The sequence below is a fragment of the Brevundimonas phoenicis genome, assembly GCF_047237745.1.
Taxonomy (GTDB): domain Bacteria; phylum Pseudomonadota; class Alphaproteobacteria; order Caulobacterales; family Caulobacteraceae; genus Brevundimonas.
Genome location: NZ_JBDFLN010000001.1, coordinates 1240756 through 1295765 on the forward strand (window position 1 = coordinate 1240756; position 55010 = coordinate 1295765).

A 55010-nucleotide genomic window follows, 5' to 3' on the forward strand; every position below is an offset into this window, starting at 1 on the left:
ATCAGCCGGAGTTCGTGATTCTGGACGAGCCGTTCTCGGGTCTCGATCCGATGAACCAGCAGGGGCTGGAGGCCATGATCCGCGCCCTGGCCGACAATGGGGCGACGGTGCTGTTCTCGACCCACGTCATGCAGCACGCCGAGCGTCTGTGCGACAAGGTGGTGCTGTTGGCCCGCGGCCGTAAGGCGTTCGAGGGCACGGTGGACGAGGCGCGGGCGACCTCGCCGCGCTTCCTGGAACTGGAAGGGGCGCTGGACCGCAACGCGGTCGCCGCTCTGCCAGGCGTCGGCGGCATCGAGGTTTTGGCTGAGGACGGCGCCGTCAGCACCCTGCGCGTCGGCCTGACGCCGGGAGCGGAGGCGCAGAGCGCCCTGCGCGCCGCCTTCCTGGGCGGGCTGGACGTGCGGCGCTTCCAGATGAAGGAGCCGACCCTGCACGACGCCTTCATCGCCCTGACCGGGGATCATCCGGACGAAGATCAGTCCGTCTCCAAGACCGATAAAACGGGAGCCGCCTGATGAACCGGATTCTTCTGATCGCGCGCCGCGAGTTTCTGGCCTACGCCAAGACGGTCGGCTTCTGGCTGTCGCTGCTGGCGTTTCCGCTGTTCGCTGTGCTGGGCGGCGCCATTCCGGTGCTGATGAAGCATGCGGAGCCGGTGCGCGAGGCCGTCATCGTCGATGAAACCCCGGCCGGGTCCGGCCTGGCCGCCGCCGTGCGCCAGGCGCTGGAGACCGAACGCGGACGCGCCGATATCGCCGCCCTACGTATGGCCGCCGTGCCCGAGTCGGGGACGGCGGGAGGCGACCGGGTGCGCGAGGCCGCCGAGAAGGGCGGTTTCCACGCCGGGCTTGAGGCGCTGAAGAAGGAGGCGCCGCGCGCCGCCGCGGGCTTCAAGACGCCCAAGCGCTCCTTTGAGCTGGTCGAGGCGCCCGCTGAACTGATGGCCGCCGCGCCGGGCGAGGCGCGCGACGCCCTGGCACGTCGCTATGTCGACAAGGACGCGCCCGAGAGCGAGCGTCTGAACGCCGTTGTCTTCCTGACCGAAAAGGACGGCCAGCCCGGCGCGCGCGTCTGGACCGGCCGGGCCACCGACGATGTCGTGGAAGACGCCGTGCGCGACGCCCTGAAGTCCGCCAACCGCAGCCGCGTCTTCGTGTCCAGCGGCATCGACCCCACGGTAGTGGCGCAGACCGAGCGCTTCCGGCCTGAGGTCTCGGTCTTCTCGCCGCGCGCCGCGTCGGGGGGCGAGGTGTCGTTCCGCGACAAGCTGCCGGTCATCGTCGGCATGGCGGTGGGCTTCATCCTGTGGTCGCTGATCATCACCGGCGCCTCCATCCTGCTGAACAGCGTGATGGAGGAGAAGTCGAACAAGATTCTGGAGGTGCTGCTGTCCTCGGCCTCGGCGACCGAAATCCTGACGGGCAAGGTGTTGGGCGTGGCCCTGCTGACCCTGGCCGTACTGGGCGCCTGGGGCGGCATAGGCGCTATCGGCCTGATGGCGAGCGTGCCGGACGTGGCGCGGGACATCGGCTCGGTGCTGCTGACCGACGGCCTGTTCGTCTACTTCCTGCTGTTCCTGGTCGGGGGCTATCTGATGTATGCGGTGCTGTTCGCCGCCATCGGCGCCTTCTGCGACACGCCGCGCGACGCCCAGACCCTGATGGGGCCGATCATGATGGTGTTGGTCGTGCCGATCCTGGTCATGCAGATGGCCATCCGCACCCCCGACGCCATGGTGGTGAAGGTGATCAGCCTGATCCCGCCTTTCACCCCCTTCGTCATGGCCGCGCGCGCGCCCAGCGGACCGCCCCTGATCGAGATCATCGGCGGCCTGATCGGCATGTTCCTGTTCGCGGCCCTGATGATCTGGGCGGCGGGCCGCGCCTTCCGCGCCGGCGCCCTGTCGGATGTGAAGCTGAGCTGGAAGAGCTTCATGGGCGCCGTCACGGGCCGGTGAAGCTAAGGGGAGGGAGGCGCGTGCGCGCCTCTCTCGCCCCCTCTCTCCCTTCTCTCCGTCATCCTCGGACTTGATCCGAGGATCCAGACCCGCGACGTGGACCGGGTCGCATGGATCGCTCGGAATAGCGCGGACGGCGTGACTAGATCCTCGGATCAAGTCCGAGGATGACGGCGAAAGGAACCGGAGCGGGGCATAGTCATCAGGCAAAGAAAAAGGCCGCCCCGGCGATCCGGGGCGGCCTTTGATCTTTCAGGCGTCAGCGGGTCTTAGCGACCGCGACCCTTCGGAGCCGGCAGCAGGCCTTCGCGCTGGGCGCGCTTGCGGGCCAGCTTGCGGGCGCGACGGACGGCTTCAGCCTTTTGGCGAGCGCGCTTTTCCGACGGCTTTTCAAAGTGCACGTGACGCTTCATTTCGCGGAAGCTGCCTTCGCGCTGCATCTTCTTCTTCAGGGCTTTCAGCGCCTGATCGACATTGTTGTCGCGGACAAAAATCTGAACCAGGGGTCTCTCTCCTTTGGCCGCCCGCCGCGTCCTTTCCAAGGGAGACGGGCAGACAAAACAAAACCACGCTCGAGAGGAGGCCTCCCAAGTGAAGGCGCGCTGATACATGATCGGGGGGGGCGTGTCCAGATCGTCGCGCCTAATCGTGATGGCTCGAAACGCCCGCCGGATGGGCGTATCGTGCCGCCCATGACCGAGACAGCCGAGACTGCTCCGAAAGGCGATTGGGCCGACCGCACTGAACAGGCCGTTCTGGACGCGGCCATAGAACGCGCGCCCGCGCTGGGCTGGAACGCGCGCCTGACGCGCGCCGCGTGCGAGGCATGCGGCCTGTCGCTGGGCGACCAGGAACTGCTGCTACCGAACGGCCCGCGCGATCTGGCGGTCCTGCTGTCGCGTCGCCACGACGCGCGGGCTCTGAAAGCTCTGGAGGCCACGCCTGCGGCCACGATGAAGATTCGCGAACGAATCGCCGCCGCCGTCTCGGCGCGGATGGAGGCGGGGGCGCAGGATATCGAGGCGGCCAAACGCTGTGCAGGCTTTCTCAGCCTGCCGACCAACGTCGACCTGGGCTTCAAGCTGGCGTGGGAGACGGCGGATCACCTGTGGCGCTGGGCCGGGGATACGGCGACGGACCAGAATCACTACTCCAAGCGGGCGATTCTGGGCGGCATCCTGATTCCAGCTCTGACGATGCGCTGGTTCGACGGACGCGAGGCGGCGGAAGGCTTCGTCGCCCGCCGCATCGACAACGTCATGGCCTTCGAGAAGTGGAAGGCGGGCAAGGATTTCGACGCGCCGGTGCGGACGATCACCGACGTGCTGGGTCGCTTGCGCTACGGCGCCAAGGCATAGGAAACCCTCTCCCATTGGGAGAGGGAGGGCGCTGAGAGGGTTCAGAGGATGCGGTTGATGTGGGCCATCTTGCGCCCCGGCCGGACGTCGTGCTTGCCGTAGAGATGCAGGCGGGCGTTCGGCTCGGCGGCCAGTGCGCGCCAGTGCTCGACCTCGTCGCCCAGCAGATTGGTCATCTCGACGCGGGCGTGGGCTTGCGTCGGGCCCAGAGGCCAGCCGACGACGGCGCGGATGTGCTGTTCGAACTGGTCGCAGACGCAGCCGTCCTGGGTCCAGTGGCCGGTGTTGTGAACGCGCGGGGCGACCTCGTTCACCAGCAGTTCGCCCTCTCCCATGTCGAACAGTTCGATGCCCATGACGCCGATGTAGTCGAGGCCGTCCAGCACGGCGGCGGCGATCTGTTCGGCGCGCGCTTGCGTGGCGGGGTCGACCGCGGCGGGAGCGGTGGTTGTCTTCAGCACGCCGTTCTTGTGGACATTCTCGCCGAGAGGATAGACGGCGACCGCGCCGTCGTGGCCGCGGGCGGCGATGATCGACAGCTCGCGTTGGAAGACGGCGGCGGCTTCCAGTACGGCGGGACGGCGGCCGATGGCGTCGAAGGCGGCTTCGGCCTCGGCGGCGTCGCGAATCCAGACCTGGCCCTTGCCGTCATAACCTTCGCGGCGGGTCTTCAGCAGGGCGGGCAGGCCTAAGCGATCGATGGCGTTGGTGAGGTCATCCTGCGTGGTCACGGCGGCGAAGGCCACGGTCGGGGCGCCGACGGCGTTCAGATAGGTCTTCTCGTCCACCCGGTCCTGAGCGACGGCCAGCGCCGTCGGCCCCGGCGCGACCAGGGCGCCCGCTTCGGCCAGGGTCTCGACCGAGGCGGCGGGGACGTTCTCGAACTCGAAGGTGACGACATCGCACAGGCGGCCCAGCGCCTGCAGGGCGTCAGGGTCGTCATAGGGGGCGGTGATCTGGGCGCGCGAGACGCGGGCGGCGGGGCAGTCCGGCTGAGGGTCGAGAATCACCACGTCGAAGCCCAGACGCGAGGCGGCCTGAGCCAGCATCCGGCCCAACTGGCCTCCGCCGAGAATGCCGAGGGTCGAGCCGGGAGGCAGGGGTAAATCGGGCATCAGTCCTCGACGCTTTCGGCGACGGATTCGGTCTGGGCGGCGCGGAAGGCTGACAGGCGCTCGGCGATGGCGGAATCGGACAGGGCCAGGATCTGCGCCGCCAGAATGCCCGCGTTGGCGGCGCCCGCCTCGCCGATCGCCAGCGTAGCGACGGGCACGCCGCCGGGCATCTGGACGATAGACAGCAGGGAATCGAGCCCCTTCAGCGCCTTGGACTGGACCGGCACGCCCAGCACCGGCAGATCGGTCATGGACGCGGCCATGCCGGGCAGGTGGGCCGCGCCGCCGGCACCCGCGATGACGACCTTGAAGCCCTTGTCCTTGGCCGTGGTGGCGAAGTCATAGAGACGCTGGGGCGTGCGGTGGGCGCTGACGACCTTGGCCTCCCAGGCGACGCCCAGCTGATCCAGGCGTTCGGCGGCCAGCTTCATCGTGGGCCAGTCGGAGCGGCTGCCCATGATGATGGCGACAGGAGGCGTCGTGGCCGGCGGCGTGGAGGCGGTCATGCGCAAAGGCTCCCCAAGCGGAAAGCGGCCCGTTACAGCACCCGCGTTGCGCCCGCAACCGAGGACGCTAGACTCCGGCGCGTCGCGGGGCCTTGAGTCGGCCGGAAATGCGACGCCGGAGCCCGCCTTGAACCACCTGGCCGAACAGACGACCTCTGCGGGCGACGATGCGGAACTGCGCGCCGAGATCGCGCGCCTGCACGCCGAGGTGGCGGCCCTGACCGAACGGGCCGAGCGAGCCGAGGCTCTGGCGGACCACGACGTGCTGACCCCCGCGCTGAATCGGCGCGGCTTCATGACGGTGCTGACGCGCAACCTGGCCTATTGCCGCCGCCACGGAGTCGAGGCGGCGCTGCTGTATCTCGATCTGGATGGGTTCAAGGGAATCAACGACGGCCTGGGCCATGCGGCGGGAGACGCGGCTTTGATCGCCGTGGCCGAGCTGTTGCTGGCGAACGTGCGCGAATCCGACGCCGTCGGCCGCATGGGCGGGGACGAGTTCACCGTGTTGCTGATGAACGCCGGCGCCGAGGAAGGGCGCGAGAAGGCGCGGCGGCTGAGCGAGGCGCTGCAGAGCGAAGGCTTTATCTGGGATGAGAGGCGGGTGGCGCTGGGCGGCTCGTTCGGCGTGCGCGCATTCGCCGGTCAGACGGACGCGGAGGTCTGGCTGTCCGAAGCCGATGCGGCCATGTGGCTGCGGAAGAAGGCGCGGCCGGAGGCGACGCGCTGAAGAATTGAAAAGAGCGCCGAGGTCATCCTCGGCGCCCTTTGTTTTAGCCGTTCAGCAGGCTGTTGCGGCGGCTGTACAGCAGATAGACCGCCACCCCGATCACGTTCCAGATGACGAAGTTGATCTGGGTCGAGGCCGGCAGGCTGAAGAACAGATAGACGCAGCCGGCGATGGCCACGGGCCCGACCAGCCACCACACCGGGGCGCGGAAGACGCGCGGACGGCCGGGCTCACGGCGGCGCAGCATGATCAGGCACAGGCCGACCGAGGCGAAGGCCACCAGCGTTCCGGCGTTGGCCAGGGCGGCCAGGTCGCCCAGCGGGATGAAACCGGCGATGATCGCCATCAGGACGGCCGTGCCCGCCGTCACGCGCACCGGCCCGCCCGAACGCTCGGACACATGGGCCAGGCTGCGCGGCAGCAGGCCGTCGCGGGCCATGACGAAGAAGATGCGGCTCTGGCCGAACATGAAGGCCAGGATGACGGTGGGCAGGGCGACGACCGCCGCACCCGCGATCAGGGTGGCCCACAGGTCGGACCCGACGGTGCGAATGATGTGGGACAGGGGCTCGGGCGACTTCATGAAGTCGGTGAAGGGCATGGCGCCCAGGGCGGCGATGGCCACGGCCATGTAGATGACGACGCAGGCCACCATCGAACCGATGATGCCGATGGTCAGGTCGCGGGCGGGGTTGCGGGTCTCTTCCGCCGCCGTGGCCACGGCGTCGAAGCCGTAGAAGGCGAAGAAGATGATGGCCGCCGCCGCCATGACGCCCATCTCGGCGCCGATGCCATGCGAGAAGCCGTAGGGCATGAAGGGCTTGAGGTTGGCCGGGTTGAAGTGGGGCAGGGCGATCGCCACGAAGGCGATCAGGGCGGCGATCTTGACCACCACCAGCACGGCGTTGATCGAGGCGCTTTCCTTGGTGCCGGCGACCAGCAGGCCCGCCACGGCGGCGACGATGATGACGGCGGGCAGGTTGACGATCCCGCCCTGCGACGGGGCCGAGGTCAGCATGGCGGGCAGGCCCATGCCGATCCCCTCCATCATGCCCGAGAAATAGCCCGCCCAGCCCACGGCCACGGCCGAACAGACGACGGTGTATTCCAGGATCAGGCTCCAGCCGACCATCCAGGCCGCGCCCTCGCCCAGGGTGGTGTAGGAATAGGTGTAGGCCGAGCCCGACTCCGGGATCATGGTCGCCAACTCGGCGTAGGCTAGGGCGGCGCAGACGCAGACGATCCCGGCGATGACGAAGGCCAGCATGACCGCCGGCCCGGCCCGCTCAGCCCCCACGCCGATCAGGGTGTAGATGCCGGTGCCGACAATGGCGCCGACGCCCAGGGCGACCAGATGCGGCCAGGACAGGGTGGGTTTCAGCCCATGAGCCTTGGGCGGCCCTCCCAGCACAGGCAGGGCCTTGCGGCGTGTCACGAAACTCATGCGTCTCCCCCGGTAGTCTTCGATGGCGAAGTAAAAATATTCGGTATAACGGCGTTTTTCCGTAGCATTTTTGGCCCACAACCTACCTTGGTAAGCTGAGCCGCAACAGAAAAAACGACCCGATTGGGCCGTATTCAATCCCTATCACTGGATCATAAATTCAGATTTGTCGCAGAAACAACGCTTCTGTTGTAGGGCTGGGCCGAATTTCTACATTTCGAAGATGGTGATCGGTTTTGGTGATTGGTGTGAATTTTATTCCGTCGTTTGGATAATATCCGAAACTTCTGTCTTCGATGCAGTGCTAGCGAATTGGGGAACGGCTGAGGGGCCGGGCAAACGCTTGCAGGGGCCGATGGCCCTCGATCTTGGGAGGGATTGCGGCTTGCGGACGATGTTTGGGGAAAAGTCTGTCTTCAAGGGCGCCGGCGCGGCGTGTGCGGTTGCGCTGCTGCTTGCGGCGGGGACGCCGAACGCGGTGTCGGCTCAGGCTCAAGCGCAGGCGGCGTCGGCGCGGGCTACGCTGAACCCGGCGCCGCCGAGACGCGCCGACGAGGGCTATGGTCCCTATCCGCTGATGGTGGTGCGCGGCGCCATGCTGATCGACGGCACGGGCGCCCCGCCCATGGGGCCGGTCGACATCGTCATCGAGAACGACAAGATCACCGACATTCTCCAGGCGGGCTGGCCGGGCCTGCCCGAGCGTGAAGGCCGCCCGCCGCTGAACGCCGCGCATGAGATCGACGCGCGCGGCATGTACGTCATGCCCGGCTTCGTCGACGCCCATGCCCATGGCGGCAGCCCGCAGAAGGCGCCGGATCTGGAGTACGTGTACAAACTGTGGCTGGCGCACGGCGTGACGACCGTGCGCGGCGTCAGCCTGGCGCCGCACGACATCGCCGTGTCGGAAAAGGCCCGTTCGGCGCGCGGCGAGATCGTCGCGCCGCGTATCTACAACTACCAGACCCTCGGATCGGGCTGGTCGCGCGGCCGTATCCGCAACCCCGAGATGGCGCGCGAGTGGGTGCGCTGGGGCGCGGCCAACGGCGTGGACGGGATCAAATTCTTCCTGCGCGGCGACGAGACGCCCGAGGTGGTCCTGGCCGCCATCGATGAAGCCAAGAAGAACCACATGGGCACGGTCGCCCACATCGCCCAGCCGGGCGTGGCCCAGTTGAACGCCGAACAACTGGCGGCGGCGGGTCTGGGGACCATCACCCACTTCTACGGCCACTTCGAGTCGCTGTTGGGCGGGCGGACGATCCAGGACTATCCGACCGACTACAACTTCTACGACGAGCAGAAGCGCTTCGGCGAGGCGGCCGAGATCTGGGACGAGGTCGAACCGGGTTCGGCGGAATGGTACGCCTATCTGGAGGCGCAGAAGAAGGCGGGGGTCGTCTTCGATCCGACGATGACCATCTATGCAGCGTCGCGCGATCTGATGCGGGCGCGCAATGCGCCCTGGCACCAGACCTATACGCTTCCGGCGCTGGCGGACTATTTCCAGTCCACGCGCGACAACCACGGCAGCTATTTCTTCGACTGGACGACGTCGAACGAGGTGGCGTGGCGCCGCTTCTACGAACGGTTCATGCGGCTGGTGAACGACTACAAGAAGGTCGGCGGCCGGGTGACGGTGGGCTCGGACTCGGGCTTCATCTGGAAGCTGTACGGCTTCGGCTACATCGAAGAGCTGGAGCTGTTGCAGGAGGCGGGCTTCCACCCGCTGGAGATCGTGCGCGCCGCGACGATGGACGGGGCGACGACCCTGGCCGAGCCGACCGGAAAGGCGCCGACCTTCGGCGTCGTGCGGCCGGGCATGAGCGCGGATCTGGTCATCACGACCGAAAATCCGCTGGCGAATTTCAAGACCTTGTACGGCACCGGACATGAGCGCCTGAGCCCCGAGAACCGCATCGAGACGGTCGGCGGCGTGCGTTGGACGGTGGCGCGTGGGGTCGCCTACGACGCGCCGGCCTTGTTGGCCGACGTGCGGGCGATGGTCGATCGGCAAAAAGCCGAACGAGGGGAGGCGCAAGGAGGGCGCTGATCCGCAACAGACGACGCAGGCGAGGTCGAATGGGGACGGCGCGCCTGTGATTCAGATCAGAAAAACGAGGGGTGATCCAATGAGACTGTCTGCGTACCTGAAGACCGGCACGATGATCGCCGGTCTGGCCGTCACGGCCGCCGCCGCCCAGCCCGCCCGGGCGCAATCCGAAGCCCCGGCCCCGGAACCGGAAGCCAGCGCCGTCGCCGACATCGTGGTGACCGGCTCGCGCATCCGGCGTCCGAACGTCGAGGCGTCGACCCCGGTCAACGTCGTCGATGCTCAGGAAATCGAGAACATCGGCGTCACCAACCTGATCGACGCCATGGCCCGCCAGCCGCAGGTCGGCCTCGGCAGTTCGGCGTCCAGCACGACCAATACGGTCGCGGGCCAGGGCCTGGCGACGCTGAACCTGCGCAACCTGGGCTCCAGCCGAACGCTGGTGCTGGTCAACGGCCGTCGTCACGTGGCCGGGTCCAGCGGCACCAGCGCCGTGGACGTCAACACCATCTCCAAGACCACCATCGCCCGCGTCGATACGGTGACGGGCGGGTCTTCGGCGGTGTACGGCGCCGACGCCGTGGCCGGGGTGGTCAACTTCATCACCAAGCAGGACTTCGACGGTATCGCCGCACAGGCCCAGTACGGTTCGGCCGACGGCCCGAACACCTATTACGGCTCGATCGCAGTGGGGCGGAACTTCAACGACGGCCGCACCAACATCATGGCCGCCGCCACCTACGACCAGACCGAGGGCCTGTACCGCCACGAACGCGATTACGCGATGAGCGGCCTGGCCTACATCCCGAACCCGAACAAGAAGAGCCCGGACGACGGCTTGCCGTCCTTCATCATGGCGCGGGACGTCTATACCAACATCACCAACGACAGCTTCACGCCGGTGATCGTCACGCCGATCGGCGGAAATGCGGCTTACAGCCTGACCTTCACGCCGGATGGCAAGCTGGTTCCCTTCGATCGCGGCCAGGTCGTGGTCGACGGCGCGGGCCGTCCGCAGAAGGTCTCGATCGGCGGCGACGGCTTCAAGTTCCGTGAAGACGCCCTGCGCACCCCGGTAGAGCGTTACGGCGGCGAGCTGCAGCTGCGCCACCAGTTCCAGCCGTCGGGCGATTTCATCAGCGAGCTGAACCTGTTCGCCGAGGGCAAATACTTCCACACCGAGGCGACCAGCCAGCGCGAGAACGGCACCTTCGCCGGCGACGTGGACGGCAGCAAGTTGGTGACGGGCAACGCCTATCGCATCCAGGCCGACAACGCCTTCCTGCCTAGCGATCTGAGGGCCATGCTGACCGCCGCCGGGGTCGCGCGCTTCGACATTACCCGCAACGACCGCGACTTCGGCATCCGCACCTATGAGAGCGTGTACGACACCACCCGCTTCGTGACCGGGATCGACGGAGCCTTCAGCAATGGCTGGCGGTTCGAAGCCTACGTCAACTACGGCCAGACCGAGTCGCAGTTCACCAACTTCGATCGACTGCAGAAGGAGTTCTACGAGTCGATCGATGCGATCAATCTGAACGGCCAGATCGTCTGTCGCAGCGAAGATGCGCGGGCCCGAGGCTGTCAGCCGCTGAACCTGTTCGGGGCCGGAATCGCCTCGCAGGAGGCGATCGACTACTCCTATATCCACACCGTCCGGGACGACGTGACGCGCCAGTGGAACGCGGTGGCCAGCGTCAACGGGGAGCTGTTCTCCTATCCGTCGCTGTTCAGCGGGACCAGCCTGCCGGTCGCCTTTGCGGCGGGCGTCGAGTGGCGCAAGGAATACGCTCGTTCAGTGCCGGACGAACGTTCGCAGAAGGGGCTGATCTTCCAGAACGCCCAGCAGATCACTGAAGGGCGCTATGAGTCCAAGGAGATCTTCGGCGAGATCAACCTGCCGCTGCTGGCCGATGTCCCGTTCGTGCAGTACCTAGATCTGACGGCGGCCTATCGCTACCAGGACTACACCACCACGGGCGGCGACAGCAGCTATGGCCTGGGTCTGGAATGGACGGTCAACCGCGACATCCGCTTCCGCGGCAACTACGCCAAGGCGGTGCGCTCGCCCAACATCAACGAACTGTTCGGCGGCGGCAGCGAAGGCTACAGCCAAATCGAGGATCCCTGCGACGCGACGCGCCTGAACCTGGGCAACGCCTCGGCCAATCGCAAGGCGAACTGCGCGGCGCTGGGGCTGAGCCCGAACTTCGTACAGTCGACCGCGACACGGCCTGTGGTCAGTCAAGGCAACCCCGATCTGAACCCGGAAGAGGGCGAGACCCTGACGATGGGCGTGGTGCTGACGCCGTCGTTCCTGCCGGGCTTGGCCCTGACGATCGACCGCTATGAGATCGAGATCAGCGACGTGATCGCCTCGCTGGGGTGGCGCAACATCATCAACAACTGCGTCGACAGCCCGAGCCTGAGCAACCCGTTCTGCGCTAGCGTATCGCGGGGTTCGGACGGCAACATCACCCGCGTTCTGAACCAGGTGTTGAATGTGGCCGAGTACACCAACTCGGGCTGGGACGTGACCGCGTCCTATCGCACCGACCTGGCTAAGCTGGGGCTGCCGGACTATGGCTCGCTGTCATTCAATGCGGCGGCCGGCTTCCTGGACGAGCTGACCTACGACCCGGTTCCGGGCGACGCCAGCGTGCGGGACGAGCAGGCGGGCGAACTGCCCAATCCCAAGCGTCGCATGAACTTCCGCGTCACCTGGGACTATGATCGGGTCTCGCTGTCCTACGCCAACCAGTATCTGGGCAGCATGGTCCGCAGCAACCAGGATCCGGCGGGCGCCTATGAGCCCTACAAGGCGCCGTCGTGGATCACTCACGACCTGCGCGCTGAATATCGCTTCGACAAGTATTCGGTCTTCGCGGGGGTAAACAACTTCACCAATGAAGAACCGCCGCAGACGCCGTTCACCTGGACCGGCACCTCGCTGAACACCGGATTCAACGGAAGCATATACAACAACCTGGGCCGCTATGCCTACATTGGCGTGAACGCCCGGTTCTGATCCGAATAGGGAAGCCGTCCGGTCACGGGCGGCTTCTCGCTCTGGGCGGCCTGCGGGCGTCCGCATGATTTATTGGGGGAGAATGCAGTTGAAGACCCTGACCGCGTACAGCGCCATCGCCGCCGCCGTGGGCGTGATGGCTTTCGCCGCCCTGCCGACGACGGCCGTCGCCTCGGCGCCCGCGTCGGCTTCGGCGACGAGCGCCGCCGCCGTGGACGCCCAGTTCCGCGCCATCGCTGAAGAGGAATACGCCTGGCGTCAGAAGGAGATGCCGTCGCGCGCCTCCAAGCCGTCCAACCTGCCGGACGTCAGCGCCGCGACCCAGCAGCGTCGCCTGGCCTATTGGACCGATATCCAGAACCGCCTGAACGCCATCTCCCTGGATCAACTGTCGCCGTCCGAGCGCACCAACTACGCGGTCTATAGGCATCAGATCGACAACTACGTCGATGACGGGCGGCATCGCCTGTACGAAATGCCCTTCAATTCTGACAGTTCCTTCTGGTCGTCGATCTCGGGCATGGCCAACCAGACCTTTACTTCGGTGGAGGACTATGAGCGCTATCTGTCGCAACTGCGCGACACGCCGCGCTACTTCGATCAGCAGATCGTCAACATGCGGGCTGGTCTGGCGCGCGGCTTCACCCAGCCCAAGGCCTCCCTTGTCGGGCGGGACGTGTCGATCCTGGCCGTGACGGAACCGACCGATCCGCAGGCCAATCCCTTCTACAAGCCCTTCATCGACATGCCGCAGTCGGTCTCTGAGGCGGAGCGGCAGCGTCTTCGCGCCGCCGCCGTCCAGGTGATCCAGCAGCAGGTCGTGCCGGCGCACCGCACCTTGCTGAGCTTCATCCGCGATGAATATGTGCCGGGCGCGCGAGATACCCTGGGCGCCAACCGCCTGCCGAACGGCGACGACTTCTATCAGACGCAAATCCGCCAATACACGAGCGTCAATCTGACGCCGGATCAGATCCACCAGATCGGCCGCGCCGAAGTCGCGCGCATCCGCGCCGAGATGGAAGCGGTGATGCGCAGCACGGGCTACACGGGTGATTTTGCGCAGTTCATCACCTTCCTGAAGACCGATCCTCAATTCCAGTATGAAAAGCCCGAGCATTTGCTGTGGCACGGCGCCTGGGTGATCAAGAAGGTCGACGGCAAGATGGGGCAGTACTTCAACCTGAAGCCCCGCGACACCTTCAGTCTGGTGCCGGTGCCGGACGCCATCGCACCCTTCTATACTGCTGGACGGGGCGGTAACGGGACGTGTCTGCTGAACACCTATGACCTGCCGTCGCGACCGCGCTACAATATCCCAGCGTTGACGGTGCACGAGTGCAATCCCGGCCACGCCTGGCATGGCGTCCTGCGTCGCGAGCACGCCAAGCTGCCGGAGTGGCGCTCGCAGGCGGGCATCTCGGCCTTTGGCGAGGGGTGGGCCCTGTACACTGAAAAGCTGGCTGTCGAGATGGGCATCTACGAAGACGCCTATGAGGACTTCGGCCGCCTGAATTACGAGATGTGGCGAGCGGCGCGGCTGGTGATCGACACCGGCCTGCATTCCAAGGGCTGGACCCGCGATCAGGCGATTGCTTTCCTGAGCGAGAATACGGCCCTGTCTGATCATGAAGTCGGGACGGAGATCGACCGCTACATCACCTGGCCGGGGCAGGCTTTGGCTTACAAGCTGGGCGAGATCGAGATCGTGCGTCTGCGTCGTCAGGCGGAGGCGGAACTGGGGGCGGATTTCGACATCAAGGCCTTCCATGATCACCTGTTGGCCCTGGGCGTCGCCACCATTCCGGCCATGACCGCCGAGATGGAAGCCTTCATCGCCGAGAGCAAGCAGGCCGCCGCCGCCGCTCGCCGAGCAGAGTAAAGCCCGAAGACGCGCAAGAGGCGTTGTTTTCGACCGGCGGTTTCCCTCCCAGGTCGCCGGTCCCGCCGCCTGCTGATCCATTGCGGATCAGCAGGCGGTTTGACACAGTTCGGAGTAGGTAAATGCGTAAGGGGGAGCCGCGCATGAGCGCAGCGGATTACAAGTTGGACGATGCGGATCGCCGCATCCTGAGGGTGCTGCAACAGGACGGGCGGATCACGAACCAGGATCTGGCGTCGGCATGCAATATGTCGGCGTCATCCTGCTTCGAGCGGGTGCGGCGCCTGCGCGAACGAGGGGTGATCATCGGCTATACGGCGTTGATTGACCCGAAGTTCGCCGAGCGGGAACTGTTGATCTTCATCGAGGTGCTGCTTGACCGCACGACCTCGGACATTTTCGATCAGTTCGCCGATCGCATCCGCCGCTCGCCCGAGGTGCTGGAGTGCCATATGGTGGCTGGCGGTTTCGACTATCTGGTCAAGGTGCGGATGAAGGACATGGCCGCCTATCGCGTCTTCCTGGCCGACACCCTGATCACCATGCCGGGCGTGCGCGAAACCCGCACCTATGCGGTGATGGAAGAGGTGAAGGACACTTCGGTCCTGCCGTTGTAAGCAAAGATTGGCGGAGGCGGCGCTGAACCGCCTCCGCAACAGATTCACCAGTAACCGCCGGGGCAACTGCCGACCGCCTCTAGCGTGTAATAGGGCGAGGTGGTCCCGTGAACCGGCGCCGCAACGACGCGCCCGTTGGAGCAGCGGTCGATATACCAGCCCACCTGAACTGTCAGCGTGGCGTCGCTGTAGAAGGTGCGATGGTACATGATGCCGGGGGACTGCGCCCCGGCTCCGGCGGACAGCAATGACGTCGCCGCTGCGACGGTCGCCAGAAGCACGGCATTACGAATCTTACGCAAACGCATCGGTTCTCTCCTGCCAGTGGGTGACGATGTCATCTCCACCGTTAACGACACAAGAGTCAATGACCGTCGTTATGTGATTATGCGATGATGTCGGGCAGGATGCGATCCTGCAGCTTCACGATGTCGTCGCGCAGAGCCAGCTTCTTGCGTTTCAGGCGGGCGATCATGAGCTGGTCGGGCGCGGGCAGAAGCGCCAGGGCCTCGATGGAGGCGTCCAGGTCCGCGTGCTCCTGCAACAGCAGGGAGAGCTGCGCGCGCAGCGCCTTGTCTTCTTCGGACAGGTAAGGTTCGTCGTCGTTCATCGTCAGGCCCCGCAGCGGTGACGTTATAGCCGAGCTGGCGTCAGGCCGGAAGCAGGTCGGCCAGGGTTCGCAGCGCTGGGCGAGGCACCACGCGGTCCCACAGGCGGGCGGCGGCGGCCATGGCGTCGATGGGCGGGTACGGCGTCCCGGCAGGTTCCGGAGACAGGGCCTGCAGGCTCTCCAGAAGATGGCGCTCGGCGGCCAGTTCGGCGGCCTTCACCTGTTCGCGCACGGCCAGGCGGGCGTCGGTCTCAAGGTCCGGCACAGGCGTCTTCAGCGTGCGGCGCACGGCGCGCAGGGGGGCGATGGTGGTGGTCTGCCAGGCGCGGGCGGTGTCGCAGGCGGCGTCGATCGTCTCTTCGTCCGGGCGGCGGCCCGTGGCGGCGGTCCAGGCCGCCCAGAGCAGCAGGGGCACGTTCTGCTCGTGATAGTCCTGCAGCGACAGGCAGGCGTCAGCCACGCCCGGCGCGGCGTAGGCGGCGCAGGCCCAGGTCCACAGATCGTCGCTCATGCCTCGGCTCCGCCCTTCAGGCCTTCCCAGCGTCGCACGGCGGACCAGTCCAGGCCGAAGACGTCCAGCGCCCGCCCGACCGATTGGTCGATCATCTGCTCCAGGCTGTCGGGCCTGGCGTAGAAGGCGGGCAGGGGCGGGGCGATGACGGCGCCCATTTCGGCAAGCGCCGTCATGGTGCGCAGGTGGCCCAGGTGCAGCGGCGTTTCGCGCACCATCAGCACCAGGGGGCGGCGCTCCTTCAGCGTTACATCGGCGGCGCGGGTCAGCAGGGTCGAGGTCACGCCGGTGGCGATCTCGCTCATGGTTCTCACCGAGCAGGGGGCGACGATCATGCCGAGCGTGCGGAAGGAGCCGGAGGAGATGGTGGCCCCGACATCGTTCAGCCGATGCACCACATCCGCCTTGGCCGTCAGGTCGTCAGGGGGGAGATCGGTCTCCTGCGACAACGTGAGTAGGGCGGCGCGGGTGACGACCAGGTGGCTCTCGACCCCCAGTTCGCGCAGGGCGTCCAGCACGCGCGCGCCATAGACGACGCCCGAAGCGCCAGAGATTCCAACGACTAGCCGAAGGGGCGCCGGCGCCCGAACGGTCGTGTTCACAACATCGGCCAAATTCGCCTCCAACCTGTCCGTGTCCGGAGCGGCGGGGGGTCACTGCAATGTGATTCCACACCCTGCCGAACCGGGCGCTCAGTGTAGTGGTCCCTTAGACATGGAGGCGCAAGCCATGACCATCGAGGCTCGTATTCGCGAACTGGGTAATCGGCATCGGTCGCTGGATGACACTATCCAGCAGGAGATGCGACGCCCCACCGCGGACCCGACACACCTCAGGGAGCTGAAGCAGCGAAAACTGCGACTTAAGGAAGAGATCAACAGTCTGGAAGCCCGAAGCCACTGACGGCTTCCCACCTGAAATGACGACGGCCTCGGAAGAGCGATCTTCCGGGGCCGTTTTGTCTCTAGCCGCTGGCTGGGATCAGTCGCGCGAGCCGAACACCGACTCGGCGGTGGGTTCGGCGCCCAGGCCGTATTCTTCCTCGGGCTCTTCTGCGGCGACTTCCGGTTCCGCCTCGGGCTCGATGGGTTGCAGGACGCCGTTCTTGGCGTCGTCCTTGGCCTTCTTGTCAGCGGCCTTGCGCACCACTTCGTCCAGCTGCAGCTGGCCGGTCAGGCCCAGCGTCACCGGGTCGACGGGCTTGATGTTGGCCGAGTTCCAGTGGGTGCGGTTGCGCACGCTCTCGATGGTGGCCTTGGTGGTGCCCAGCAGCTTGGCGATCTGGGCGTCGGTCACTTCCGGGTGGTTGCGGACGAACCACATGATGGCGTCCGGGCGGTCCTGACGACGCGAGACCGGCGTGTATTTCGGGCCCGACTTGGCGGGCTTCAGCAGTTCGGCGTGGCGGCTGACCACGGCCTTCATGCGGTAGTTCTCGTCGTTCTGGGCCTTGTCCAGCTCTTCGCGGGTCAGTTGGCCGTTGACGATGGGGTCGGCGCCGCGGATGTCGCGCGCTACGTCGCCGTCGGCGATGCCGCGCACCTCAAGCGGGTGCAGGCCGCAGAAGTCGGCGATCTGCTCGAACGAGAGCGAGGTGTTGTCCACCAGCCAGACCGCGGTGGCCTTGGGCATCAGGATGTCGGTCATGGGCATGGATCCCGGCGGTTGCGGCCCGAAAAACGGGCGTTTGAATCGACGGCGCCCGACCTTTTCGGCCGGGCGCGAGAAGGCCTTTATAGGTGATCTTGGCCGAAATGAAAACGTCGTCTGTCGTCTTCATACAGCGAAGGTTCATCTGTCGTGATGAACATTGGGGGCCAGGGCGCGTTGTGCGCCGAGAGAAACCTCGAAGGAGACCGTATCATGAAGAAGTTCGTGATTGCAGCGGCGGGATTGGCCATGACGGCGGGGGGCTTCTCCGCCATAAATGTGAGCACGGCGGAGGCGCAGGTGATGCAGCGTGGCGCGCCGCGTGGGTCGTATGCGCAGAGCTGCTCCGGGTCGTATGTGAACCAGGGGCGCCTCTACGCCGATTGCCGCGATATGCGGGGTAATATGCGTGAGACCTCGATTGAGCTGGCGCGCTGCTCCAGCGAGGAAATCATCAACCGCGACGGGCGTCTGGTCTGCGGCCGCTTCCAGGGCGATTTCGAGAACGGCGGCCGTCCCGGCCGTCCGGGCGGCGGCTGGGATGACGGTCGTCCGGGGCGTCCCGGCGGCGGTTGGGATGATGGCCGTCCCGGCAACGGCGGCTGGGGCCGGTCTTCGATCACCGTTTATCGCGACGCCGATTACCGCGGTCAGTCGATGAGTTTCCGTAGCGAGGTGCCGAACCTGCGCAACGTCGGCATGAATGACGCGATCAGCTCGATCCGCCTGTCGCGCGGAACCTGGGAAGTCTGCGAGGACGCCAACTATCGCGGCCGTTGCGAGATTGTCAGCGGCGACATGCGTAACCTGGCGAATACGGGCATGAACGACCGGATTTCGTCTCTGCGCCCGGCGCGCGGCGGCGGTCGCTGGTAAAGCACCGGCCTGTTCGGAAGGCGAGGGCGGGAGGCTGCGGCTTCCCGCCCTTTTCTTTTAGGGCAGCAGCACGACTTTGCCGACGTGGGCGCCCTCTTCCAGGTGCGCATGGGCGGCGGCGGCTTCGGCCAGGGGGAGGGTCGCCTCGACCTGAGCCTTGACGGCGCCGGACGTGACCCAGGGCCAGACCGTCGCCTCGACGGCGGCGGCCAGGCGGGCCTTTTCGTCGGCCGGGCGGCTGCGCAGGGTCGAGCCGGTCAGGATGATCCGCTTCAGCATGATCCGCATCAGATCGACCTCGGCCTTGGCTCCGGTCAGGGTGGCGATCACCACCCAGCGTCCGCCGGGCTTCAGGGCGTTGAGGTTCAGCTCGGCATAGGCCGCGCCGACCATGTCCAGCACCACGTCGGCGCCGCCCGCCTCCTGGATGGCGGCGGCCAGATCGTGTTCGGTCGCGTCCAGGCTGACGTCGGCGCCCAGGACGCGGGCGGCCTCGGCCTTGGCGGCTCCGCGCGAGGTGGCGATGACGCGGGCGCCCGCCGCCTTGGCCATCTGGATGGCCATGACGCCGATGCCGCCGGTGGCGCCGTGGATCAGCAGGGTCTCGCCCGCCTTCAGCTCGCCGCCCTCGAAGACGTTGGCGAAGACCGTGAAGGCGGTCTCGGGCAGGGCGGCGGCTTGGATGCAGTCGAGGCCGTCGGGAATCGGCAGGGCGTGGCGGGCGTCGACCACGGCGTACTCTGCGTAGCCGCCGCCGCCCAGCAAAGCGCAGACCCGGTCGCCGACGGCCCAGCGCGTCACGTCTTCGCCCACGGCGTCGACTTCGCCCGCGACCTCTAGTCCCAGAATGTCCGAGGCGCCCGGCGGCGGCGGATAGCGCCCCTCGCGCTGGACGATGTCGGGGCGGTTCACGCCGGCCGCCCGCACGCGGATGCGGATCTCGCCGGGCCCAGGCGCGGGCAGGGGGCGTGTCGCCAGGCGCAGGGCGTCGGCGGGGCCGCGTCCGTTCTCGATCTCTATGGCCTTCATGGCGACGGACATGGCGGCGCTCCCTTGGCTTGCATTCCGGTTCAATGCGGCGTTCACATAGGAGGTCATGCTCGGAATGGCCAAGGAGGCGAGGATGAGTTTCGAAGATCTGGAGCCCCGGCCGCAGCGCGGCGAGGCCCTCTCCGCTCTGGGGCGCGAAGACCTGGACCTCTACGCCGTGGACGAACTGCAGGAGCGGATCGCCGCCCTGGAGGCCGAGATCGCGCGATCTCGTGCGGCGATCGACGGCAAGTCCTCGCAGCGCAGCGCGGCCGACGCGCTGTTCAACTTCCGCTGAGGGGCGGACGGTTGGGGACGGTTTCGACGGCCCTCTCCCGCAGAATCAGCTTCCGTGGCATGACGATTGCACCCAGCGGATGCATGAGATGCATGGATAGACACCCGTGACAGCCATCGAAGCCGATCTGACCCCGGCGCGCCTCGCCGGCGCCGAAGTGCTGGACTTCGCACGCTCGGAGCTGTTCGAGCGCACCTTCCGCGAAGGCATGGAATTGGTCGAGGAGACCGCCGCCTATCTGGATGGCGACGGACGGCAGGATTCCCGCCTGCTGTCGCGCGCAGCGGCCCTGTCCTATGCGGGCGAGAGCATGAAGCTGACCACGCGGCTGATGCAGATCGCGTCCTGGCTGCTGGTCCAGCGCGCCGTGCGCGAGCAGGACATGAGCGCCGAGGCGGCGGGCGACCCTCGCTATCGCCTGGCCGATCGCCGCATGGACGCCGAGCCGCGTCGCGGCGACCTGCCGATCGCCCTGATCGAATACGCCGTGCGGGCGGAGAAGCTGTACGACCGTGTGCTGCATCTGGACCGCCAGATGTACGTCGAGCCCGCCGAGGCGCCCGCCAATCCCGTCCTGAACCAGATGGACCTGCTGCGCGCCGCTTTCGGCTGAGTTTCTCCTCCCCATGAAAGCGGGGAGGAGAAGGCAGGGCGTCTTACGGCGTCACTTCATCCGGATCGATCGGCGCGTCGGCGATGACCTGGGGCAGGTTGACGGCGATGCCCAGAGCGTCGGCCAGCTTGGCGTCGCGCTTATAGACGTCCTCACGGAAGGCGACGCGGCCCTGACCATCGACGAAGGCGGTCCAGTACAGCAGGCGCACGCCGATGTTGCGGCCGGTGGTCACGCGCTTGGTCTCGCCGCTGGCCTGGGCCGTGTCGAACAGGGCCAGACGCTCGGGATCGGGCGACAGCAGCAGACGGGCGAAGCCGATGGCGTCCTGCACCCGCACGCAGCCGTGGCTGCGCTGGCGCACCGACAGGTTGAAGGCGTGCTTGGCCGGGGTGTCGTGCAGGAAGATGGCGTAGCTGTCCTGCAGCTCGAACTTCACATTGCCTAGCGACGACTTCGGACCGGCGCGTTGCACCACCCAGCCGTCGGCGTTGACGTACATGTCGTTCGCGGCCAGGTAGCCGGGGCCCTTGGGCAGGATTTCGCGACGCGCGATGCCCATGGGTACGGTCCACGGCGGGTTGGCCACGACCGAGGCGAAGGGCTTTTCAAGGCTGGGGGTCTGGTTGGCGGCGGTGCCGACGACCACGCGGTTGGAGTGAACCGGTTTGCCGTCCTTCCAGTAGACCATGATGGCGGCGGCGGTATTGACCTCGATCCGCTCGGGATTCAGGTCGCGCTTCAGCCAGCGACGGCGCTCCAGGTTCAGGGCGATCTGACGGGCGCGATCCTCGGCGGTGGCGGTCAGCGAGCGCTGGGTGGCGCCGCCGATGCGGCCGTCGGCGCCCAGGCCGTGGCGGGTCTGGAAGCTGCGGACCGCCTGCTCGAGGTCCGGGCCGTAGGACAGGTTGCCCTTCAGGCGTTCGGCGGCGGCGGCGCTCAGGTCGCCTTCAGCGGCCAGGCGGGCGGTCAGGGCCGGGATGCGCGGGTCGCTGGTCCCCGGCTCGATGGTGCCGCCGATACGGAAGGCGGGCCAGCCGCCCTGGCGGGCGATGCGGCGATAGCGGGCGTAACCGGCCGACAGATTGGTGTAGCCTAGGTCCGTCGGGGGCAGGGCGTCGAACCACTGACTCAGCTTGTTGGCGGCCACGGCGTCGACCAGGCCGCGCGGCAGGTCGACGCTGTTCTTTTGCATCTCCCACAGCTCTTCGACCGTCTCGGGCCGGACGCGGCCCTCGGACAGAACCTTGGCGTAGGCCAGGGCGGCGGCGGTGGTGCGAATTTCAGCCGTTTCGCGGTCGGCGGCCAGGCCGACGAAGTCGAAGAAGTCCCCGGCGGGCAGGCCGTGGCGCTCGGCCCCGGCGGCGACCTCCTGCAGCACGCGAAGGCGGTCGGCGGTCCAGATCGGCTTGCCGCCGGTCAGTTGATAGACGGCGCGGACATCGGCCTGCTGGGCCGCGGGCAGGCGCCCGGCCTGGGCGTCGAAGCCGGCGATGAAAATTTGCGGGTCCGTGGTGCGCGTCTGGGCCAGCGCCCCATTCGCGGCTGCCAGCGTCAGGCTCGTCGTGGCGACGCCAAGGCCCAATTCCCGTCGGTTCATCGTCTGTAACTCTTGTGGTCCGATATCGGCCCGGACCCAACGTCCACGCCCCGAGTAATCGAACGCGCCCATGTTAACGGTGTTCCGGGCAACAAAAAAGCGCCGGTCCCAGGACCGGCGCTTTTGTGGCGAACTTGTCGCACCAAGCGTGGCTTACTTCTTGATGAAGCCGCCGAACTTGTTGTTGAAGCGCGAGACGCGGCCGCCGCGGTCCATCAGGTGCTGGTTACCGCCGGTCCAGGCCGGGTGAGACGTCGGATCGATGTCCAGGTTCAGCGTGGCGCCTTCCTTCCCGTAGGTCGAACGGGTCTGGTAGGTGGTGCCGTCGGTCATCACAACAGTGATGAAGTGGTAGTCGGGGTGCGTGTCCGCTTTCATCGATCTTGTCCGTCTCTGCGCGACGACGATGCCGACCGTCACTGCGCGTAAATAGAGAATCCCGCCGCAGAGCGCGACGGGAGCGAGGGGCGGCGTTTACACCGGGGGGCGTTCCGGGGCAAGAGCGCGACCATGACCCAAGCTGAACCTCAACGTCATGCCCAGCCGACCGGCCGCCCCGGCGCCGGCGCCGTTCTGGCCGAACAGATGGACGAGGCGGGCGGCAAGCGCGCCAAGAGCCGCAACATCCGACCTCTGGGACGGCTGCTGCCCTTCCTGGGGCGGCACAAGATGGACGCGGCGATCGCCACGGTCTGGCTGATCGGATCGACGGTCGCGTCGCTGGCGCTGACGGCGACGGCGCGCGGCGCCATCGACCAGGGGTTCGAGAACGGCGGCGCCAATATCGACAAGTGGTTCCTGATCCTGGGTCTCAACGCCGTGATCCTGGGGCTGGCGACGGCGCTGCGTTATTTCTACGTCACCAAGACGGGCGAGCGGATGATCGCCGATCTGCGCACGGCGCTGTTCCAGCGCATCCTGACGCTGGACCCGGTCTTCTTCGCCCATATGCGGACGGGCGAGGTGCTGTCGCGCCTGACCACGGACATCCAGTTGGTGGATACGCTGCTGACCACTTCGATTAGCTATGCGCTGCGCAACTTCCTGACCCTGATCGGCGGGGTCATCCTGCTGTTCTTCGTCAGTCCGAAGCTGACGGGCTTCGTCCTGCTGATCGTGCCGGTGCTGATCGTGCCGCTGTTCCTGTTCGGCCGGGTGGTGCGCCGCCTGACGGTGCAGTCGCAGGACACCTTCGCCGGGGCCGTGGGCTTTGCGGGCGAAAGCGTCGACGCCATTGAGACGGTGCAGGCTTTCGGTCGCGAAAAGAGCGCCATCGGCCGCTTCGGCGCGGCGGTGGAGGAGGCGTTCGGCGTCTCCCTGAAGCGGATGCGGGCGCGCGGCGTGATGACGGCCATGATCATCATGGTGATGTTCGGCGGCGTGACCCTGGTGCTGTGGCTGGGCGCTCAGGACGTGATCGCCGGGACCATGACGCCGGGCGCCCTGCTGCAGTTCGTCCTGCTGTCGGTGTTCGCGGCGGGCGCCGTCGGGGCGCTGGGCGAAAGCTGGGGCGACGTGCAGAAGGCCGCCGGGGCCATGGAGCGGATCGACGAACTGATGCGGGCGACCCCCGCCATCGCGCCGCCCGCCAGCCCGGTCGCCCTGCCTCAGCCGCCGCGCGGCGAGGTGTCGATGTCGGCGGTGGACTTCGCCTATCCGGGCCGCCCCGACCTGCCGGCGCTGAAGGGCTTCAGCCTGACCGTGCGGCCGGGCGAGACCGTGGCCCTGGTCGGGCCGTCGGGGGCGGGCAAGTCGACGGTTTTCCGCCTGCTGCTGCGCTTCTATGACCCGCAGTCGGGTCTGGTGTCGGTGGACGGCGTGGATGTGCGCGCGGCTGATCCGGTCGATGTGCGCAACCGCTTCGCCTGGGTGTCGCAGGAGGCGCCGCTGTTCTCGGGCTCGGCGCTGGAGAACATCCGCTTCGGCCGCGAGGCCGCTACGCTGGACGAAGCCCGCGCGGTCGCCGCCGAGGCGCAGGCGCTGGGCTTCATCGACGCCCTGCCGGAAGGGTTCGACACGCCTCTGGGCGAGCGCGGCAAGAGCCTGTCGGGCGGCCAGCGTCAGCGTCTGGCGATCGCGCGGGCTCTGGTGCGCGAGGCGCCGATCCTGCTGCTGGACGAGGCGACCAGCGCGCTGGACGCCGAGAACGAGCGTCTGGTTCAGGCCGCGCTGGATCAGGCGATGGAGGCGCGCACCACCCTGGTCATCGCCCACCGTCTGGCGACCGTGCTGAGGGCCGACCGCATCGTGGTGATGGACGGCGGCCAGGTGGTCGAGGAAGGCACGCACGTCGAGCTCTCGGCCAAGGGCGGGCTGTATGCGCGTCTGGCCAAGCTGCAGTTTCAGGGGACGTAAAAGCTACCCTCCCCCGGCGGGAGAGGGGTTAGCGCGCCTTGACGGCGGCGGCGGGAAAATCGCTGAACACGGCGTCGACGCCGAGGGTGTAGATCGTCTTCAGCCACCCCTCTAGATCGCCGTGGTCGGCGGGCGCTTCGCCCACGCGATACTGCGCGGGCAGGAACAGGTTCTCCGCCCGGAAGGTCCAGACCACGACCTTCAGACCCGCCGCATGGGCGTCCTTCGTCAGAGGCGACGCCTCCAACGCTCGGCCGGCATTGTCGCGCGGCACGATCATCAGATCCTGCACCCCGACCGCCTCGGCATAGCGGGCGATCTCCGCCAGACCCTGCGGCGTCGCCATCTCGGCGTAGGTCGCGCCGGGCCGGTCGGCGGGGCCGCCGCCCGCCTGCATCAGTTGCAGTAGGGGCGCGTCGATGCGCGCCTTCAACCGCTCCAGCGTCCCGACCTCGAAGCACTGGATCAGGATGGGGGCGTCGGCGCCGGTTAGGCCGTGGCGCTCCAGCGCGGCGACGAAGGCGCCCTCCATCGGCAGGCCAAGGGCGGCGAAATGGCTGGGGTGCTTCAGTTCGGGCGCGACGCCGATGACGCGGCCGGTGCGGGCGCTGGCCTCACGCGCGATCTTGACCACTTCGTCGAAGGTCAGGATCGGTTCCTGCCCGTCGAAGGCGGCTGAGGCGGGGCGCAGGGCGGGCAGGCGCTCGCGGGCGCGCAGGGTCTTCAGCTCGGCCAGGGTGAAGTCTTCGGTGAACCAGCCGGTGATGGGCACGCCGTCCACCTCGCGGGTGGTGCGGCGCGCGGCGAACTCGGGACGATCGGCGACGTCGGTGGTCTCGCCGATCTCGTTCTCGTGGCGGACGACCAGGTGGCCGTCGCGGGTCATGACCAGATCGGGCTCGATGAAGTCTGCGCCCTGGTCGATCGCCAACTCATAGGCGGCGCGGGTGTGTTCGGGCCGTTCGCCCGGGGCTCCGCGATGGGCGATGACGATGGGCTTGGCGGGGGGCGGGGACATGGCCGGTTGGCTCGACGACAGGAGGACGGCGGTCAGGATGGCGGCGATCATGGCCGAAGGGTAGGGGCCGCACGTGACAGGCGCGTGATTTCTCCCTCCCCTGTATGGGGAGGGTGGTCGTCGCTTAGCGACGAGCGGGTGGGGAGGGCGGATACGACAGAGGCGGCGCCTCTTGCGAAGCGCCGCCCCCACCCGGTTTCGCCCTTTCGGGCTCAACCACCCTCCCCATGAAGGGGAGGGAGAATGTCTTACGCATCGCGCAGGATCTTGCGCAGCTTGGCCTGTATCTCCGGGTTGCCGGCGACGATCTGCTTGCCGCTCATGGGGTCGCCGTCCTGGTCGATGGTGGTGACGACGCCGCCGGCCTCAGTGACCAGCAGGATGCCCGCCGCCACGTCCCACGGTTGCAGGTTGCGCTCGAAATAGGCGTCGTAGCGGCCCGCGGCGACCCAGGCGAAGTCCAGCGAGGCGGCGCCCAGACGGCGGATGCCCGCGACGCGCTGGCCGACGGCGTGGATGTCCTTGATGGCCTGGCCGTGGCCCGTCTTGCCGATGAAGGGCAGGCCCGTGGCGATCAGGCACTCGGCCATGTCAGCGCGTCCGGCGATGCGGATGCGGGTGTCGTTCAGGTAGCAGCCCTTGCCCTTTTCGGCCCAGAACATCTCGTTCATGACCGGGTTGTAGGTGACGCAGGCCACGATCTCGGACGTGCCGTCGGGATGCTTGCGCTCCAGGCCCACCGTGATGGCGAAGTGGGGCATGGCGTGCATGAAGTTGGTGGTGCCGTCGATCGGGTCGACGATCCAGGTGTGGGTCTTGTCGGTGCCCTCGACCATGCCGCGTTCCTCGCCCAGGAAACCGTAGCCGGGGCGGGCCTTCAGCAGCAGCTCGAACAGGGTCTGCTCGGCCTTGACGTCGGCGGCGGTGACGAAGTCGCCGGGGCCCTTGCGGGACACCTGCAGCTGGGACACCTCGCCGAAATCCCGAAGCATCGGGCGGGCGGTCTTGCGGACGGCGTCCATCATGACCTGGAGCAGGGCGGAAGCGAGGGCCATAGGCGGTTCTCCTGATCCGTCGATCCTCAAAAGCCAGCGGCCCGGATGGACGGAGAAGCAAAAGGGGCGCGGACCATCCGCGCCCCTGAAAGCAAGTCTTACAGCGCCCGGCCTTGGCCGGGAATGACGGCGTTTGTTAGTCCGCGCGGCGGACGTATTCGCCGGTCGAGGTGTCGACGATGATCTTCTCGCCCGTCGACATGAAGGGGGGGATCATGACGCGGATGCCGTTCGAGGCTTTGGCGGGCTTGTAGGACGACGAAGCGGTCTGACCCTTCACGGTCGGCTCGGTTTCGACGACTTCCAGAACGACCTGTTCCGGCAGCTCCAGACCGATCGGACGCTCTTCGTGCATCTCGATGACGACCTTCATGCCTTCCTGCAGGTAGGGGATGCGTTCGTCGCCGACCCAGCCCTTTTGCAGTTCGATCTGCTCATAGGACTCGTCGTCCATGAAGACGAGGGTCTCGCCGTTGTCGAACAGGTAGGAATAGTCGCGCTGTTCCAGCGTCACGCGCTCGACCTTGTCTTCCGAGCGGAAGCGTTCGTTCAGCTTGTTGCCGGTTTCGAGGTTCTTGGCCTCGACGTTGGCGAAGGCGCCGCCCTTGCCGGGCTTGACGTGGCTGGCCTTGGTGACGACCCACAGGCCGCCGTTGTGTTGCAGGACCATGCCGGGCTTGATGGTGTTGGCGTTGATTTTCATGAGAACCGTAGGGCTCGTTGCTGGGGGGGCGGCAGGCGCCGACCGCCAGGGCGTGGCGCGCCAAATCGCGGCGAGCCCTAGAGGATCAAGCGAAAAAGGGCAATGGCGCTGCTCGGCGACCCGCGGATTCAGGCGGCGTCGTCCAGGCCGCGTTCCGCCTGATTGGCCAGGCGCACCCCCATGCCTGTGGGGGCTGCCAGCTTGCCTGCGCCGGGATCCAGCTTGCGCGCCTCATGGGCGAAGGCGGCGGCCAGACCGGCTGAGGACATGGCGGCCAGAATCTGGGTCCAGCGTCCAGTAGGCCGCGCCGCCAGCCAGACGGCGTTGACCGCCTGGGCGACAGCCCACAGACCCATTGCAGTGTTGCGGCCGGGACGGGCGGGGGCGTTCCACACGCGCAGGGCCGACAGGGTGGTGGCCGAGAAGACGGCGGGCAGGATTAGGCTGAACGGTCCGCGCGGCCGCTCGGTGATCGGACCCTCGCGTTTTCGGGCGCCGGTCAGGCCGCGTGTCTGCGGGGGAACGGCGCGGGTCGCCACAGCCGTCGCCGCCAGGGCGAAGCCGACGGTCAGCGCGGCGCCCAGGGCGACGTGCCGCCAGTCGCGGCCTTCGGCGTTGAGAAAATCCGCTGCGTGGTCGCGGGCGGCGTCGAGGGCGTCGTCCATGCTGCTCATGCAGCCAAGAACAACCGGGCGCGGCGGACGTTCCCGCCCTCCGACGCCGCGCCCGGTCTTCGGATCAGTTCCCGGTGGCGGCGCCGTCGGTGACGATTTCCTTCATGGCCGACTGCAGATAGTTCTGCGCGCCCATCAGCTTGATCAGGCTGTGCTGGTTTTCGAGGAAGTCGACGTGCTCCTCGGTGTCGGCCAGGATCTTCATCAGCAGGTCGCGGCTGACGTAGTCGCGGGCTTCCTCGCACTGGGTGACGGCGTCGCGGGTCGTGGCGCGGCTGTCGATTTCCAGTTGCAGGTCGGCGCCCAGGCATTCGATCGGGTCTTCGCCGACCTTCAGCTTGTGCAGATCCTGCAGGTTGGGCAGGCCGTCCAGGAAGAGGATGCGCTTGATCAGCATGTCGGCGTGCTTCATCTCGCCGATCGATTCTTCGTAGATGACGTTGCCGAGATGGGTCAGACCCCAGCTCTCGAACATGCGGGCGTGCAGGAAGTACTGGTTCACCGCCGTCAGTTCGTTGGTCAGCACCGCATTGAGGGTGCGGATGATCGCGGGATCGCCCTTCATGGTCGTCGTCCTTGTTCAGCGGCGGCGAAAGCGACGTCAGCGCGACGACAGGGCCTCTCGGCCGCCCGTAAGGACTTCATAGCACGGCTGAAACGCCGTGGATTATTTGCGAGTTTTTATCACTGCATTGATAATGCGAGTGAAATCCGCTTTCAAAAAGCGGCGGCTCTTACGCTAGGCTCTACTCGGCCGCGATGGCGAAGGCGGCCTGGGTTTCCTGGATCATCTGACGCATTTCGCACACGCATTTGGCGCACTGGGGCGCGCACTGGTGGCTGGCGAAGATGTCCTTCGGACGGTTGGCGCCCGCCTCGATGGCGAGGGCGACGTCACGCTGGCGAAGACCGTTACAGTTGCAGACGTACAAGGCGGGGCACCCGGAACACTGAGAATGGCTCGCTATAGCATTTATTAAGGCGGGTGCAAATCATTCGCATGCACATGCGACATTGACGACGACGGCGACGACGGGCAGGGCTCGGCCATGGCACGTCAACCGCAAATTCCCGCCCGCCCGGCCTGCCGGCTGTACCTGATCACGCCGGTCGCCATCCCGGACCTGGAGGCCTTCGCCGCAGAGCTGGAGACCGCCCTGTCGGCCGGGGACTGCGCCGCCTTGCAGATCCGTCTGAAGGAAGCTTCGGACGAGGCGATCCGCGCCGCTGTCGCCCGGCTTAAGCCGATCTGCCAGGCGCACGACGTGGCTCTGATCCTGAATGATCGGCCGGATCTGGCGCGCGCCACGGGCTGCGACGGGGTGCATGTGGGCCAGGAGGACGCCTCCCTGGCCGAGGCGCGGCGCATCATGGGGCCGGACGCCATGATCGGCGTCACCTGCCACGACAGCCGCCACCTGGCGATGGAGGCGGCCGAGGGCGGGGCCGACTATGTCGCCTTCGGCGCCTTCTTCCCGACCGAAACCAAGGACGTGGTCCATCACGCCGAGCCAGACATCCTGACCATCTGGCAGGAGACGATGGAGGTTCCCTGCGTGGCCATCGGCGGCGTTACGGCTGAGAACGCAGCCGGTCTGGCGGCGGCGGGGGCGGACTTCGTGGCCGTCAGCGCCGGGGTCTGGGCGCATCCCGACGGCCCGGCGGCGGCGGTGCGCGCTTTCGACGAGGCGCTGCGAACCTCGTATTGATCCTAGGGTCACGCTTCAGGGGATGTTTAGGAACGCGCGCGAAGATCAGGGCCTAAGACTCTAGTTCTGGGCCGGATTGATGAGCATGAGCCGCGCGCTCCAAAGAGGAGAAGTCGCATTGGATGCGACGGGCAAGGGAGCCGCGCCGGCTGAAACCCTGGCTCCCCCGAACGCGGATTTCTTTCGCCAGCCCCTGGCGCCGATCCTGACGGCGCTGGGCGTGGCCGTGCTGGTGGTTCTTGCTGTCAGCTTCGCCCGCGCCAACGGCCTGGTCGCCGCCCTGTGGGGCGCAGGCGGCGTGGCCATGGCCGCCTGGCTGCGTGGCGGCCGCGGTCTGCAATATGACCTCGGTTTCGGCGTTCTGGTCGTGGCGGGCGTTTTCGCCGGGGAGATTCTGGCGGGTAACGGACCGTCGCTTTCGGTTTTGTTCACCCTGACCAACCTGCTGGAGATCGTTCTGGCGGTGGTGCTGACGCGCCGTCTGGTTACAGGGCTGCATGTGGATAGCGTGCAGGGGTTGGCGCGTTTCCTGACCATATGCGCGATCGCGCCCCTGCCGTCGGCTCTGATCAGCGCCGGGGCGCTGTCCAGCATGGTTGGGGAGGATTTCCTGGACGCCTTCCGTATCTGGTGGAGCGGTCACGCCCTGGGCTTCGCGGTGATCGGGGTGTTCGGCCTCAGCCTGCGCAAGGCCCATCTGAGAGTTCTGAAGCAGCCGGCGCGACTGGCCGAAGGCGTCGGCCTGGGCGTCCTGCTCGCCAGCGCCTGTTATGCGATCTTCTCACATCTGAGCCTGCCCTACGGCTTTCTTCTGCTGCCGCTGATCGTGATTGCGGCGGTGCGGTTTCGCGTGATCGGCGCCGCCTGGGCGCTACTGGTCGTGTCGGTGGTCGCCATCGGCGGCACCATGGCTGGGCACGGCCCCTATCATCAGTTCGGCGCCGAGGATCGTGCTCTTCTGGCGCAACTGCTCGTACTGCTGGGTTACATGCCGATCCTGATGGTCGCCGCCTTGCTGGAAGAACGAGACCGGTTGATGCTGAGGGCCAAGGAAGGCCGGTTGCGCGCTGAGCGCGCCTCGGCCGCCAAGTCGCGCCTGCTGGCCAATGTGGCCCATGAGATCAAGAGTCCGATCGGCGGGGTCATCGGCATCGGTGAACTTTGGGCCGGGGGGCATTTGGGCCAGACGACGGACAGCCAGGTCGAGATGGCGCAGATGCTGGTCAAGACGGCGCGGCAGGTCGAGGCGCTGACGCATGATCTGCTGGACGTGGCCCGGGCCGAAGCCGGCGCGGTGAAGGTCGATCTGAGACCGACCGACGTGCGCGGGGTGTTGGAGGACGTGCGTCGGTCCATGATCCTGTTGCCGGAAGCGGCGGGTCTGAAGATCGAGGTGGTCGCCGACGGCGACGCCCTGGTGGCGATGGCGGATTCCCAACGACTGACCCAGGTGATCGGCAATTTGGCCAACAACGCGATGAAGTACGGCGCTTCGGGCGGGCTGGTCGTCCTTCGCGCCGCCTGGATCGAGGATCGCATACGCATTGAAGTCATCGATAGGGGAGCGGGCCTGTCCGAAGAAAAGCAGGCGCAACTGTTCGAGCCGTTCAACCGTCTGGGTCTGGAACGCTCGACCGTCGAAGGGCATGGCGTCGGCTTGACCCTGGCCAAGCGTTTGGTCGAGCTTCAGGGCGGAGACATCGGGGTGATCTCAGCGGTCGGCCAGGGGGCGAACTTCTGGGTCGAATTGCCCGGAGTCTGAACGCCTTCGCTTGACCAGGCGGGGCGGGCGCAGCCAATGTCGCGGGCATGAAAGCCGCATTCGCCGTCGCTGCCCTGTCGTTGATCGTCGCGCCTGCCGCGCTGTTCGCGACCTCCGCCGCCGCCCAGCAGGATCCTGCCGAACGCGCCCGCATCGAGGAACTGACGCGCAGGCTGAACGGGGCGATGCCCGCGCCGCAGACGCCGCCGCCAACCACGCCGCAGACCGCTCGGACGCCTGCTCAAGCAGCGCCTCAGGCTGGGCCCCAGACAGCACGTCGTGCGACGCCTCCGGCTGCGGCTCAGGCTGCGTCGCAGCCGCGTTCTCAGCCAACCCCCGCCCCGCGCCCGCAACCGCCGAAGATCGCCGGTCAGGCGCCGCTCGGAACCCCTCGGCCTCAGGCGGTTCTACCCGCTCCGCCGTCCGCGCCGAATCCGCAAGGCTTGAGCGGGGCGCAGCAGGCGGCCTTGCCGTTCAGCGTCGACCTGCCGCCAGGCTTCCTGTTGATCGAGGGCCGCACGGCCCCCGGCGCCCACGTCTATTCGGCGCGCAAGGCGGGCAAGACCTATCTGATGATCTACACCGGGCCGTCGTCGCAGTTTCCCATTTATGATGGGGAGCAGGTGACGGCGGGGGGGCGCATTTCGGTCGTCGTACCGGAGGGCGCGCGCCGCATCGCCATGGAGCACCTGTTCCAGCGCGCGACTGAACCCGCCGAGATCCACGTCTGGGTGATGGCCCAGGACGGCGCCGACCGTGACGAGGCCGAGCGCATCGCCCAGACCGTGGACCCCAAATAGGGCCTTACGTCTCGGACCAGATGGCTAGTTCGTTGCCGGACGGGTCGCGGAAGTGGAAGCGCCGCCCGCCGGGGAAGGCGAAGATGGCGTGAGTGATCGCGCCGCCCGCCGCCTCGACCTTGGCCTGCATGGCCTCCAGATCGTGGGCGTAGAGGATGGGCAGGGGCTTGGGCGTCATGGCGTCGGGCGTGAACCCGCCGTCCAAGCCCTCGCTGAACGCCGTATAGGCCGGGCCGTAGTCCTGGAAGGTCCAGCCGAACGCCTGGGCGTAGAAGGCCTTGTGCGCCGTCAGGTCGGTCGCGGGCAGTTCGAGATAATCCAGCTTGCCGTCTTCGCGCATGACGAGTCTCCAGAGAAATGGCGGCGGACGCTTGCACGAAGACCGACTCTGCGCAAACCTGCAAATGGTTCGCAGATGCAGGAGTCGGCCCATGATCGTCCTGAGCGCCGGATGCGCCTCTCTGGCCTCGCTGATGCAGCGGGATGCGGACGGACGACGCGGGCCTGATACAGAACGGGCGCCGACCGAATCCGACCGACGCCCGCGTCTGATTTCAAAGAACGGCTCGGATCAGCGCGCCGTCTGGGTCTCGCCCGCGCGCCACACGCGATAGCGCACCTCGACGTCCGACGGCGTGTAGACCACCACCGGCAGGCGCGAGTTGTAGCGGATCAGCGGCTGCTCCTGGGTGGTCACGAAGGCCTCGCGTTCAGAACCGGGCGGGCAACCCATCAGGGTGCTGGCCCCGGCGCCCAGCGCGGGCAGGACATAGTAGTCGTAGCCCCAGCCTTGAGCCGTGCGGGTCTCCAGGCTGCCGCCGAAGAACTGGCGATTGCAGTCGACGGTCTTGGTCTTGCCGAGGATCAGTTCGACCTTCAGCGCGTCCTCGTCCGACTGGGCCGGCAGGTTGATGACATGGCGCGTCTGGCCCGCGGTCGCGGCCGGGAAGGCCTTGAGGTCGACGGACCCGGCCTGGGCGGTCGCGGAGTTGTTCTGGGTCATGACGCCTTCAGCCTGAGCGGTGGCGCAGGCGGTCAGGCTCAAGGCGGCGACGCCGGCGGCGAAGAGGGGAGGGAGTTTCAAGGGGGAGGTCTCCACAGTCGGTAAGCTTGACCGCCGACAACGCCACAGGCTCAGACCAGTTCCACCGCCATGGCCACGGCTTCGCCGCCGCCGATGCACAGCGAGGCCACGCCCTTCTTGCCGCCGCGCGCCTGAAGCGCCGCCAGCAGGGTGGACAGGATGCGCGCGCCCGAGGCGCCGATGGGGTGGCCCAGCGCCGTGGCGCCGCCGTTGACGTTCAGTTTGGCGCGGTCGATGCCCAGTTCCTGTTGGGCGATCATGGCGACGACGGCGAAGGCTTCGTTGACCTCCCACAGGTCCACGTCCTCCACCGACCAGCCGGCCTTCTTCAGCGCCTTCTGCATGGCCGGGACGGGGGCGGTGGTGAACAGGGCCGGCTCATGGGCGTGGGCGGCGTGGCTGACCACGCGGGCGACGATGGGCAGGCCCAGGGCCTTGGCCGTGCTTTCGCGCGTCATGACCATGGCGGCGGCGCCGTCAGAGATGGAGCTGGAGTTGGCGGCGGTGACGGCGCCGTCCTTGACGAAGGCGGGCTTCAACGTCGGGATCTTGGCCGGATCGGCCTTGCCGGGCTGTTCGTCCTCGCTGACCGTCACCGGGCCCTTGCGGGTGGCGACCTCGACCGGGACGATCTCGGCCTTGAAGGCGCCCGAAGCGATGGCGTTCTTGGCGCGGGTCAGGCTTTCGATGGCGTATTCGTCCATCGCCTCGCGGGTGAACTGATACTGGGCCGCCGCGTCCTCGGCGAAGACGCCCATGGCCTTGCCGGGGGAATAGGCGTCCTCAAGACCGTCCATCATCATGCTGTCGACGATGACGTCGTGGCCGATGCGGGCGCCGCCGCGGTGCTTGTTCATCAGATAGGGGGCGCCGGTCATCGACTCCATGCCGCCCGCGACGATGACCTCGGCCGTGCCTGCCAAGAGGGCGTCGTGCGCCATCATGGCCGACTGCAGGCCCGAGCCGCACATCTTGTTCACCGTCGTCGCCTCGACGTGCTTGCCGAGGCCCGCGCCGATGGCGGCCTGACGGGCCGGAGCCTGACCCAGGCCGGCGGGCAGGACGCAGCCCATGAAGATCTGCTCGATCTTCTCCGGCGCGACGCCCGCGCGTTCGACGGCGGCTTTCACCGCAGCGGCGCCCAGGTCGGTGGCCTTGACCGGCGACAGCGCGCCCTGGAAGCCGCCCATCGGGGTGCGGGCGAAGGAGCAGATGACGACAGGATCAGAAGCGGCGGTCATGGCGAGCGTGTCCGTAAGTGAATCGTTTCGTGGGGGATTAGGGGAGGCGAAGGCCCGCTGGCAAGCGGCGCCTCACAGCAGCTTGCGGCGCTGGCGCGCCAGGGCGAGGGGGCGGCCGTCTGCGCCCCAGGCGGTCGCCTCGTCCACCGACCAGCCCAGGCCGTGGTCCAGCAGGCGGTATTCGAAGAAGACCCAGCCGTCGGGCGCGGCGTCCGGCGTCGGATCGGCCAGGAAGTCGCAGCGCAGGTCCACCGTCGTCATCATCGGCGGCGCTTTGAAAGCCGTCCAGGCGGGCGGATAGAGGGCGTCCAGCAGGTAACACATCCGCAGTTCGTCCAGCGGCGCGCCGTCCTTCACCCGCATCCAAACCCGCTCGACGACCGGCTTGCCCTCGTTGCCGCCCAGAATGTTGGGGCCGTTCTCGAAGCGATAGTCGACGTGCTGCGAGAAGCGCGGCGCCATCGGGCCGCTGATGCCTGGCGCGTCCTTCAGGCTGTCCAGCGAGGGCGGAGGCGCTAGCAGCGGGGTCAGGGAGGCGGGCGTCGCGCCGTCGGCGCCGTAGGTGGCGCTGGCGTGGTGGGTCAGCTTCGAGCCTTGGCCGCCCTCGACCGCGGCGTAGGCGACGTTGCGGCCGCCGCGCAGCATCCGGGGCCGGAAGTGCAGGGACTGGCCGTAACGGGCGGCGGCCAGATACTGAACCGTCAGGCTGCGCAGCGGCGCCTCGATCCCCAGACCCTGGCGCATGGCCCCGGCGCACAGGGCCGCCAGCAGGCCGCCGAAAGGGAAGCCCGCCTCGGGCGGGGCGCTGATCGGGCCGTTCGAGAACTCGCCGGAAAGGTGGGCGGCCAAGGCCCCATCGTCCTCGGGCGTCAGGCGGAAGGCGGCGTGGATCAGCTCGGGTTCGGTCATGGCTCTCATCGAAAAGCGGAGGCGGAACCTGCGACGGCGCCGCCTCCGAGTTCGAGGGATGGACACGGCCGGGGAGCGGCCATGTCCGTTGCAAATAGAAACTGACTGACTCCGTCGCGATTGGCAACCCTTGTCAAAAGCCTGACGCGAGGTCACTTTCTGCTGATGGGACGCACCGCCGACTATTCGCGCCAGAGCTGCTCGGTCGCCGCCACCCTCGAGGTGATCGGCGATCCGTGGACCATGCTGGTCATCCGCGACGCCTTCAACGGCGTCAGCCGCTTCGAGCAATGGCAGGAGCGGTTGGGCGTGGCGCGCAACGTCCTGGCCGCGCGCCTGAAATCCTTGGTGCATCATGGGGTGCTGGAGCCGCGCCCCTATTCCCAGCGCCCGCCGCGCAACGAATATGTGCTGACGGCCAAGGGCAAGGATCTGTACGGCGTCCTCGTCACCCTGCACGCCTGGGGCGAGAAGCATGTTTATGGCGACGAACCGTCGGGCATCGTCCTGCGTCACAAGACCTGCGGGCACGATCTGAAGCCCCGCATCGCCTGCGGCTGCTGCAATGAGATGGTTCGCCCGCGCGAGGTGGAGGTGGTCTTCACCGAGAACCGCCCGACGGTCGGCGAGGTCATGCCGGCCAAGGACGAAGCGGCGTAAAACCCTCTGATCGATTCAACCTCCGTCAACCGTCGAAGGTTAACGGTGGGGCATGTTTCAGTCCCTGACGTCCAGGATCGCCGCCGTCAGCGCCCTGGTGGTGATCGCATTACTGGTTCTTGTGGCCGCCCTGGCCGACGCCTCGCGGCAGACCCGCGAGAGCTTCCGCTGGGTGACGCACTCCGCCAAGGTCATCCAGGCGATGGAAGAGACCGTGGCCGGTCTGCGCGACGCGGAGTCGGGCCAGCGCGCCTATGTGCTGACGCGGAATCCGGCCTACGCCCAGTCCTTTGACACGCGGGTTTCGGACTCCTTGCGGGCGTTCGGCGAATTGGTGGAGCTGACGCGGGACAACCCGTCACAACAGGAGCGGGTGCAGGCTCTGGGCGCGCAGCTTTCAGGCCGTATCGAACTGTTGCGTCAGCCTTTGACCCTGGCGCGGAGCGGGGATTTCGCCCAGGCTGAAGCCTTCATCGTCGAGGGGCGTGGATTCGATTCCATGAGCGCCTTCGTGCTGGCGGCGCGAGCGCTGCTGGACGAGGAGCGGGTGGTGCAGGCGCGTCGCGTCGAGGCGGCCGAGCAGCGGCTGGCGCGGGTGCGAGGCCTGGCCCTGATCGGCGGGCCGTTGATCGCCTTCTTCTCCCTGTCGGTGTCCTTCATGGTCATTCGCGGCATTCGCCAGCCGGTGCGCGTCATCACCCGCGCCATGACGGGTCTGGGCGCGGGCGACCTGAACCAGAGGATCGACGGCCGCATGGGCTCGCGCGAGTTCGACCGCCTGGCGCGCGGCTATAACGACATGGCCGATCGTCTGGCGACGGCTGCGAAAGATCAGAGCCGCAGCGAGCGCGAACTGAAGCGCTTGCATGAGGAGCTGCTGTCCAGCGCCCAGACCCTGCGCGAGCGCGGCGAGGTCATCGAACTGCTGGGCGGCATGGCCCATCGGATGCAGGCGGCCCGCACCGATGACGAACTGGCCCAGGTCATCCACGCCTTCGTGCCGCGCGTCCTGCCTGGGCTGCCGGGCGCGCTGTACGCCTACAACAACTCGCGCAATCTTCTGGTCCCGCTGTCGGGCTGGGGCGGGCATGAGGCCGAGACGGAAGGCTTTGCGCCGGATCAGTGCTGGGCCTTGCGTCGAGGGCAGTGCCATTTCGTGTCCGAGCCGGGGGCGGACGTCGTCTGCGGCCATGTGGATCATATGGCGGCGCCCTATCACTGCGAGCCGCTGCTGGCGTCAGGCGAGGTGATCGGCGTCCTGCATCTGGACGGGCTGGTCGAGGCCGAGACGCAGTTCCGCCTCAACGTGCTGGCCGAGAACATCGCCTCGGCCATGGTCAATCAGAAGCTGCAGCGCGACCTGAAGGAGCAGACGATCCGCGATCCGCTGACCGGCCTTTTCAACCGTCGCTACATGGAGGAGGCGCTGGCGCTGGAGGTGGCGCGCGCCGCGCGTTCTGGCGCGCCCCTGTGCGTGGTCATGTGCGACGTGGACCATTTCAAGCGCTTCAACGACGAGTTCGGCCACGACGCGGGCGACGTGGTGCTGCAAGCCGTCGCCGCCGAGCTGGGTCATCGGTTCCGCGACGGCGATATCGTCTGCCGCTACGGCGGCGAAGAGTTCATCATCATCGCGCCGGGCACCACGGCCGAGGCCCTGGCGCCGCGGGTCGAGACCGTGCGCCAGGCCATCGCCGCCATCGCCCTTCGACTGGGCAAGCAGCCGCTGGGCAGCAGCACCATGTCCTTCGGCGTCGCCGAATGGTCCAAGAGCATGGACCGCGACGGCGACGCCCTGGTGCAGGCGGCGGACGCGGCGCTGTACCGCGCCAAGCGAGAAGGCCGTAACCGGGTGGTCCTTCACGCCGCCGCCTGAGAGCCTGGCTGAAATCCATGCTGCCGCTTTCTGGCAGCAAGTCTGCTAAGCTTGCGGCGTGTCCCGTTCCGAACGCCTGCTTGATCTGCTGAACACCCTGCGGCGGCATCGTCGGCCGGTCAGCGGACGCGCGCTGGCGGCCGAGACGGGCGTTTCCCTGCGCACCCTTTATCGCGACATCGCCAGCCTGCAGGCGCAGGGGGCGACGATCGAGGGCGAGCCGGGCGTGGGCTACGTGCTGAAGCCCGGCTATCTGCTGCCGCCGCTGATGTTCACGCCGGAGGAGATCGAGGCCCTGGCCCTGGGTTCGCGCTGGGTGGCCGAGCGGGCGGATGCGCGATTGCGTGATGCGGCCTTGAGCGCCCAGGCGCGGATCGCGGCGGTGGTGCCGCCGGATCTGCGCGACGAGATGGAGGCCTCGGCCCTGTTCATCGGGCCGGGCGCGCCGATCCCCGCCGATGCGGTCGATCCGGCCCAGTTGCGCAAGGCGATCCGCATCGAGCGCAAGTTGAGGCTGAACTATCGCGACGAGGCGGGGACGGCGTCGGACCGAGTGGTCTGGCCCTTCGCCCTGGCCTTCTTCGACCGGGTGCGGCTGCTGATCGGATGGTGCGAGCTGCGCGGCGACTTCCGCAGTTTCCGCACCGACCGCATCGTCGAGGTCGAGGTGCTGGATGCCCGCTATCCCACGCGCAAGGCGGTGTTGCTGAAGCGATGGCACGAGGCCTGCGACCGTCAGGGGCCGCCGCGATGATGCTGACAGAAATTGGCGGTATGGGCGGCTAGGTTCTCCTTCTGTTCAGACAGGCGGAGGGGCCATGACCATGAGCGACGACATTCTGCTGAACGTGGCCGATCCGGGCGCGAGCGCGCATTTCTATGCCGGATTGCTGGGCCGCCGGCCGGTGGAGGCGGGGCCGGACCATGCGGTCTTCCTGCTGGCGCCGGGGCGGACGCTTAGCCTATGGCGCGGGCGAGGCGGGGCGCAGGCGGACCTGCGCATGGAGGCGCCCGCCGTGGTGGACCAACTGCACATCGACTGGTGGGATCGGGGCGCGCGCATCGTCCTGCCGCCCAGCGACATGGACTGCGGCCACGGTTTCGTAGCGCGCGACCCGGACGGCAACTGCCTGAGGGTCTATGCGGCCCATCAGAACCGTCACCCTCGGGCTTGTCCCGAGGGCCCATGGCGGACGTGTGCGTGACCTGAGCGGCTGTCCGTGCGGCTGGCGAATTCAGCGAAAAGCGTGTCGCCGCGCTGGGCCCTCGGGACAAGCCCGAGGGTGACGATAGGGGTTAGACCGCCACGGCCTCTGTCGACTGGATGAAGCCGCCGCCCATCACGCGCTCGTCGTCGGCCGGGTCGTAGAGGACGCAGGCCTGGCCGGGGGCGACGCCTTCTTCGCCCTGATCGAAGACGACCTGCACGGCGCCGTCAATAAAAGCCAGACGGGCGGAGGAGGGCTGTCGCGTCGAGCGGACGCGGGCCAGGACCGGGGCGCCGTCGCGGGCGGCTTCCTCGATGGTGGCCTGATCGCCCAGCCAGTTGGTTTCCTCCAGCGTCAGACGCGCGGTCAGCAGGGCTTCGCGCGGGCCGACGATGACGCGGCGGTTGTCGGGGTCCAGTTTGGTCACGAACAGGGGCTCGCCCACGGCGACGTTCAGCCCTCGGCGCTGGCCGATGGTGTAGTCGGTGATGCCCGAGTGGCGGCCCAGCACCCGGCCGTCCATGTGGACGATGTCGCCGGCCTCGCGCCCCTGCGGCCGCAGGCGATCGATCAGGGTGCGATAGTCGCCGGTCGGCACGAAGCAGATGTCCTGGCTGTCCGGCTTGGCGGCGATCCTCAGGCCCAGGGAGGCGGCGACGCCGCGCACCTGTGGCTTCTCCAGATCGGCGAGAGGAAAGCGCAGATAGTCGAGCTGATCCTGCGTCGTGGCGAACAGGAAGTAGGACTGGTCGCGCGAGTGATCGACCGCCTTGCGCATCTGCGAGCGGTTGCCGTGGGTGGCGCGGCGGACGTAGTGGCCGGTCGCCATCGCCTCGGCGCCCAGATCGCGGGCGACGTCCAGCAGGTCGCGGAACTTCACCGTCTGATTGCAGCGAATACAGGGGACCGGCGTCTGGCCCTTCAGGTATGAATCCGCGAACTGGTCGATCACCGCGTCCTTGAAGCGGCTTTCGTAGTCCAGGACATAGTGCGGGATGCCGATCAGATCGGCGGCCAAACGGGCGTCGTGAATGTCCTGACCGGCGCAGCAGGCGCCCTTCTTCTTCAGCGCCTCGCCGTGATCGTAAAGCTGAAGCGTCACGCCCACGACGTCATAGCCCGCCTTGTGCAGCAGGGCGGCCACGACGGTGGAGTCCACGCCGCCCGACATGGCGGCGACCACGCGCGCGCCCTGCGGCAGGCCGACGGCCAGTCGCACGCTCTCGATCGCGGCGTCCAGGTCGGCTTGCGACATGGGGGCGATGTCGGGAACGGGGCAGAGGATGTCGTCGGTCAGGGCGTCCATGGTCATCGCCGCCATTTAGGCCCTTAGGCGCGCGATTTCGAGGCCTGGTCCGAAACAAGGCGCGCCCCAATGAAAAAGACCGCCCCATTCAGGAGCGGCCCATGATCATACGTCAAGCCGGAAGGCTAGTCGCGATAGCTCTGGATGCGCGTGGTGCGCAAACCCTGCATGCCCCATTTGTCGATGGCCTTCTGCCAGGCCAGGAACTCCTCGGCCGTCAGACGGTATTTGGCCAGGGCGTCCTCCAGGCTGATCAGACCGCCGCGGACGGCGGCCACGACCTCGGCCTTGCGGCGGATGACCCAGCGGTTCGTGTCCGACGGGGGAAGATCCCGCAGGGTCAGGGGCGTGCCCGTCGGGCCGACCACGTACTGTTCGCCGTTACTGTTAAGGCGTCGCTCTTGCAGCATGGGCTTAAGCCTCTCTCACCACCACCATAGACGCACAGGCTAGGGCCCCGCCCGCTAAGGGGCGTTTAAGCGTCGTGGTGAAGGAATGGCTAAAACGCATCCGGCCGGTCCGGCGCGTTCTGCGCCGGCTAAAGGAAGGATTCATCGAGTCTAACGAGACCTTGCTCATGGATTCCCGTTGGCCGATCAGCGCTTGATGTTGATCAGCTCCGCCAGCATCTCGTCGGCGGTGGTGATGATCTTGGACGAGGCCGAATAGGCGCGCTGGGTGGTGATCAGGCCGGTGAACTCGGTCGACAGGTCGACGGTCGAGGCCTCCAGCTGTTGCGCGCCCAGCAGGCCCGCGCCGCCCGTGCCGGGAGCTTTCAGGTTGAAGGTGCCGGAGCTCTGGCTGACGCGGAAGGCGTTGCCGGACACTTCGCTCAGGCTGTCGGCGCTGGGGAAGGTGGCCAGGGCGACCTGGGCGATCTTGCGCATCACGCCGTTGTCGAAGATGGCGGTGACGAAGCCCGCCTCGTCGATCTTCACCTCGGTCAGGTTCCCGAAGGCGGTGCCGTTCGTATAGGTGGCCTGGACGATGGAGGTGCTGTCGTATTGCGTCAGGCCGCCCGCCGAAGCATTCAGGTCGAAGGCGATGGTCTGGGATGCGATGCCCAGCAACGGATCCCAGCCGCCGTCCGGCGTGCTGCCGTCGGCGGGCGCCGTGCCGTCGGACGCCGACAGGCTGATGCTGGCGTTGGTGGGGTCGTCGAACAGGCCGCCGCCGGCGCCGCCCGGCGCGCTCCACGCCTGCATGGCGGCGACATCCAGACGACCGTCCTGGGTGAAGGCGATGCGGCCGGATTTCAGCAGGCCGTTGGCGTTGGTCACCGTGCCTGCGGGCGCGCGGACCTCGGCGTACCACTCGTTGGCGTCCGCGCTCTTCAGGAAGGAGACGGTGATGTTGCGCTGACCGCCCTTGGAGTCGGACACCGGAATGGTGATCTCGAAGTCCGGCTTCACGCCCGTCGCCGGGTCGTTGGCGTACATCGACATGGAGTGGGTGGTCGGGTCATAGGGCGTGACACCGGTCGGGGGCGGATTCTGAGCCGCTTCATTGACCGGCTGGCTGGATTTCAGGTTGGCGTTCAGGCCGACGCGGGTGGTCGGTTCGGCCGCGCCGCCGACGGAGCCGACGTTGATGGTGCGCAGGCGGCTCATGTCAGAGGGGTCGCTGTTGACCACGCCGTCGGCGCTGACCGGCCAGCCCTGGAGATACAGGCCCGAGGTGTTCTGCAGATAGCCCAGGTCGTCGATCTTGAACGCCCCGGCGCGGGTGAACAGGCGCGCGTCCGATAGGGTCAGGTTCTCGGACTTCTCGGTGACGACGAAGAAGCCCTGGCCAGCGATGGCCAGATCGGTGCCCGAGGTGGTGCGCTGAAGCTGGCCTGCCTGGCTGATGAAATGGCGGGCGGCGGCCTGAACGCCGCCAGCGGAGTAGTTGACGCCCGCCGTCTGGGCGTTGACGACGGTGGAGAATTCCGTCGATGCGCGCTTGTAGCCGACGGTGTTCACGTTGGCGATGTTCTGCGAGATCGTCGAAAGGGCCGCGGCGTTCGCGGTCAGGCCGGACACGCCGGCCAGCATGGCGCCGTTAATGCTCATGGCTGGAATTCCTTACGAGAGAAGATTGAAAGGGTTGAGTTTCGAGGCGAGGGCGCTGGCCGCGCCGGCGTCGTCCTCGGGTTTGACGGCGGCCTTCTGTTCTTCCAGCGCGATCAGGCTGGACACCGGCATGATCGAGTTGCCGATGATGACGAAGGGCGTGTTGTCGTACATCTCGACGCCGGTGACGCGACCGCGGATCAGCACCTGGCTGTCGACGGCCTTGCCTGCGCCGTCCTTGGCGACGACCTTCAGCGTATAGACGCCGCCGTCGTCGACCTGGCCGCCTCCGGTGGTCTTTCCGTCCCATTTGAAGTCGTGCATGCCGTTGGTCTTGTCGGGGGCCGGGCCGCTCCAGACCACCTTGCCCGAGGCGTCCAGCACCTGAAGCGTGGCGTCGGTCGCGTCGGCGGCCAGCTCATAGCTCCAGTTGGCCTCGCCGTCTTCGAAGCGGGTCGCGGCCCAGACGGCGGTGGCGTCCTTGCCGATATACTGCGCCGCGCCGGTCAGGCCGTCGCCCTGCTGGACCTTCAGCAGGCCAGTCAGGAGGTCATTGGTCAGCAATTGCTGCTCGACGCCCGCCATCTGGGTCAACTGGGCGGTGAACTCGTTGGAATCCACCGGCGACAGCGGATCCTGGTTCTTCAACTGCGTGGTCAGCAACGACAGGAAGGTCTGGAAGTTGGAGGCCAGCATCTGACCCCCGGCGTTCACCCGGCCCGCGGCGTTGTTGGAAGAGACGGCGTCAACCATCGATCAGACCTTCAGATCGACGCGGTCAGGCGTCAGGGAAAGGGACGTCCAGGCGCTGGGCGGCGGAATGACGGAATCGGCCTCGGCGGCCAGGCGGGCGGCGCCGGAGAAGGCGCGGCGGTCCGGCTGGCGCTCGAACGCGCCGCCGCCGAAGCCGGATGAAGGATCACGCTCTGCGAACTCGAGGTCATCGCGCGACAGCTGCAGCCCCGCGTCCAGAAGTTGACGACGCAGTTCGTCGGCGCGGGCGCGCAGGTCGGCGGCCGCCGCCGGATTGTCGAAGGCCAAACGGGCCGTGACCTGGCCGTCGGACTCGATTTCAAGGCTGACGTCGACCCTGCCCAGGCCTTCGGGCGTCAGGGCCATGTCGAAGCGGGTCGAGCGGCCGTCCAGCTTCTTGATGATCTGGGCGGCGATCTGGGCGGTGGTCTCGACCGTGGCGCGCGACAGCTGGGACAGGCCCAGATCGCGTTGCGCGCCCGGGGCATGAGAGGCGGCTTCGACGGCTGCTTGTTGCGGCGCGATCGGGGCTTCGCCGTCGACCGAGGGCGCGGCGACAGTCGCTGCGGCAGGCGCTTCGACGAGCGTGGGCGCGGCGGTCGGGCGCGCGGCTGGCGCTGACACGGCAGCGTCGACGGAGGTGTCGGCTTGGGCGGGACGATTGGCGGTCGCTTCGGCGCCGCCCGTCGCGGCGGCGGCCTGTATCGCTTCTCGCGCTGAGGCCAGACGTTCGCCCGCGCCCGATCTAAAGCCGGTCACGCCCAGCAAGGCGGCGTCGTGTGCAGAAAGAGACGCCGGTCCAGGACGCGACGACGGCGGCGCGTCCGACGGCTCGTCGCTCTCGGCGGGCGTGGTTTCAAGCGCCGCGTCCGGTTCTGCAAAGGCGGCGGGAATCGTGGCTTTGAGGGCGGCAGGCGCAGCGGCGGAGAGCATCGTCGCGGCTGAGGTCGGTGCGGCCATGGTCGGCGCAGCCGCAGCTGCGGGCTCGACGGCAGGGGCGGCGGGAGCCGCCTCTATAGTCTCGGGGGCGGCCTCGAAAACGGCTTGCGGTGCGGGCGTCGTTGCGGCGGTGAAGGAAGGCTTCGCTTCTGTCGTCGGCGCCGCCGGATCGGCAGGGGCTTGCGGAACGGCGGCCTGTTGCACCGGCGGGGGCGGCGCGAACCAGGCGGGCGGGGCCGCGACGACGACGTCGTCCTCTTTGGCGGGTTCGTCTGGAGCGACGGTTTCGGGCGTCTCGGCGACCGAGACGACGGGCGGCGCGGCCTGCGCTTCTTCCTTCAGCATCAGGTCCGCGAAGACGGCGCTGTCCGTCGCCGCCTCGACGGAGGCGTCGACGCTGGCGCCGCCGGGGGCGGCGGGCGTCAGGACGGACATGAGGCTGACGGCGGACATGCGGGCGGCAGGCGCTTTCGGTCGGTGAGGAGCGGCGCCTGCTGCGCCTGGGTCATTCGGCAGAGCCTCCGCAAGCCTTGGGCCAAGTGTAGGTGGTTCCTGTAATGTGTTGAAATTTATCGATATTAATGGATTTTCGGTCGCCGTTGCCGTGACGTGACGCCGGGCGCTTCTTGCCGCGTTCGTCGCTTTTTGCCGGGCGCGGGCGGCGCCGTTCGACTTGGCCCGCCGCTTGCCTCCCTTGTTGACGAATGCACAGGGGCCGAATGCCGATGTCGAGTAAAATCAAAGAGATGGCTAGAAGGCCGGCTCAATCCGCCGGGCAAGATTTGCGCGGCCGCCTGCAAGGCTTGCCGGGCGTCAGCCTGCGCGTGCGCTGCGGCGTGGGAGACGTCTGATGTCCCTCAACTCGATCATGAACATCGCCACCTCGGGCATGAATGCGGCCCAGACGCAGCTGCGGGTGGTCTCGGACAACGTCTCCAACGTCAACACGCCCGGCTATGTCCGCAAGATCGCCGACCAGCAGTCCTGGGCCAGCCAGGGCGTCGGCGCGGGCGTCGAGATCGCCCGCATCCGTCTGGCCACCGACCGCTTCCTGCAGGCGGCCAGTCTGAACGCCAGCGCCGACGCCGGCCGTCAGACCGTGCGCTATGAGCTTTACGACCGCATCCAGTCGATGTTCGGCGATCCGGGCTCCAACAGCGGCTTCTTTTCGCAGATCGACAGCGTCTTCGCCGCCTTCGCCGCGTCGGCCGAGGATGCGACCTCTGGCCCTCGGCGCCAGGAGGCCATCTGGAAGACGCAGGGCCTGTTCGACGAAGCCGCCCGCATCAACAGCCAGATCCAGTCGGTGCGCGAAGACGCCGACGCCCGCATCAAGAGCGCGGTCGAGACGGCCAACAGCCTGCTGGAGCAGATCGAGAAGCTGAACGTCGAGATCGCCAAGGCCACGGTGATCAATGCGGACTCCTCGGGCGCGCAGACGGCTCAGGCGGCCTTGATCGATCAGCTGTCGGGCCTGATGGACGTTCGCATCACCGGCCGTGCGGTCGGCGGGGTCGAAATCCGCACCGGCGCCGGCATCCTGCTGGCGGGGCAGGGGGCGGCCAAGCTGGACTATGTGCGCGCCGGCGCCGTCTCGGCCGAGACGGTGTTCAACGAGGTCATGGTCATCGAGCCCCCCGCCGGAAAGGCGCGCTCTCTGGCTGAAGGCTTGGGCTCGGGCGAGATCAAGGGGCTGCTGGAGCTGCGCGACGGCGAGGCGCCGGCCACGGCCGAGCGTCTGGCCGAACTGATGTCGCGTCTGGCCGACGAACTGAACCGGGCGCACAACGCCTCATCCGCCGCGCCGCCGCCCAACAGCCTGACCGGCCGCAACATCGGGCAGTCGCTGGAGACCGCCCTGCAGGGCTTCACCGGCCGGACCTCCATCGTCATCACCAATGACCAGGGCGTAGCCCTGCAGAAGATCGACCTGGACCTGGCGACGCTGAATCCGGCGACCTTCCTGGCCGACCTGAACGCCCAGCTGGGGGCCAACGGCAGCGCCAGCTTCGTCGACGGGCGTCTGAAGATAGAAGGCGCGCCCGGAACGGGGGTGGTGGTGGTCGATGATCCGGCCGCGCCCTCGAACAAGGGCGGGCGAGGCTTCTCGCACTTCTTCGGCTTGAACGATCTGATCACCAGCGAGCAGCCGGCGATCTATGAAACGGGCATGACGGGGGCGTCGCAGCACGGCTTTACGCCCGGCGAGACCATCACCTTCCGCTTCAGCGACTCGGCGGGCGCCAAGTTGCGCGACATCGAGGTGGCGGTCCCCCCCGGCGGCGACATGACCAGCCTGCTGGCGGCGCTGAACGACCCGATGACGGGCGCGGGGCGGATGGGGACGTTCAGTCTCAATCCGGCGGGCGAGATGACGTTCACGCCGCGCCCCGGTTCGGGCGCGAACCTGTCGGTGCTTCAGGACCGCACGACCCAGGTTCCTTCGAACGTGTCGATGAGTGAACTGTTCGGTCTGGGCGGGGCGCGCGCCTCGCGGGCCGACGCCTTCTCGATCCGGGCCGACATCGCCCGCGATCCGGCCCTGATGGCCTTCGCCAAGGCCGATGCGACGGGCGGGCTGGGCACGGCCGTGGTCAGCAAGAACGACGCGCGCGGCGCGCGCCTGCTGGCCAGTGCTGGCGAGAACGCCGCTTCCTTCTCGGCGGCGGGCGGGGCGGCGGGCGGCTCCATGTCGCTGGCGCGCTATGCGTCGGAGCTGTCGGGCGAGATCGGCAGCCGAGCCGCCATGGCCAAGAACAACGCCGTCAGCGCCACGGCCCTGGCCAAGGAGGCGACGGCGCGCCGCGTCTCGGTCGAAGGTGTCAACCTGGACGAGGAACTGGTGCTGATGACCACCTATCAGCAAGCCTTTAACGCTTCGGCCCGCATGGTTCAGGCCGCCAAGGACATGTACGACATCCTGCTGGGAATGGTTCGATGACCCGCGTTTCGACCTACGGAAACTATCAGTCGGCCCTGCTTGACCTGATGTCGGCCCAGTCGCGCATGGCGGACGCCCAGCAGAAGGTGAACACCAAGAAGAACGCGACCGATCTGGTCGGTTTCGGTCGGAGCTCCGAGACGGTCAGCGCGCTGAAGTCCAGCCAGACCCGCATCGAGACCTTCATCGACACCAACAAGACCGTCGCGGCGCGGCTGGAGACCCAGGATCTGGCGATGGACCGGGTCGCGGACGCTTCGACGGCGGCGCGTCAGGCCATCGCCGACGCCATCGCCGCCGGGCGGATGGACACGCTGATGGGGACGTTGAACAGCCTGTTCGTGGAGGCTCAGGACGGGCTGAACATGAAGCACCAGGGCAAGTATCTGTTCGGGGGCGGGGTCACGGACCGCGCGGCGGTGGAGTTGCCCGACATCCCCGGCCAGCCGGGGGCCAGCATGATGGCCAAGCTGGCGGCCTTGCCCGACGAGAGCGCCGCCTTCCGCAACGACCAGCTGAAGCAGTCGTCCTGGCTGGACGAGAACGTGTCGATGGACACGGGCTTCCTGGCCGACGCCATCGGCTCTGAGCTGTTCGCCATCTTCCGCGACATCCAGCTGGCCCATGAGGCGGCGCCGCTGGACGGCCAAATGACGGACGCTCAGAAGACCTTCCTGACCACGCAGATGGGCCGCTTCGAGGCGGCGGCGAAAGGGGTGGTCGAGTTGCAGGCCGCCAACGGCGGGATGCAGAACCGTGTCGACCGTCTGCTGGAGTCCCAGGAGGCGCGCAAGATTTCGATCGACACCATCCTGTCCGGCAAGACCGACGCCAACATGGCCGAAGCCGTCACCGAACTGGAGCTGGCGCAGATCTCCCTGCAGGCGTCGGCCCAGGTGGTCAGCCAGCTTCGCCAGGTCTCCCTGCTCGACTATCTGCGCTAGGTCTTTTCACGCCGCCGTCATTCGCGGGACGCTGAACGAAAAACGCCCGACGACGTTCACAAAGCTGCGCCGTGACGGGAGGGCCTTGGCTTGCGTCGAGCAACGCCGGAAGAGATCGAGTTTTGTCATCAGTCGTTGACGCGACGCGAAAATCAGAGCTTTAAGCGGCGTATGCGAGCAGGCGGGCCTGTGTCAGTGTCGGATTCATGAATCGGGCGGACTTCCAGATTGACGAACACCAGGACGGTCAGGCGCGCTTGCGGCTGGCCGGCGACTGGTCGACCGTCGCCGTCGGCCGCCTGGGCGATCGGCTGAAGACCGAGCTGGACGGTCGAGCCGTGACGGCGCTGGACCTGGATGATCTGGGTCGTTTCGACACCGCCGGCGCCCTGGCCGTGGCCCAGGCCATGAGCCGCCCTATCCCTGAATCCGCCTGGTCCGCACGCCCCGAAGCCGGGCGCCTGTATCGCATGGTGGCCAAGCTGGACTGCATGACGGCCGAGCCGCCGCGCCGCTCGGCTCCCATGACGCGCGGCTTCGCCAAGGTCGGGCGCGGGGTCTATGATTTCGGCGCCGAGGCCATGCTGTCGCTGGCCTTCCTGGGCCGTCTGATGGCCGCAGTGCTGACCACGCTGAAGCATCCCGGCCGCATCCGCTGGGCCGCCTGGTTCAGCCAGGCGGAGCGCACGGGTCTGGACGCCATTCCGATCGTGGTGGTGACCAACTTCTTCATCGGCGCCGTGGTGGCCTTCATCGGCGTGGACCTGCTGACCCAGTTCGGGGCGGGGGTCTTCGCCGTGCAACTGATCGGCGTCGCCGTCTTCCGCGAGTTCGCCGTGGTCATCACCGCCGTGCTGCTGGCGGGTCGTTCGGCCTCGTCCTTCGCCGCCGAGATCGGCTCCATGCGCATGACGCAGGAGGTGGACGCCATGCAGGTCATGGGCGTCGATCCCTTCCAGGCCCTGGTGATCCCACGCCTGGCGGCGCTGCTGGTCATGCTGCCGCTGCTGACCTTCCTGGCCATGATGGGCGGCCTGCTGGGCGGGGTGCTGGTGTCGTGGAGCCAGCTGAACCTGGGCCCGGCCTTCTTCTTTCAGCGGCTGGTCGAGGACGGCTATATGCCGACGCACATGATGGTCGGCCTGATCAAGGCGCCGGTCTTCGCCCTGGTGGTCGCGGCCATCGGCTGCCGTCAGGGCATGTCCGTGGCGGGCGACGTCGAGAGCCTGGGGCGCCGGGTGACGGCGGCGGTGGTACAGGCGATCTTCGCCATCATCCTGCTGGACGCCGTCTTCGCCCTGATCTTCATCGAGCTGAAGATATGACGGACGAGACGCATAAACCGGACGACCGCGAGGCCGTCATTCAGGTGCGGGGCCTGCTCAGCCAGTTCGGCGACCGGGTGATCCATCAGGATCTGGACCTGGACGTGATGCGCGGCGAAGTGCTGGGCGTCGTCGGCGGGTCAGGCACCGGCAAGACCGTGCTGCTGAACTCCATCATCGGCCTGAAGGAGCCGGAGGGCGGGGAAGTCCGTCTGTTCGGCGAGGATCGTGCGGCCATGACCAAGGCCGAGGCGGCCGCCGTCGAGCGGCGCACCGGCGTCCTGTTCCAGCAGGGGGCGCTGTTCTCGTCCCTGACGGTGCTGGAGAACGTGGCCTCGCCGCTGGTCGAGCATACGAAGCTGTCCAAGTCGACGATCCGCGAGCTGGCCGAGATGAAGGTGGCCATGGTGGGCCTCAAGCCCGAGGCCCTCTATCTGAAGCCGGCTGAGCTGTCGGGCGGGATGCGGAAGCGCGTCGGCCTGGCCCGCGCTCTGGCGCTGGACCCCGAACTGGTCTTCCTCGACGAGCCGACGGCCGGGCTGGACCCGATCGGGGCGGCGGCGTTCGATGATTTGATCCGTCAGCTGTCGGACGATCTGGGGCTGACGGTCTTCATGATCACCCACGACCTCGACAGCCTTTACGCCATCTGCGACCAGGTGGCCGTGCTGGCGGACAAGCATGTGGTGGCCAAGGCGCCGGTCGCCGAGCTGGAACGCTCGGACCACCCTTGGATCAAGGAATACTTCCTGGGGCCGCGCGGACGCGCCGCCCACAAGAGCGCGGCCTGAGGAGGGCGCGAAACGATGGAAAGAGACGCCCATTACGCCGCCGTCGGCATCGCCACAGTCGCCCTCATGCTGGCGCTGGCGGTGTTCACCATCTGGCTGGCCCGGTTGCAGTTCAACAAGGACTTCGACGTCTATGACATCGTCTTCTACGGCCCGGTGCGCGGCCTGTCGGAAGGCGGCGAGGTGCACTTCAACGGCATCCGCGTCGGCGAGGTGACCAACCTGAATCTGGATCCGAAGAAGGGCGATCAGGTCATCGCCCGCGTGCGGCTGAACGGCACGACGCCGGTGCGCGTGACCTCGCGCGCCCAGTTGGAGCCGCAGGGCATCACCGGCCTGAACTATATTCAGATCACTGCCGGTTCGCCGGACAGCCCCATTCTGAAGGATCAGTATCCCGACCATGTCGTGCCGGTGATCCAGAGCCAGCCCAGCCCCATCGCCGAGCTGCTGAGCGGATCGGGCACGGTGCTGGCGCAGACCGTGGACGCCCTGAACCGCATCAACCGCGTGATGTCGGACGACAACATCCGCAGCTTCTCGACCAGCGTGAAGAACGTCGAGGCCCTGACCGCCGAGCTGGAGGCCCGCAAGGGCATGTTCCAACAGCTTGAAGAGACCATCACCAAGGCCAACGCCGCCGTCGGCGAATATCAGGCCCTGGGCGCGAGCGCGCGCCAGATGGTCGACACCGACGGCAAGCAAGCCATCGCCAACATCAACGCCGCGACGCGCGAGGCCCAGGCCGCCATCGCCTCAATCAACCGTTCGGCGACAGGACTGGAAGGTCCGCTGGGCGACTTCGGCACGCAGACCGTGCCGCAACTCAACGACACCATCCGACAACTGGATCAGGCGACGCGCTCGCTGCAGTCGCTGATCGACAATGTGCGTGAAAGCCCGCGCGACTTCATCGCCAAGGCGCCGTCCAAGGAAATCGAGGTGCAGCCGTGATCCGTTCTACCTTCATGATCGCTGCGGCGTCGGTCGCCTTGTCGGGTTGCGCCTTGTTGTCGTCGCCCGATCCGGTTCAGCTGTATCGCTTCGGCGGGGCCTCGGCCTATGCCGGGACGGGCGCGACCTCGGCCTGCCCGGACGTTCACGTCTCCATGCGCCGGGTAGACTTCCCCGAGGCGGCGCGCGGTGATCGCATCCTGGCCGTCACCGGGGCTGAGGCGGCCTATATCAAGGGCGCACGCTGGGTGTCGCCGGCCGAGACCCTGTTCGAGGAAGCGCTGCGCAACGCCTTTCTGGACGGCGGCACCTGCACCGTCCTGAGCAGCGGACCGCTGTCGCGCAACGGCTTGCTGCTGAGCGTGGACGTGCGCCGCTTCGAGGCGGCCTACGCCGCGCCGGGCGGCGTGCCGGATGCGAACATTGTGGTGCTGCTGCGTCTGTTCCGCATGAGCGACCGCAGCCTTGTCGTCGAGGACCGCATCACGGTGCGCGAAAGCGCAGGCGAGAACCGCCAGTCGGCCATCGTCGCCGCCTTCGACCGCGCCACGGCCGAGGCCAGCCGCCAGATCGTCCTGTGGACCGACCAGCAGGGCTTCCAGGCGACGCGGGACTAGATCGCTTCTGCCTCCGACGTGAGCATGAAAAACCCCGGCGGCCTCGCGGTCGCCGGGGTTTTGCGTTGCGGGCGGGGCTGGCGGCTCAGCCCAGGTTCGCCGCCACCGTGTAGTCGGCCTCGGTCTTGGCCGCGACCTCGTCCAGCGTAACGCCGTCGGCCAGTTCGATCAGCTCCAGCCCCGAACCGTCCGGCTTGACGTCGAAGACGGCCAGATCGGTGATGATGCGGCTGACTACGCCCGTGCCCGTCAGCGGCAGTGTACAGGCTTTCAAGACCTTGGACTGGCCGTGCTTGTTGGCGTGATCCATGACCACGACCACGCGCTTGACGCCCGCGACCAGGTCCATCGCCCCGCCCATGCCCTTCACCAGCTTGCCGGGGATCATCCAGTTGGCGATGTCGCCGTTCTGGGCAACTTCCATCGCGCCGAGGATCGACAGGTTGATGTGGCCGCCGCGGATCATGGCGAAGCTGTCCGAGGAGCTGAAATAGCTGCTCTCGGGGATTTCGGTGATCGTCTGCTTGCCGGCGTTGATCAGGTCGGGGTCTTCCTCGCCCTCATAGGGGAAGGGGCCCATGCCCAGCATGCCGTTCTCCGACTGCAGGGTCACGACCATGCCCTCGGGGATGTAGTTGGCCACCAGGGTCGGAATGCCGATGCCCAGGTTCACATAGAAGCCGTCCTGCAGTTCCTTGGCGGCGCGCTCGGCCAGTTGTTCGCGAGTACGAGCCATTGGATTAAGCCTCCCGTTGACGAACAGTGCGCTGTTCGATGCGCTTTTCGGACACGGTCTGGATCAGGCGGTCGACATAGACGCCCGGCGTATGGATGTGGTCGGGGTCCAGCGAGCCGACGGGGACGATTTCCTCGACCTCGACCAGCGTGATCTTGCCGGCCGTGGCCATCATCGGGTTGAAGTTGCGCGCCGTCTTGCGGAACACCAGATTGCCGCGCTCATCGGCCTTCAACGCCTTGACGATGGACAGGTCGGCGACCAGTCCCGTCTCCATGACGTACTTGCGGCCGTCGAAGTCGCGCACTTCCTTGCCTTCGGCGACCAGGGTGCCGACGCCGGTGGCGGTGAAGAAGGCGGGGATGCCTGCGCCGCCCGCGCGGATGCGCTCGGCCAGGGTGCCCTGCGGGTTAAACTCCAGCTGCAGCTCGCCGGCCAGATACTGGCGCTCGAACTCCTTGTTCTCGCCGACGTAGGACGAGATCATTTTCGCGATCTGGCGCGTCTCCAGCAGCTGGCCCAGGCCGAAGCCGTCCACGCCCGCATTGTTGGAGATGACGGTCAGCCCTTTCACGCCCGTGTCGCGCAGGCCCGCGATCAGGTTCTCGGGAATGCCGCACAGGCCGAAGCCGCCGGACATGACGGTCATGCCGTCGAATGTCAGCCCCTCCAGCGCGGACTTCACGTCAGCGTAAATCTTGCCCATCGGACTCCCTTTTTCACCATCTGATGAATATCGCGATCTCTTCCGTCCTTAAAGCGGGCCGGGAAGAGGGGCAAGCGGCAAGCGCGACGCAGGGGAAGGCTGAGCGGTTGACCCCACGTCACAAGAGCGACACACCTAGCGTCACAGAAGACTCGTCTCAGTGGGGAAATTTCATGCGCAATCGACTGATGAAGGCCGCCTTGCCCGCCCTGGTGCTGGCCGCGGCCGTGCCGGCCCTGGCTCTGCCCGCCGCCGCCCTCGCCCAGAACGCGGCTCCGACCTACCAGCAGCCGCCGCAGCCGATCGCCCAGATACTGGACGCCAAGCCCAACCCCGGCGTCAGCGTCAGCCCGGATCGCAAGACCCTGCTGCTGACCGACCGCTCAAACCTGCCCAGTATCGCAGAACTGTCCGAGCCGATGCTGCGACTGGCCGGCTATCGCATCAACCCTCGCAACAACGGCCCGGCCAACAGCCGCGTTTCGTGGCTGACGGGGCTCAGCTTCCAGTCGATCGACGGCGGCCCCGCGCGGCCCGTGTCGGGTCTGCCCGCCAATGCGCGCCTGACGAACACCAGCTGGGCGCCGGACGGCAAGACGGTCGCCTTCCTCGTCAACGTGCCCGGCGGACTGGAACTGTGGGTTGCTGACGTCGCCCAGGCCAAGGCGCGCAAGTTGAACGGACCGATGGTTAACGCGGCCTCAGGCGCGGGCTTCTCGTGGCTGCCGGACTCGTCTGGCCTGCTGGTCCTGGCCGTTCCAGCCGGTCGCGGCGTGGCGCCGAACGTCGAGCATCCGCCCGAAGGCCCCATCGTGGCCGAGACGGGCGGCCGCGCCGCCCCGGTCCGCACCTATCAGGATCTGTTGTCCAATGCGGGCGACGAGGCCCTGTTCGACTATTATTTCACCAGCCAGCCGACCGTGGTGTCGCTGAACGGCCGCGCCCGCACTGTGGGCCAGCCGGGCGTCATCCTGGGCGTCTCGAACTCGCCGGATGGCCGCTACATCCTGCAAACGCGGGTGAAGAAGCCCTACAGCTATGTCGTGCCGGCCAGTCTGTTCCCGTCTGAAATTATCGTCACCGACCTGAACGGCCGCGAGGCGCATCGCGTCGCCGACCTGCCGTTGCGGGACAATGTGCCGACGCCGTTTGACGCGGTGGCGCCGGGGCCGCGTTCGGTCCAGTGGCGAGCGGACGCCGACGCCACCCTGGTCTGGACCGAGGCTCAGGACGGCGGCGATCCGCGCACCGCCGCCGAGGTGCGCGACCGCGTCTTCATGCTGCGCGCGCCGTTCAACGACCGGGCGCAGACTCTGCTCGACCTCAAAGAACGCTACGCCGGAACCACCTGGGGCCGCGACGACGTCGCCATCGTCAACAGCCGCTGGTTCAACACCCGCCATGAGACCCGCACCCTGGTCGACCCGTCGAATCCGGGGCAGGGTCGCGTCCTGGTCGATCGCAACTATCAGGACCGCTACAACGATCCGGGCTCGGTGATGACCGAACCGAACGCGCGCGGCCGCTCGGTCATGCGCTTCAACGCCGACGGCTCAAAGGTCTTCGTCGAGGGCGACGGCGCCACGCGCCAGGGTCAGTATCCTTTTCTTGACTTGATGGACCTGAAGACCGGCGAAACGGAGCGTCTGTGGCGCTCGGCGCAGGGCGAGTATGAGACCGTGGTCGGCGTGCTGGACGAGAATGGCCGCAAGCTGGTCACCTACCGCGAAAGCCGCACTGATCCGGCCAACTTGCGGGTGCGCGACCTGGATGGCGGCGTGACGGCCCTGACCGCCTTCCCGGACCCTGCGCCGCAACTGGCCGGTGTCAGCCGAGAGCTGATCACCTATACCCGCGACGACGGCGTGCAGCTGTCAGGCACGCTGTATCTGCCGGCTGGTTACGACAAGGGCCGCGACGGCCCGCTGCCGTTGCTGATGTGGGCCTATCCAGCCGAGTTCACGGATGCCGCCGTGGCGGGGCAGGTCGTGGATACCGACAACCGCT

General features: G+C 67.4%; 56 protein-coding genes (2 of these 56 only partly in view). 27 read left to right on the forward strand and 29 right to left on the reverse strand.

Translation table 11 applies throughout. The annotated features are described in order from the left end of the window. Together ABC419_RS06145 and ABC419_RS06150 are read left to right on the forward strand one after the other, a co-directional pair. Positions 1–518, forward strand: the 3' portion of a protein-coding gene (locus tag ABC419_RS06145) for an ABC transporter ATP-binding protein (RefSeq protein ID WP_412875998.1). 445 nt of this gene lie to the left of the window's left edge; the window shows 518 of its 963 coding nt (coding positions 446–963); its start codon lies beyond the left edge, outside the window; it ends in the stop codon at positions 516–518. After that, entirely contained in the window at positions 518–1960 is a 1443-nt protein-coding gene (locus ABC419_RS06150) for an ABC transporter permease (RefSeq protein ID WP_412875997.1), read from the forward strand. The genes ABC419_RS06145 and ABC419_RS06150 overlap by 1 nt, the downstream gene beginning before the upstream one ends. 269 nt (positions 1961–2229) lie before the next feature. On the opposite strand, the gene rpsU is transcribed toward ABC419_RS06150, so the two are convergent. Further along, entirely contained in the window at positions 2230–2463 is a 234-nt protein-coding gene (gene rpsU, locus ABC419_RS06155; protein ID WP_087139870.1) for a 30S ribosomal protein S21, read from the reverse strand. Positions 2464–2652: 189 nt separating this feature from the next. Between rpsU and ABC419_RS06160 the strand changes: the two genes are divergently transcribed. Beyond that, complete coding sequence (locus ABC419_RS06160; RefSeq protein ID WP_200167728.1) at positions 2653–3318, forward strand: COQ9 family protein; 666 nt, start codon at positions 2653–2655, stop codon at positions 3316–3318. 41 nt (positions 3319–3359) lie between these two features. Here ABC419_RS06160 and ABC419_RS06165 read toward each other — a convergent pair whose 3' ends face one another. Continuing rightward, positions 3360–4433, reverse strand: coding sequence for a 5-(carboxyamino)imidazole ribonucleotide synthase (locus ABC419_RS06165; protein WP_412875996.1), 1074 nt, complete (start codon positions 4431–4433; stop codon positions 3360–3362). Next, a complete protein-coding gene (purE, locus tag ABC419_RS06170) occupies positions 4433–4939 on the reverse strand; it encodes a 5-(carboxyamino)imidazole ribonucleotide mutase (RefSeq protein WP_412875995.1) in 507 nt (168 codons plus the stop codon). Before purE ends, ABC419_RS06165 begins: the two co-directional genes overlap by 1 nt. Positions 4940–5066: 127 nt before the next feature. Between purE and ABC419_RS06175 the strand changes: the two genes are divergently transcribed. Further along, positions 5067–5669 carry a GGDEF domain-containing protein gene (locus ABC419_RS06175; protein ID WP_368924648.1) on the forward strand — a complete coding sequence of 201 codons (603 nt, stop codon included), beginning with the start codon at positions 5067–5069 and terminating at the stop codon, positions 5667–5669. 43 nt (positions 5670–5712) lie between these two features. Here the strand turns inward: ABC419_RS06175 and ABC419_RS06180 are convergent, their stop codons facing one another. Then, the gene (locus ABC419_RS06180) at positions 5713–7113 is read right to left on the reverse strand and encodes an amino acid permease (RefSeq protein WP_412875994.1); all 1401 of its coding nucleotides are present in this window, start codon (positions 7111–7113) and stop codon (positions 5713–5715) included. 394 nt (positions 7114–7507) lie between these two features. On the opposite strand from ABC419_RS06180, the gene ABC419_RS06185 reads away from it, so the two are divergent. From ABC419_RS06185 to ABC419_RS06200, 4 genes are all read left to right on the forward strand, one after another. Next, entirely contained in the window at positions 7508–9166 is a 1659-nt protein-coding gene (locus ABC419_RS06185; protein ID WP_234288770.1) for an amidohydrolase family protein, read from the forward strand. 79 nt (positions 9167–9245) lie between these two features. Beyond that, positions 9246–12197, forward strand: a complete 2952-nt coding sequence (locus tag ABC419_RS06190; RefSeq protein WP_368924647.1) for a TonB-dependent receptor domain-containing protein — start codon at positions 9246–9248, stop codon at positions 12195–12197. An 82-nt stretch (positions 12198–12279) separates the two neighbouring features. Then, positions 12280–14079 carry a DUF885 domain-containing protein gene (locus ABC419_RS06195; protein ID WP_412875993.1) on the forward strand — a complete coding sequence of 600 codons (1800 nt, stop codon included), beginning with the start codon at positions 12280–12282 and terminating at the stop codon, positions 14077–14079. 143 nt (positions 14080–14222) lie between these two features. Next, positions 14223–14696, forward strand: coding sequence for an Lrp/AsnC ligand binding domain-containing protein (locus ABC419_RS06200; protein WP_125900046.1), 474 nt, complete (start codon positions 14223–14225; stop codon positions 14694–14696). A gap of 44 nt (positions 14697–14740) precedes the next feature. Here ABC419_RS06200 and ABC419_RS06205 read toward each other — a convergent pair whose 3' ends face one another. The 4 genes from ABC419_RS06205 to ABC419_RS06220 all read right to left on the reverse strand — a co-directional run bounded on the left by ABC419_RS06205 (position 14741) and on the right by ABC419_RS06220 (position 16419). Continuing rightward, positions 14741–15004, reverse strand: coding sequence for a hypothetical protein (locus tag ABC419_RS06205; RefSeq protein WP_412875992.1), 264 nt, complete (start codon positions 15002–15004; stop codon positions 14741–14743). 77 nt (positions 15005–15081) lie between these two features. Beyond that, complete coding sequence (locus tag ABC419_RS06210) at positions 15082–15306, reverse strand: YdcH family protein (protein WP_292060302.1); 225 nt, start codon at positions 15304–15306, stop codon at positions 15082–15084. A gap of 40 nt (positions 15307–15346) precedes the next feature. Next, a complete protein-coding gene (locus ABC419_RS06215; RefSeq protein ID WP_412875991.1) occupies positions 15347–15817 on the reverse strand; it encodes a TIGR02444 family protein in 471 nt (156 codons plus the stop codon). Beyond that, entirely contained in the window at positions 15814–16419 is a 606-nt protein-coding gene (locus ABC419_RS06220; RefSeq protein ID WP_412877963.1) for a UbiX family flavin prenyltransferase, read from the reverse strand. The genes ABC419_RS06215 and ABC419_RS06220 overlap by 4 nt, the downstream gene beginning before the upstream one ends. 127 nt (positions 16420–16546) lie before the next feature. On the opposite strand from ABC419_RS06220, the gene ABC419_RS06225 reads away from it, so the two are divergent. Beyond that, a complete protein-coding gene (locus ABC419_RS06225; RefSeq protein ID WP_125900050.1) occupies positions 16547–16720 on the forward strand; it encodes a YdcH family protein in 174 nt (57 codons plus the stop codon). Positions 16721–16798: 78 nt separating this feature from the next. Here ABC419_RS06225 and ABC419_RS06230 read toward each other — a convergent pair whose 3' ends face one another. After that, complete coding sequence (locus ABC419_RS06230) at positions 16799–17464, reverse strand: DUF1013 domain-containing protein (RefSeq protein WP_412875990.1); 666 nt, start codon at positions 17462–17464, stop codon at positions 16799–16801. 216 nt (positions 17465–17680) lie between these two features. Here ABC419_RS06230 and ABC419_RS06235 point away from each other — a divergent pair, with 216 nt between their 5' ends. Further along, positions 17681–18343, forward strand: coding sequence for a beta/gamma crystallin-related protein (locus tag ABC419_RS06235; protein ID WP_412875989.1), 663 nt, complete (start codon positions 17681–17683; stop codon positions 18341–18343). A 57-nt stretch (positions 18344–18400) separates the two neighbouring features. Here ABC419_RS06235 and ABC419_RS06240 read toward each other — a convergent pair whose 3' ends face one another. Next, positions 18401–19384: an NAD(P)H-quinone oxidoreductase gene (locus ABC419_RS06240; RefSeq protein ID WP_412875988.1), complete on the reverse strand. Its 984-nt coding sequence runs from the start codon at positions 19382–19384 to the stop codon at positions 18401–18403. An 82-nt stretch (positions 19385–19466) separates the two neighbouring features. Here ABC419_RS06240 and ABC419_RS06245 point away from each other — a divergent pair, with 82 nt between their 5' ends. Further along, complete coding sequence (locus ABC419_RS06245) at positions 19467–19670, forward strand: DUF1192 domain-containing protein (protein ID WP_024353289.1); 204 nt, start codon at positions 19467–19469, stop codon at positions 19668–19670. Between the two features lie 106 nt (positions 19671–19776). Then, positions 19777–20283 (forward strand): protease adaptor protein RcdA, encoded by a 507-nt coding sequence (gene rcdA, locus ABC419_RS06250; RefSeq protein WP_165906526.1) that lies wholly within the window; start codon positions 19777–19779, stop codon positions 20281–20283. 43 nt (positions 20284–20326) lie between these two features. On the opposite strand, the gene ABC419_RS06255 is transcribed toward rcdA, so the two are convergent. Both ABC419_RS06255 and rpmE read right to left on the reverse strand, forming a co-directional pair. Then, positions 20327–21883 (reverse strand): L,D-transpeptidase family protein, encoded by a 1557-nt coding sequence (locus ABC419_RS06255; RefSeq protein ID WP_412875987.1) that lies wholly within the window; start codon positions 21881–21883, stop codon positions 20327–20329. Between the two features lie 153 nt (positions 21884–22036). Then, positions 22037–22261, reverse strand: a complete 225-nt coding sequence (gene rpmE, locus ABC419_RS06260; protein ID WP_003168899.1) for a 50S ribosomal protein L31 — start codon at positions 22259–22261, stop codon at positions 22037–22039. Positions 22262–22393: 132 nt separating this feature from the next. Between rpmE and ABC419_RS06265 the strand changes: the two genes are divergently transcribed. Further along, on the forward strand, positions 22394–24238 hold the full coding sequence (locus ABC419_RS06265) for an ABC transporter transmembrane domain-containing protein (protein ID WP_412875986.1): 1845 nt from the start codon (positions 22394–22396) through the stop codon (positions 24236–24238). Between the two features lie 28 nt (positions 24239–24266). Here ABC419_RS06265 and ABC419_RS06270 read toward each other — a convergent pair whose 3' ends face one another. From ABC419_RS06270 to ABC419_RS06295, 6 genes are all read right to left on the reverse strand, one after another. Continuing rightward, entirely contained in the window at positions 24267–25307 is a 1041-nt protein-coding gene (locus ABC419_RS06270) for a glycerophosphodiester phosphodiesterase (RefSeq protein WP_412875985.1), read from the reverse strand. Positions 25308–25504: 197 nt separating this feature from the next. Then, positions 25505–26311 (reverse strand): inositol monophosphatase family protein, encoded by an 807-nt coding sequence (locus ABC419_RS06275; RefSeq protein ID WP_200167700.1) that lies wholly within the window; start codon positions 26309–26311, stop codon positions 25505–25507. A gap of 136 nt (positions 26312–26447) precedes the next feature. Beyond that, on the reverse strand, positions 26448–27014 hold the full coding sequence (gene efp / locus ABC419_RS06280) for an elongation factor P (protein WP_368924636.1): 567 nt from the start codon (positions 27012–27014) through the stop codon (positions 26448–26450). 128 nt (positions 27015–27142) lie between these two features. Beyond that, positions 27143–27679, reverse strand: coding sequence for a TspO protein (locus tag ABC419_RS06285; RefSeq protein ID WP_223850832.1), 537 nt, complete (start codon positions 27677–27679; stop codon positions 27143–27145). Between the two features lie 73 nt (positions 27680–27752). Next, the gene (gene bfr, locus ABC419_RS06290) at positions 27753–28253 is read right to left on the reverse strand and encodes a bacterioferritin (RefSeq protein WP_313577028.1); all 501 of its coding nucleotides are present in this window, start codon (positions 28251–28253) and stop codon (positions 27753–27755) included. A gap of 181 nt (positions 28254–28434) precedes the next feature. Then, positions 28435–28620, reverse strand: coding sequence for a (2Fe-2S)-binding protein (locus ABC419_RS06295; RefSeq protein ID WP_003165676.1), 186 nt, complete (start codon positions 28618–28620; stop codon positions 28435–28437). A 117-nt stretch (positions 28621–28737) separates the two neighbouring features. On the opposite strand from ABC419_RS06295, the gene thiE reads away from it, so the two are divergent. The 3 genes from thiE (at position 28738) to ABC419_RS06310 (ending at position 31959) form a co-directional block, all read left to right on the forward strand. After that, positions 28738–29397: a thiamine phosphate synthase gene (gene thiE, locus ABC419_RS06300; protein ID WP_412875984.1), complete on the forward strand. Its 660-nt coding sequence runs from the start codon at positions 28738–28740 to the stop codon at positions 29395–29397. An 85-nt stretch (positions 29398–29482) separates the two neighbouring features. After that, the gene (locus ABC419_RS06305) at positions 29483–31159 is read left to right on the forward strand and encodes a sensor histidine kinase (RefSeq protein ID WP_412875983.1); all 1677 of its coding nucleotides are present in this window, start codon (positions 29483–29485) and stop codon (positions 31157–31159) included. Positions 31160–31206: 47 nt separating this feature from the next. Next, positions 31207–31959 (forward strand): hypothetical protein, encoded by a 753-nt coding sequence (locus ABC419_RS06310; protein WP_412875982.1) that lies wholly within the window; start codon positions 31207–31209, stop codon positions 31957–31959. Positions 31960–31963: 4 nt separating this feature from the next. Here the strand turns inward: ABC419_RS06310 and ABC419_RS06315 are convergent, their stop codons facing one another. The 4 genes from ABC419_RS06315 to ABC419_RS06330 all read right to left on the reverse strand — a co-directional run bounded on the left by ABC419_RS06315 (position 31964) and on the right by ABC419_RS06330 (position 35193). Next, positions 31964–32299 carry a VOC family protein gene (locus tag ABC419_RS06315; protein WP_412875981.1) on the reverse strand — a complete coding sequence of 112 codons (336 nt, stop codon included), beginning with the start codon at positions 32297–32299 and terminating at the stop codon, positions 31964–31966. A gap of 231 nt (positions 32300–32530) precedes the next feature. Then, complete coding sequence (eco, locus tag ABC419_RS06320; RefSeq protein WP_200167691.1) at positions 32531–33043, reverse strand: serine protease inhibitor ecotin; 513 nt, start codon at positions 33041–33043, stop codon at positions 32531–32533. A gap of 50 nt (positions 33044–33093) precedes the next feature. Continuing rightward, complete coding sequence (locus tag ABC419_RS06325) at positions 33094–34284, reverse strand: thiolase family protein (RefSeq protein ID WP_003165666.1); 1191 nt, start codon at positions 34282–34284, stop codon at positions 33094–33096. Between the two features lie 72 nt (positions 34285–34356). Further along, positions 34357–35193 (reverse strand): acyl-CoA thioesterase, encoded by an 837-nt coding sequence (locus ABC419_RS06330; RefSeq protein WP_412875980.1) that lies wholly within the window; start codon positions 35191–35193, stop codon positions 34357–34359. A 165-nt stretch (positions 35194–35358) separates the two neighbouring features. Between ABC419_RS06330 and ABC419_RS06335 the strand changes: the two genes are divergently transcribed. The 4 genes from ABC419_RS06335 (at position 35359) to ABC419_RS06350 (ending at position 38934) form a co-directional block, all read left to right on the forward strand. Next, a complete protein-coding gene (locus ABC419_RS06335; RefSeq protein WP_200167686.1) occupies positions 35359–35853 on the forward strand; it encodes a winged helix-turn-helix transcriptional regulator in 495 nt (164 codons plus the stop codon). 52 nt (positions 35854–35905) lie between these two features. After that, positions 35906–37729 (forward strand): diguanylate cyclase, encoded by a 1824-nt coding sequence (locus tag ABC419_RS06340; protein ID WP_412875979.1) that lies wholly within the window; start codon positions 35906–35908, stop codon positions 37727–37729. Positions 37730–37787: 58 nt separating this feature from the next. Continuing rightward, entirely contained in the window at positions 37788–38483 is a 696-nt protein-coding gene (locus ABC419_RS06345) for a helix-turn-helix transcriptional regulator (protein ID WP_200167682.1), read from the forward strand. A gap of 70 nt (positions 38484–38553) precedes the next feature. Continuing rightward, positions 38554–38934: a VOC family protein gene (locus tag ABC419_RS06350; protein WP_234287710.1), complete on the forward strand. Its 381-nt coding sequence runs from the start codon at positions 38554–38556 to the stop codon at positions 38932–38934. A 91-nt stretch (positions 38935–39025) separates the two neighbouring features. Here the strand turns inward: ABC419_RS06350 and mnmA are convergent, their stop codons facing one another. The 5 genes from mnmA to ABC419_RS06375 all read right to left on the reverse strand — a co-directional run bounded on the left by mnmA (position 39026) and on the right by ABC419_RS06375 (position 44442). Beyond that, entirely contained in the window at positions 39026–40258 is a 1233-nt protein-coding gene (gene mnmA, locus ABC419_RS06355; protein ID WP_374759225.1) for a tRNA 2-thiouridine(34) synthase MnmA, read from the reverse strand. A 110-nt stretch (positions 40259–40368) separates the two neighbouring features. Next, on the reverse strand, positions 40369–40653 hold the full coding sequence (gene sciP, locus ABC419_RS06360) for a CtrA inhibitor SciP (RefSeq protein WP_087139603.1): 285 nt from the start codon (positions 40651–40653) through the stop codon (positions 40369–40371). A 186-nt stretch (positions 40654–40839) separates the two neighbouring features. After that, positions 40840–42297: a flagellar hook protein FlgE gene (gene flgE / locus ABC419_RS06365; RefSeq protein WP_200167680.1), complete on the reverse strand. Its 1458-nt coding sequence runs from the start codon at positions 42295–42297 to the stop codon at positions 40840–40842. Between the two features lie 12 nt (positions 42298–42309). Next, a complete protein-coding gene (locus ABC419_RS06370; protein WP_412875978.1) occupies positions 42310–43050 on the reverse strand; it encodes a flagellar hook assembly protein FlgD in 741 nt (246 codons plus the stop codon). A gap of 3 nt (positions 43051–43053) precedes the next feature. After that, complete coding sequence (locus ABC419_RS06375; RefSeq protein ID WP_412875977.1) at positions 43054–44442, reverse strand: flagellar hook-length control protein FliK; 1389 nt, start codon at positions 44440–44442, stop codon at positions 43054–43056. A 397-nt stretch (positions 44443–44839) separates the two neighbouring features. Here ABC419_RS06375 and flgK point away from each other — a divergent pair, with 397 nt between their 5' ends. From flgK to ABC419_RS06405, 6 genes are all read left to right on the forward strand, one after another. Then, complete coding sequence (gene flgK, locus ABC419_RS06380) at positions 44840–46930, forward strand: flagellar hook-associated protein FlgK (protein WP_412875976.1); 2091 nt, start codon at positions 44840–44842, stop codon at positions 46928–46930. Beyond that, positions 46927–47874, forward strand: coding sequence for a flagellin (locus ABC419_RS06385; protein ID WP_200167676.1), 948 nt, complete (start codon positions 46927–46929; stop codon positions 47872–47874). Before flgK ends, ABC419_RS06385 begins: the two co-directional genes overlap by 4 nt. Positions 47875–48080: 206 nt before the next feature. Then, a complete protein-coding gene (locus ABC419_RS06390; protein WP_125900073.1) occupies positions 48081–49199 on the forward strand; it encodes an ABC transporter permease in 1119 nt (372 codons plus the stop codon). Then, positions 49196–49990 (forward strand): ABC transporter ATP-binding protein, encoded by a 795-nt coding sequence (locus tag ABC419_RS06395; protein ID WP_200167674.1) that lies wholly within the window; start codon positions 49196–49198, stop codon positions 49988–49990. Before ABC419_RS06390 ends, ABC419_RS06395 begins: the two co-directional genes overlap by 4 nt. 15 nt (positions 49991–50005) lie before the next feature. Further along, the gene (locus ABC419_RS06400) at positions 50006–50944 is read left to right on the forward strand and encodes an MlaD family protein (RefSeq protein ID WP_125900075.1); all 939 of its coding nucleotides are present in this window, start codon (positions 50006–50008) and stop codon (positions 50942–50944) included. Continuing rightward, entirely contained in the window at positions 50941–51561 is a 621-nt protein-coding gene (locus ABC419_RS06405) for an ABC-type transport auxiliary lipoprotein family protein (RefSeq protein WP_289647881.1), read from the forward strand. Before ABC419_RS06400 ends, ABC419_RS06405 begins: the two co-directional genes overlap by 4 nt. Positions 51562–51646: 85 nt before the next feature. On the opposite strand, the gene ABC419_RS06410 is transcribed toward ABC419_RS06405, so the two are convergent. Then, positions 51647–52297 (reverse strand): 3-oxoacid CoA-transferase subunit B, encoded by a 651-nt coding sequence (locus ABC419_RS06410; RefSeq protein WP_125900076.1) that lies wholly within the window; start codon positions 52295–52297, stop codon positions 51647–51649. Between the two features lie 4 nt (positions 52298–52301). Then, positions 52302–53003 (reverse strand): CoA transferase subunit A, encoded by a 702-nt coding sequence (locus ABC419_RS06415; RefSeq protein ID WP_412875975.1) that lies wholly within the window; start codon positions 53001–53003, stop codon positions 52302–52304. A 173-nt stretch (positions 53004–53176) separates the two neighbouring features. Between ABC419_RS06415 and ABC419_RS06420 the strand changes: the two genes are divergently transcribed. Next, positions 53177–55010: the 5' portion of a S9 family peptidase gene (locus ABC419_RS06420; protein WP_412875974.1), read on the forward strand. It continues 632 nt past the right edge of the window; only the first 1834 of its 2466 coding nucleotides appear in the window; it begins with the start codon at positions 53177–53179; its stop codon lies off the right edge, out of view.

What these genes read in the sequence shown, in the direction of transcription:
- ABC419_RS06205 (WP_412875992.1), bottom strand. Translation starts at nt 15,004, where the DNA reads ATGCGTTTGCGTAAGATTCGTAATGCCGTGCTTCTGGCGACCGTCGCA.
- ABC419_RS06245 (WP_024353289.1), top strand. Translation starts at nt 19,467, where the DNA reads ATGAGTTTCGAAGATCTGGAGCCCCGGCCGCAGCGCGGCGAGGCCCTC.
- ABC419_RS06325 (WP_003165666.1), bottom strand. Translation starts at nt 34,284, where the DNA reads ATGACCGCCGCTTCTGATCCTGTCGTCATCTGCTCCTTCGCCCGCACC.
- ABC419_RS06335 (WP_200167686.1), top strand. Translation starts at nt 35,359, where the DNA reads ATGGGACGCACCGCCGACTATTCGCGCCAGAGCTGCTCGGTCGCCGCC.
- ABC419_RS06350 (WP_234287710.1), top strand. Translation starts at nt 38,554, where the DNA reads ATGAGCGACGACATTCTGCTGAACGTGGCCGATCCGGGCGCGAGCGCG.
- ABC419_RS06340 (WP_412875979.1), top strand. Translation starts at nt 35,906, where the DNA reads ATGTTTCAGTCCCTGACGTCCAGGATCGCCGCCGTCAGCGCCCTGGTG.
- ABC419_RS06275 (WP_200167700.1), bottom strand. Translation starts at nt 26,311, where the DNA reads ATGGCCCTCGCTTCCGCCCTGCTCCAGGTCATGATGGACGCCGTCCGC.
- ABC419_RS06255 (WP_412875987.1), bottom strand. Translation starts at nt 21,883, where the DNA reads ATGAACCGACGGGAATTGGGCCTTGGCGTCGCCACGACGAGCCTGACG.
- bfr (WP_313577028.1), bottom strand. Translation starts at nt 28,253, where the DNA reads ATGAAGGGCGATCCCGCGATCATCCGCACCCTCAATGCGGTGCTGACC.
- ABC419_RS06150 (WP_412875997.1), top strand. Translation starts at nt 518, where the DNA reads ATGAACCGGATTCTTCTGATCGCGCGCCGCGAGTTTCTGGCCTACGCC.
- ABC419_RS06225 (WP_125900050.1), top strand. Translation starts at nt 16,547, where the DNA reads ATGACCATCGAGGCTCGTATTCGCGAACTGGGTAATCGGCATCGGTCG.
- ABC419_RS06185 (WP_234288770.1), top strand. Translation starts at nt 7,508, where the DNA reads ATGTTTGGGGAAAAGTCTGTCTTCAAGGGCGCCGGCGCGGCGTGTGCG.
- ABC419_RS06370 (WP_412875978.1), bottom strand. Translation starts at nt 43,050, where the DNA reads ATGGTTGACGCCGTCTCTTCCAACAACGCCGCGGGCCGGGTGAACGCC.
- flgK (WP_412875976.1), top strand. Translation starts at nt 44,840, where the DNA reads ATGTCCCTCAACTCGATCATGAACATCGCCACCTCGGGCATGAATGCG.
- sciP (WP_087139603.1), bottom strand. Translation starts at nt 40,653, where the DNA reads ATGCTGCAAGAGCGACGCCTTAACAGTAACGGCGAACAGTACGTGGTC.
- ABC419_RS06190 (WP_368924647.1), top strand. Translation starts at nt 9,246, where the DNA reads ATGAGACTGTCTGCGTACCTGAAGACCGGCACGATGATCGCCGGTCTG.
- ABC419_RS06415 (WP_412875975.1), bottom strand. Translation starts at nt 53,003, where the DNA reads ATGGGCAAGATTTACGCTGACGTGAAGTCCGCGCTGGAGGGGCTGACA.
- ABC419_RS06305 (WP_412875983.1), top strand. Translation starts at nt 29,483, where the DNA reads ATGAGCCGCGCGCTCCAAAGAGGAGAAGTCGCATTGGATGCGACGGGC.
- ABC419_RS06285 (WP_223850832.1), bottom strand. Translation starts at nt 27,679, where the DNA reads ATGGACGACGCCCTCGACGCCGCCCGCGACCACGCAGCGGATTTTCTC.
- ABC419_RS06395 (WP_200167674.1), top strand. Translation starts at nt 49,196, where the DNA reads ATGACGGACGAGACGCATAAACCGGACGACCGCGAGGCCGTCATTCAG.
- ABC419_RS06165 (WP_412875996.1), bottom strand. Translation starts at nt 4,433, where the DNA reads ATGCCCGATTTACCCCTGCCTCCCGGCTCGACCCTCGGCATTCTCGGC.
- flgE (WP_200167680.1), bottom strand. Translation starts at nt 42,297, where the DNA reads ATGAGCATTAACGGCGCCATGCTGGCCGGCGTGTCCGGCCTGACCGCG.
- ABC419_RS06235 (WP_412875989.1), top strand. Translation starts at nt 17,681, where the DNA reads ATGAAGAAGTTCGTGATTGCAGCGGCGGGATTGGCCATGACGGCGGGG.
- ABC419_RS06160 (WP_200167728.1), top strand. Translation starts at nt 2,653, where the DNA reads ATGACCGAGACAGCCGAGACTGCTCCGAAAGGCGATTGGGCCGACCGC.
- ABC419_RS06215 (WP_412875991.1), bottom strand. Translation starts at nt 15,817, where the DNA reads ATGAGCGACGATCTGTGGACCTGGGCCTGCGCCGCCTACGCCGCGCCG.
- ABC419_RS06390 (WP_125900073.1), top strand. Translation starts at nt 48,081, where the DNA reads ATGAATCGGGCGGACTTCCAGATTGACGAACACCAGGACGGTCAGGCG.
- ABC419_RS06315 (WP_412875981.1), bottom strand. Translation starts at nt 32,299, where the DNA reads ATGCGCGAAGACGGCAAGCTGGATTATCTCGAACTGCCCGCGACCGAC.
- ABC419_RS06200 (WP_125900046.1), top strand. Translation starts at nt 14,223, where the DNA reads ATGAGCGCAGCGGATTACAAGTTGGACGATGCGGATCGCCGCATCCTG.
- ABC419_RS06385 (WP_200167676.1), top strand. Translation starts at nt 46,927, where the DNA reads ATGACCCGCGTTTCGACCTACGGAAACTATCAGTCGGCCCTGCTTGAC.
- ABC419_RS06400 (WP_125900075.1), top strand. Translation starts at nt 50,006, where the DNA reads ATGGAAAGAGACGCCCATTACGCCGCCGTCGGCATCGCCACAGTCGCC.
- rpmE (WP_003168899.1), bottom strand. Translation starts at nt 22,261, where the DNA reads ATGAAAGCGGACACGCACCCCGACTACCACTTCATCACTGTTGTGATG.
- thiE (WP_412875984.1), top strand. Translation starts at nt 28,738, where the DNA reads ATGGCACGTCAACCGCAAATTCCCGCCCGCCCGGCCTGCCGGCTGTAC.
- mnmA (WP_374759225.1), bottom strand. Translation starts at nt 40,258, where the DNA reads ATGGCGGCGATGACCATGGACGCCCTGACCGACGACATCCTCTGCCCC.
- ABC419_RS06195 (WP_412875993.1), top strand. Translation starts at nt 12,280, where the DNA reads ATGCAGTTGAAGACCCTGACCGCGTACAGCGCCATCGCCGCCGCCGTG.
- ABC419_RS06265 (WP_412875986.1), top strand. Translation starts at nt 22,394, where the DNA reads ATGACCCAAGCTGAACCTCAACGTCATGCCCAGCCGACCGGCCGCCCC.
- purE (WP_412875995.1), bottom strand. Translation starts at nt 4,939, where the DNA reads ATGACCGCCTCCACGCCGCCGGCCACGACGCCTCCTGTCGCCATCATC.
- ABC419_RS06310 (WP_412875982.1), top strand. Translation starts at nt 31,207, where the DNA reads ATGAAAGCCGCATTCGCCGTCGCTGCCCTGTCGTTGATCGTCGCGCCT.
- ABC419_RS06240 (WP_412875988.1), bottom strand. Translation starts at nt 19,384, where the DNA reads ATGTCCGTCGCCATGAAGGCCATAGAGATCGAGAACGGACGCGGCCCC.
- ABC419_RS06330 (WP_412875980.1), bottom strand. Translation starts at nt 35,193, where the DNA reads ATGACCGAACCCGAGCTGATCCACGCCGCCTTCCGCCTGACGCCCGAG.
- ABC419_RS06410 (WP_125900076.1), bottom strand. Translation starts at nt 52,297, where the DNA reads ATGGCTCGTACTCGCGAACAACTGGCCGAGCGCGCCGCCAAGGAACTG.
- ABC419_RS06230 (WP_412875990.1), bottom strand. Translation starts at nt 17,464, where the DNA reads ATGACCGACATCCTGATGCCCAAGGCCACCGCGGTCTGGCTGGTGGAC.
- ABC419_RS06270 (WP_412875985.1), bottom strand. Translation starts at nt 25,307, where the DNA reads ATGATCGCCGCCATCCTGACCGCCGTCCTCCTGTCGTCGAGCCAACCG.
- efp (WP_368924636.1), bottom strand. Translation starts at nt 27,014, where the DNA reads ATGAAAATCAACGCCAACACCATCAAGCCCGGCATGGTCCTGCAACAC.
- ABC419_RS06210 (WP_292060302.1), bottom strand. Translation starts at nt 15,306, where the DNA reads ATGAACGACGACGAACCTTACCTGTCCGAAGAAGACAAGGCGCTGCGC.
- ABC419_RS06375 (WP_412875977.1), bottom strand. Translation starts at nt 44,442, where the DNA reads ATGTCCGCCGTCAGCCTCATGTCCGTCCTGACGCCCGCCGCCCCCGGC.
- ABC419_RS06180 (WP_412875994.1), bottom strand. Translation starts at nt 7,113, where the DNA reads ATGAGTTTCGTGACACGCCGCAAGGCCCTGCCTGTGCTGGGAGGGCCG.